This is a genomic window from Vreelandella titanicae BH1 (assembly GCF_000336575.1).
GTDB lineage: Bacteria > Pseudomonadota > Gammaproteobacteria > Pseudomonadales > Halomonadaceae > Vreelandella > Vreelandella titanicae.
Genome location: NZ_AOPO01000021.1, coordinates 1 through 57671, shown reverse-complemented (window position 1 = coordinate 57671; position 57671 = coordinate 1). Strand labels below are relative to the sequence as shown.

At 55.3% G+C, this 57671-nt stretch carries 51 protein-coding genes (1 of these 51 running past the window's edge); 15 read left to right on the top strand and 36 right to left on the bottom strand.

Going from position 1 to position 57671, the window contains the following annotated elements; translation table 11 throughout:
• The 4 genes in view from HALTITAN_RS22540 to HALTITAN_RS22525 are tightly spaced (at most 13 nt apart) and all read left to right on the top strand, a layout consistent with a single transcriptional unit that may run on beyond the window.
• A protein-coding gene (locus tag HALTITAN_RS22540; protein ID WP_027958826.1) for an ABC transporter ATP-binding protein crosses the window boundary here: on the top strand, nt 1–169 show its 3' end. It extends 584 nt beyond the left edge of the window; 169 of the gene's 753 nt are visible here — the last part of the coding sequence; the start codon falls outside the window, past its left edge; its stop codon occupies nt 167–169.
• Nucleotides 162–842 carry an ABC transporter ATP-binding protein gene (locus HALTITAN_RS22535; RefSeq protein ID WP_035538356.1) on the top strand — a complete coding sequence of 227 codons (681 nt, stop codon included), beginning with the start codon at nt 162–164 and terminating at the stop codon, nt 840–842. The genes HALTITAN_RS22540 and HALTITAN_RS22535 overlap by 8 nt, the downstream gene beginning before the upstream one ends.
• A gap of 13 nt (nt 843–855) precedes the next feature.
• Nucleotides 856–1263, top strand: coding sequence for an acyl-CoA thioesterase (locus HALTITAN_RS22530; protein ID WP_027958824.1), 408 nt, complete (start codon nt 856–858; stop codon nt 1261–1263).
• Nucleotides 1264–1274: 11 nt separating this feature from the next.
• Entirely contained in the window at nt 1275–1688 is a 414-nt protein-coding gene (locus HALTITAN_RS22525) for a RidA family protein (protein ID WP_027958823.1), read from the top strand.
• A gap of 151 nt (nt 1689–1839) precedes the next feature.
• On the opposite strand, the gene HALTITAN_RS22520 is transcribed toward HALTITAN_RS22525, so the two are convergent.
• The 5 genes from HALTITAN_RS22520 to HALTITAN_RS22500 all read right to left on the bottom strand — a co-directional run bounded on the left by HALTITAN_RS22520 (nt 1840) and on the right by HALTITAN_RS22500 (nt 7697).
• A complete protein-coding gene (locus tag HALTITAN_RS22520; RefSeq protein WP_009288480.1) occupies nt 1840–2706 on the bottom strand; it encodes an alpha/beta hydrolase in 867 nt (288 codons plus the stop codon).
• Between the two features lie 27 nt (nt 2707–2733).
• Nucleotides 2734–3234: a disulfide bond formation protein B gene (locus HALTITAN_RS22515; RefSeq protein ID WP_009288479.1), complete on the bottom strand. Its 501-nt coding sequence runs from the start codon at nt 3232–3234 to the stop codon at nt 2734–2736.
• A complete protein-coding gene (gene gshA, locus HALTITAN_RS22510; protein WP_027958822.1) occupies nt 3231–4871 on the bottom strand; it encodes a glutamate--cysteine ligase in 1641 nt (546 codons plus the stop codon). The genes HALTITAN_RS22515 and gshA overlap by 4 nt, the downstream gene beginning before the upstream one ends.
• A gap of 148 nt (nt 4872–5019) precedes the next feature.
• Nucleotides 5020–7389 carry a Tex family protein gene (locus tag HALTITAN_RS22505; RefSeq protein WP_039860608.1) on the bottom strand — a complete coding sequence of 790 codons (2370 nt, stop codon included), beginning with the start codon at nt 7387–7389 and terminating at the stop codon, nt 5020–5022.
• Between the two features lie 80 nt (nt 7390–7469).
• Nucleotides 7470–7697 (bottom strand): DUF1127 domain-containing protein, encoded by a 228-nt coding sequence (locus tag HALTITAN_RS22500; RefSeq protein WP_027958820.1) that lies wholly within the window; start codon nt 7695–7697, stop codon nt 7470–7472.
• Between the two features lie 121 nt (nt 7698–7818).
• Here HALTITAN_RS22500 and HALTITAN_RS22495 point away from each other — a divergent pair, with 121 nt between their 5' ends.
• On the top strand, nt 7819–8679 hold the full coding sequence (locus HALTITAN_RS22495) for a LysR substrate-binding domain-containing protein (protein ID WP_039860607.1): 861 nt from the start codon (nt 7819–7821) through the stop codon (nt 8677–8679).
• 438 nt (nt 8680–9117) lie between these two features.
• On the opposite strand, the gene HALTITAN_RS22490 is transcribed toward HALTITAN_RS22495, so the two are convergent.
• From HALTITAN_RS22490 to yrfG, 6 genes are all read right to left on the bottom strand, one after another.
• On the bottom strand, nt 9118–10305 hold the full coding sequence (locus tag HALTITAN_RS22490) for an alpha-hydroxy acid oxidase (protein ID WP_009288477.1): 1188 nt from the start codon (nt 10303–10305) through the stop codon (nt 9118–9120).
• Nucleotides 10306–10349: 44 nt separating this feature from the next.
• On the bottom strand, nt 10350–10856 hold the full coding sequence (msrB, locus tag HALTITAN_RS22485; protein WP_022519711.1) for a peptide-methionine (R)-S-oxide reductase MsrB: 507 nt from the start codon (nt 10854–10856) through the stop codon (nt 10350–10352).
• 224 nt (nt 10857–11080) lie between these two features.
• Nucleotides 11081–12637: a phosphoenolpyruvate carboxykinase gene (locus HALTITAN_RS22480; RefSeq protein WP_009288475.1), complete on the bottom strand. Its 1557-nt coding sequence runs from the start codon at nt 12635–12637 to the stop codon at nt 11081–11083.
• 301 nt (nt 12638–12938) lie between these two features.
• Complete coding sequence (hslO, locus tag HALTITAN_RS22475) at nt 12939–13814, bottom strand: Hsp33 family molecular chaperone HslO (protein ID WP_022519713.1); 876 nt, start codon at nt 13812–13814, stop codon at nt 12939–12941.
• A gap of 66 nt (nt 13815–13880) precedes the next feature.
• Nucleotides 13881–14270: an RNA-binding S4 domain-containing protein gene (locus HALTITAN_RS22470; RefSeq protein WP_039860606.1), complete on the bottom strand. Its 390-nt coding sequence runs from the start codon at nt 14268–14270 to the stop codon at nt 13881–13883.
• Nucleotides 14267–14959, bottom strand: coding sequence for a GMP/IMP nucleotidase (gene yrfG, locus HALTITAN_RS22465; protein WP_027958816.1), 693 nt, complete (start codon nt 14957–14959; stop codon nt 14267–14269). The genes HALTITAN_RS22470 and yrfG overlap by 4 nt, the downstream gene beginning before the upstream one ends.
• 77 nt (nt 14960–15036) lie before the next feature.
• Between yrfG and nudE the strand changes: the two genes are divergently transcribed.
• The gene (gene nudE, locus HALTITAN_RS22460) at nt 15037–15678 is read left to right on the top strand and encodes an ADP compounds hydrolase NudE (protein WP_022519716.1); all 642 of its coding nucleotides are present in this window, start codon (nt 15037–15039) and stop codon (nt 15676–15678) included.
• A 208-nt stretch (nt 15679–15886) separates the two neighbouring features.
• On the opposite strand, the gene HALTITAN_RS22455 is transcribed toward nudE, so the two are convergent.
• The 13 genes from HALTITAN_RS22455 to nrdR form a co-directional block, all read right to left on the bottom strand.
• The gene (locus HALTITAN_RS22455; RefSeq protein WP_039860604.1) at nt 15887–16945 is read right to left on the bottom strand and encodes an oxidoreductase; all 1059 of its coding nucleotides are present in this window, start codon (nt 16943–16945) and stop codon (nt 15887–15889) included.
• 56 nt (nt 16946–17001) lie between these two features.
• Nucleotides 17002–18846 carry a dihydroxy-acid dehydratase gene (gene ilvD / locus HALTITAN_RS22450; RefSeq protein WP_009288473.1) on the bottom strand — a complete coding sequence of 615 codons (1845 nt, stop codon included), beginning with the start codon at nt 18844–18846 and terminating at the stop codon, nt 17002–17004.
• 208 nt (nt 18847–19054) lie between these two features.
• Nucleotides 19055–21229: a methyl-accepting chemotaxis protein gene (locus HALTITAN_RS22445; RefSeq protein ID WP_009288472.1), complete on the bottom strand. Its 2175-nt coding sequence runs from the start codon at nt 21227–21229 to the stop codon at nt 19055–19057.
• Between the two features lie 163 nt (nt 21230–21392).
• Entirely contained in the window at nt 21393–23558 is a 2166-nt protein-coding gene (locus HALTITAN_RS22440) for a methyl-accepting chemotaxis protein (protein WP_009288471.1), read from the bottom strand.
• 162 nt (nt 23559–23720) lie between these two features.
• Nucleotides 23721–26273, bottom strand: a complete 2553-nt coding sequence (gene lon / locus HALTITAN_RS22435; protein WP_027958812.1) for an endopeptidase La — start codon at nt 26271–26273, stop codon at nt 23721–23723.
• Nucleotides 26274–26422: 149 nt separating this feature from the next.
• On the bottom strand, nt 26423–27679 hold the full coding sequence (locus HALTITAN_RS22430) for a DUF945 family protein (RefSeq protein ID WP_027958811.1): 1257 nt from the start codon (nt 27677–27679) through the stop codon (nt 26423–26425).
• A gap of 151 nt (nt 27680–27830) precedes the next feature.
• Nucleotides 27831–28304, bottom strand: a complete 474-nt coding sequence (locus tag HALTITAN_RS22425; protein ID WP_009288468.1) for a phosphatidylglycerophosphatase A family protein — start codon at nt 28302–28304, stop codon at nt 27831–27833.
• Nucleotides 28301–29302 carry a thiamine-phosphate kinase gene (gene thiL, locus HALTITAN_RS22420; RefSeq protein WP_009288467.1) on the bottom strand — a complete coding sequence of 334 codons (1002 nt, stop codon included), beginning with the start codon at nt 29300–29302 and terminating at the stop codon, nt 28301–28303. Before thiL ends, HALTITAN_RS22425 begins: the two co-directional genes overlap by 4 nt.
• Nucleotides 29303–29338: 36 nt before the next feature.
• Nucleotides 29339–29833, bottom strand: a complete 495-nt coding sequence (gene nusB / locus HALTITAN_RS22415; RefSeq protein WP_007114491.1) for a transcription antitermination factor NusB — start codon at nt 29831–29833, stop codon at nt 29339–29341.
• Complete coding sequence (ribH, locus tag HALTITAN_RS22410) at nt 29830–30318, bottom strand: 6,7-dimethyl-8-ribityllumazine synthase (RefSeq protein WP_007114490.1); 489 nt, start codon at nt 30316–30318, stop codon at nt 29830–29832. Before ribH ends, nusB begins: the two co-directional genes overlap by 4 nt.
• An 18-nt stretch (nt 30319–30336) precedes the next feature.
• Nucleotides 30337–31503, bottom strand: coding sequence for a bifunctional 3,4-dihydroxy-2-butanone-4-phosphate synthase/GTP cyclohydrolase II (gene ribBA / locus HALTITAN_RS22405; protein WP_027958809.1), 1167 nt, complete (start codon nt 31501–31503; stop codon nt 30337–30339).
• 87 nt (nt 31504–31590) lie between these two features.
• Nucleotides 31591–32766, bottom strand: a complete 1176-nt coding sequence (gene ribD, locus HALTITAN_RS22400) for a bifunctional diaminohydroxyphosphoribosylaminopyrimidine deaminase/5-amino-6-(5-phosphoribosylamino)uracil reductase RibD (protein ID WP_039860600.1) — start codon at nt 32764–32766, stop codon at nt 31591–31593.
• Nucleotides 32763–33254: a transcriptional regulator NrdR gene (gene nrdR, locus HALTITAN_RS22395; RefSeq protein WP_022519727.1), complete on the bottom strand. Its 492-nt coding sequence runs from the start codon at nt 33252–33254 to the stop codon at nt 32763–32765. Before nrdR ends, ribD begins: the two co-directional genes overlap by 4 nt.
• A gap of 211 nt (nt 33255–33465) precedes the next feature.
• Here nrdR and HALTITAN_RS22390 point away from each other — a divergent pair, with 211 nt between their 5' ends.
• The 3 genes from HALTITAN_RS22390 to HALTITAN_RS25050 all read left to right on the top strand — a co-directional run bounded on the left by HALTITAN_RS22390 (nt 33466) and on the right by HALTITAN_RS25050 (nt 37054).
• Nucleotides 33466–35232, top strand: a complete 1767-nt coding sequence (locus HALTITAN_RS22390; RefSeq protein ID WP_039860599.1) for a sugar phosphorylase — start codon at nt 33466–33468, stop codon at nt 35230–35232.
• Nucleotides 35233–35451: 219 nt separating this feature from the next.
• Nucleotides 35452–36234 carry a thiol:disulfide interchange protein DsbG gene (gene dsbG, locus HALTITAN_RS22385; RefSeq protein ID WP_039860598.1) on the top strand — a complete coding sequence of 261 codons (783 nt, stop codon included), beginning with the start codon at nt 35452–35454 and terminating at the stop codon, nt 36232–36234.
• Nucleotides 36235–36760: 526 nt separating this feature from the next.
• Complete coding sequence (locus tag HALTITAN_RS25050; protein WP_022519796.1) at nt 36761–37054, top strand: GIY-YIG nuclease family protein; 294 nt, start codon at nt 36761–36763, stop codon at nt 37052–37054.
• A 343-nt stretch (nt 37055–37397) separates the two neighbouring features.
• On the opposite strand, the gene HALTITAN_RS22380 is transcribed toward HALTITAN_RS25050, so the two are convergent.
• The 7 genes from HALTITAN_RS22380 to HALTITAN_RS22350 form a co-directional block, all read right to left on the bottom strand.
• The gene (locus HALTITAN_RS22380; RefSeq protein WP_039860597.1) at nt 37398–38414 is read right to left on the bottom strand and encodes a c-type cytochrome; all 1017 of its coding nucleotides are present in this window, start codon (nt 38412–38414) and stop codon (nt 37398–37400) included.
• Nucleotides 38411–39076 (bottom strand): c-type cytochrome, encoded by a 666-nt coding sequence (locus tag HALTITAN_RS22375; RefSeq protein ID WP_022519755.1) that lies wholly within the window; start codon nt 39074–39076, stop codon nt 38411–38413. Before HALTITAN_RS22375 ends, HALTITAN_RS22380 begins: the two co-directional genes overlap by 4 nt.
• A gap of 27 nt (nt 39077–39103) precedes the next feature.
• Nucleotides 39104–40423: an ATP-binding protein gene (locus HALTITAN_RS22370; RefSeq protein ID WP_009288463.1), complete on the bottom strand. Its 1320-nt coding sequence runs from the start codon at nt 40421–40423 to the stop codon at nt 39104–39106.
• A complete protein-coding gene (locus tag HALTITAN_RS22365) occupies nt 40420–41121 on the bottom strand; it encodes a response regulator (protein ID WP_039860596.1) in 702 nt (233 codons plus the stop codon). Before HALTITAN_RS22365 ends, HALTITAN_RS22370 begins: the two co-directional genes overlap by 4 nt.
• A gap of 127 nt (nt 41122–41248) precedes the next feature.
• Nucleotides 41249–41653 (bottom strand): DUF6691 family protein, encoded by a 405-nt coding sequence (locus tag HALTITAN_RS22360; RefSeq protein ID WP_039860595.1) that lies wholly within the window; start codon nt 41651–41653, stop codon nt 41249–41251.
• Nucleotides 41654–41676: 23 nt separating this feature from the next.
• Nucleotides 41677–42144 (bottom strand): YeeE/YedE family protein, encoded by a 468-nt coding sequence (locus HALTITAN_RS22355; RefSeq protein ID WP_027959598.1) that lies wholly within the window; start codon nt 42142–42144, stop codon nt 41677–41679.
• Nucleotides 42145–42173: 29 nt separating this feature from the next.
• The gene (locus HALTITAN_RS22350) at nt 42174–43040 is read right to left on the bottom strand and encodes an MBL fold metallo-hydrolase (protein ID WP_039860593.1); all 867 of its coding nucleotides are present in this window, start codon (nt 43038–43040) and stop codon (nt 42174–42176) included.
• Nucleotides 43041–43239: 199 nt separating this feature from the next.
• Between HALTITAN_RS22350 and htc2 the strand changes: the two genes are divergently transcribed.
• Complete coding sequence (gene htc2, locus HALTITAN_RS22345; RefSeq protein ID WP_009288460.1) at nt 43240–44856, top strand: methyl-accepting chemotaxis protein Htc2; 1617 nt, start codon at nt 43240–43242, stop codon at nt 44854–44856.
• 389 nt (nt 44857–45245) lie between these two features.
• A complete protein-coding gene (locus tag HALTITAN_RS22340; RefSeq protein ID WP_009288459.1) occupies nt 45246–46862 on the top strand; it encodes a methyl-accepting chemotaxis protein in 1617 nt (538 codons plus the stop codon).
• 281 nt (nt 46863–47143) lie between these two features.
• Here HALTITAN_RS22340 and HALTITAN_RS22335 read toward each other — a convergent pair whose 3' ends face one another.
• From HALTITAN_RS22335 to HALTITAN_RS22325, 3 genes are all read right to left on the bottom strand, one after another.
• Nucleotides 47144–48364 (bottom strand): glycosyltransferase family protein, encoded by a 1221-nt coding sequence (locus HALTITAN_RS22335; RefSeq protein ID WP_009288458.1) that lies wholly within the window; start codon nt 48362–48364, stop codon nt 47144–47146.
• Nucleotides 48365–48424: 60 nt separating this feature from the next.
• Nucleotides 48425–49342 carry an HAD-IIB family hydrolase gene (locus tag HALTITAN_RS22330; protein ID WP_009288457.1) on the bottom strand — a complete coding sequence of 306 codons (918 nt, stop codon included), beginning with the start codon at nt 49340–49342 and terminating at the stop codon, nt 48425–48427.
• A 650-nt stretch (nt 49343–49992) separates the two neighbouring features.
• Nucleotides 49993–51003 carry an OmpA family protein gene (locus tag HALTITAN_RS22325; protein ID WP_022519975.1) on the bottom strand — a complete coding sequence of 337 codons (1011 nt, stop codon included), beginning with the start codon at nt 51001–51003 and terminating at the stop codon, nt 49993–49995.
• Between the two features lie 210 nt (nt 51004–51213).
• On the opposite strand from HALTITAN_RS22325, the gene HALTITAN_RS22320 reads away from it, so the two are divergent.
• The 3 genes from HALTITAN_RS22320 to HALTITAN_RS22310 all read left to right on the top strand — a co-directional run bounded on the left by HALTITAN_RS22320 (nt 51214) and on the right by HALTITAN_RS22310 (nt 53060).
• Nucleotides 51214–51879, top strand: coding sequence for a hypothetical protein (locus tag HALTITAN_RS22320; protein ID WP_240550038.1), 666 nt, complete (start codon nt 51214–51216; stop codon nt 51877–51879).
• Nucleotides 51880–51943: 64 nt separating this feature from the next.
• Nucleotides 51944–52474: a FlgO family outer membrane protein gene (locus HALTITAN_RS22315; RefSeq protein ID WP_035538611.1), complete on the top strand. Its 531-nt coding sequence runs from the start codon at nt 51944–51946 to the stop codon at nt 52472–52474.
• An 85-nt stretch (nt 52475–52559) separates the two neighbouring features.
• Entirely contained in the window at nt 52560–53060 is a 501-nt protein-coding gene (locus HALTITAN_RS22310) for a GNAT family N-acetyltransferase (protein WP_039860590.1), read from the top strand.
• A gap of 23 nt (nt 53061–53083) precedes the next feature.
• Here the strand turns inward: HALTITAN_RS22310 and HALTITAN_RS22305 are convergent, their stop codons facing one another.
• Together HALTITAN_RS22305 and HALTITAN_RS22300 are read right to left on the bottom strand one after the other, a co-directional pair.
• On the bottom strand, nt 53084–53404 hold the full coding sequence (locus HALTITAN_RS22305) for a DUF6916 family protein (protein WP_039857260.1): 321 nt from the start codon (nt 53402–53404) through the stop codon (nt 53084–53086).
• A 63-nt stretch (nt 53405–53467) separates the two neighbouring features.
• A complete protein-coding gene (locus HALTITAN_RS22300; RefSeq protein ID WP_009288455.1) occupies nt 53468–54013 on the bottom strand; it encodes a phage tail protein in 546 nt (181 codons plus the stop codon).
• An 877-nt stretch (nt 54014–54890) separates the two neighbouring features.
• On the opposite strand from HALTITAN_RS22300, the gene HALTITAN_RS22295 reads away from it, so the two are divergent.
• Nucleotides 54891–57671 (top strand): DUF4347 domain-containing protein (locus tag HALTITAN_RS22295; protein WP_039860588.1); only part of this gene is annotated, 2781 nt, incomplete at its 3' end.

Sequence of the window (57671 nt, the reverse complement as noted above, 5' to 3'; positions counted from 1 at the left end):
GCTGGAAGTGCCTATCCTGCTGATCGAGCACGATATGGAGGCGGTATTTCGTCTGGCTGATCGTATCTCTGTGTTGGTATCCGGGAGCGTTATCGCCCATGGGGATAGCCACACTATTAGGCAGGATCCCCGCGTCCGTGAAGCCTACCTGGGGGATTCTGATGCTTAAGGTTGCTGATATTGAAACGTTTTATGGGCCCTCTCAGGCGTTATTTGGCGTTAGCCTTGACGTTAACGCCGGTGAGATGGTCGCCCTAATGGGGCGCAACGGTATGGGTAAAACCACCACCATTCGCTCGATATTCGGTCTGACTCCGGCCAGCCGTGGCACGATTGAGTTTGAATCCCAGAACATACGCCGCTTACCCGCTTTTCGTATCGCTAAAGCGGGGCTTGGCTTGGTGCCGGAGGGGCGCCGCTGTTTCCCTAATTTGTCGGTGCGCGAAAACCTATTGGTGACCGCCCGCCCGGGCGAGTGGACACTGGAGAAAGTAGAAACGCTGTTTCCGCGCTTGGAGGAGCGCCGCGCGCAAATGGCCAAGACCCTCTCCGGCGGTGAGCAGCAGATGCTGGCTATTGGCCGGGCGCTGATGACCAATCCGCGTTTGCTGGTGCTAGATGAAGCCACTGAAGGATTGGCGCCGGTGATTCGTCAGGAGATCTGGCGGGCGATTCGGCTGCTCAAGGAGCAAGGTCAAGCCACGCTGCTGGTGGATAAGTCATTAAGCGAAATTCTACCCATTGCTGACCGCTGCACCATCCTGGAAAAAGGCTGCACCGTGTGGGATGGCAAACCCGCAGCGCTGGACAGCACTGTGCGTGACCGTTATCTGGGCGTGTAGGGAGGAGAAAACAGTGGCGTTTACTACCCATCGAAAAGTTCGTTTCCAGCACTGTGATCCGGCGGGTATCGTTTTTTACCCCCGCTATTTCGAGATGATTAACTCCGTGGTGGAGGATTGGTTTGAGGAGGTCGTTCAGCGTGACTTTAACCAACTGCATGTGGAGAGCGGCACCGGGGTTCCCACCGCCGCTATCGACACCCAGTTTCATGCGCCGAGCCGGTTAGGCGAACGACTCACCTTTGAATTAGCGGTTCAAGCCGTTGGGCGTAGCAGCCTTACCCTTCAGATTATCGCTTACTGCGGTGATCAGAAACGTCTAACCAGTCGTTCAACCCTTGTATATGTGGATCTAAATAGCGGTCAGCCAATGCCCTGGACAGAGGCTATGCGCCAGCACTTTACCGTCGAAAACCTATAAGGATAGCCATAATGAGTGACGCCAACTTTCATCAGCTTCTTCACCCTTCGCATTGGAAAGCAGCGGTGGGCTACGCTAACGGCGTGCTGGCTTCAGGCCAGAGTGTGTTTGTAGGTGGGCAGATTGGTTGGAATGCCGACCAGGTATTTGAAAGCGATGACTTTGTCGTTCAAGTGAATCAGGCGCTGCAGAATATCGTAGCGATCTTAAAAGAGGCGAACGCAGGCCCGGAGCATATCGTGCGGTTGACCTGGTATGTGACGGACAAGCAGGAGTATCTGGCGCGGCTTAAGGAGGTGGGCACCGCCTACCGCGAGGTGCTGGGCAAGCATTTCCCGGCGATGACGATGGTTCAGGTGGCGGGGCTGGTTGAGGATCAGGCTAAGGTGGAAATCGAAGCGACTGCGGTGATTCCGGCTGTATAAAATTGCTTATTGAGAGATAACACTAAGCACAAGAACGGAATAGCCTGCAGCGGGGGTCTTTCGCCATGGATGGCGAAAGTAGCGCCCAGGGAAGGGTTCACAGCGCCCCCGCGGAAGGCTATTGCGTTCCACTCATAGCTAAGGCGTGTTCTTATAACCCATGAAAATCTTTAATCCACTCAACGAAGCAGCCATCGTTAAGATAGTGTTCAAGAATCGAGAAGTGATCCACGTCGGAAAGTAGCTGCTGAGTCACTGTTTGGCCTTGCTGGCTCAAATGCTCAGCATAGCTGCTCATCTGGCGCTCGAACTCTTCTGACTCCAGGCCCCCTGCTACCAGCTTTATAGGCGCAGGTACTCGGCATGGCAGCCATATGGGGCTGAACTCCTGCACATCGCGCCCGCTAAGCTGAAGCTTGGGCTGCAGCCACGACCAGGGAAAAGGCCGCAGGTCGTATAAACCGCTGATACAGAGCGCGCCGCGAATCAGCTGGTTGGGTAAGCCAAAAGCGCCCTCCCAGTCCGTCGACATTAGCATCGCGCATAAATGCCCGCCCGCCGAGTGTCCCGAAATACTCAGCTGCTCAGGATCAACGCCCAATTCAGCAGCATGGCGATAAACGTAGGCCACCGCTGCTTGGCTCTGCCGCACCAGCTCGCTAAAGCGTACCTTCGGACAGAGCGCGTAGTTAACCACCGCGACGGTGATCCCGGCGTTAACCAAGCCATCGACGATAAAGCTAAATTCACGATGACTCAGCGAGCGCCAGTAGCCGCCGTGGAAAAACACGTGCACCGGCGCTTTTGGGCTATCGGTATCAGGTGCATCGGCATGAAAGATATCCATGCGTTCCGCAAGCGTTGGGCCATAAGGCAGATCGAGCGTTGTGCGGTGGTTAACTCTTGATGCTTCACTGCGCTCACGCCAATCCTTTACCAACACCGCCGGGTCACGACCCATCATCGGGTCGTAGGCGCGATCGATCTCTTCTTGAGTCGCAAAATGTTGATAAAGCATGTACGTCTCCTTATCGCTGACGCCCTACTAACCCCGACTTTTCATCAACAGCATACGCAGCGGTGCGATTGCCAGAATGGCAAATCCGATTAGCGTCCAGGCGGGCAGTGATAGGCCGAGCAACGAGAAATCGATATTGGCGCACTCGCCAGAACCGGTTAACACCATGGCCACCACGTCCTGCAATGGCAGGATATCTATCATGTAGCCAAGCCCAGGACCGCAGGAAGGGACTTCATCGGCAGGCAAGCCCTGCAGCCAAACGTGACGCCCGGCGATAAAGGCACCTGTTCCAACAGCAGCCAGCGACAGCAGCCCGTAAATCACTTTGCCCACACGCCCGGCGGGACTATGGATAGCAGCTATTGCGAATACGATACCCGCGGCGATCACCGCGACGCGCTGAAAGATACACAGCGGGCAAGGTTCATATCCGCCGATGTGCTCAAGCCCCAGGGCTACCGCCATCATTAAAACGCAGAAGGCTAAACCAGCCAGGGCGGCCGAGCGAAAGGAGTGCAGAATCATTGTCTAACCTCAGATGGCAGCGCCGACATGGCGCGGGACTCACGAGCTTTAGTGAAATAGGCCTGCAAGAACTCTTCGAAGGTCTCTTTATCAGCGGCTTCAATATCGTGCTGCTGCTGGTGCGAGGTCTCAATCAGCTGAGCAAGCAGCGCTTCACGACTGCGCTGCATCGGCGCGGCTTTTAACTGCTCGGCCTGCTCTTTGGCCAGGCTAAGCATCAAATCGCTTAACGATCCGCCGTGCGCTTTTAACCGTTCCAGCACCTGGGCAGAAGGCGTTAGCGAAGGGTCTGCAAGACGTGGTGCAAGGCTTGCCAGCGCATCAGCATGCGGGCTCCCCTCCTCGACCGCATCCAGCAGGCGGGCAACTTCGCCCATCTCGGCGAAAATTTGTTCGCCCCACTCACGCACCGAGGTGGTTTCACCATGGTTGATTAGCATGAGTTCAGGGTCACGGCCGCGCTCCACCACCCAGCGGCGGTTGTCGTCCAAGCGGTCACACTCTTCGTCGGAGATCCACGGGCTGTCGCTGAGTAGGCACCACATCAAAAAGGTGTCCACAAAGCGCATCTGGTCTTCAGTAACGCCCAGGGGGTCGAAGGGGTTTAAATCCAAACAGCGTACTTCGATATACTCCACGCCGCGGGCTTCGAGGGCTTGGCTGGGCGTTTCGTTGTGTTTGGCAACCCGCTTGGGCCGAATGTCGCTGTAGTACTCGTTTTCGATCTGGAGAATATTAGCGTTCAACTGACGCCACTCACCATCCACGTTAACACCCATTTTTTCATAGTCGGGCCACGGTGAAGAGATGGCGTGCCGCAGGGTATTAACGTAGTTAGAGAGCGAGTTAAAACAGATTTTAAGCTGCGACTGTACTTTGTTTTGATACCCCAGATCGGACATCCGCAGAGTCGTCGCGTATGGGGCAAAGTAGGTGTCGTCGCTAAGCGACTGCAGTTTTTCGGGTACCTTACCTTCAGGCAAAAAACTTTTATCGATGGCCGGTGAAGCGCCAAACAGATAGAGCAACAACCAGCTATGGCGGCGGAAGTGACGGATCATGCCGAAATAGCGGGTGGAACGATAGTCGTTGAAGGGGATATTGGTGGCTTTTTCCAACTCGCGTAGGGCGTGCCACATATCATCAGGCAGCGATACGTTGTAATGAACGCCTGCAATCGCCTGCATGATGCGGCCGTAACGCATGTCCAACCCTTTGCGGTAAACATGCTTCATGGTGCCCACGTTGGAGCTGCCATAATCGGCAATCGGCACGCTGTCGTTGCCGGATAGCCTAGAGGGCATACTGCCGGGCCAGATCCATTCGTTTTGCAGGTGATGATAAGTAAAAGTATGCAGGTCAGATAGAAAGCACAGCGCTTCACCCGGCTGAGAGTAAACCGGCGTGATGTACTCTAACAGCGACTCTGAGTAGTCGGTGGTGATATGCGGGTGGGTTAATTTCGACCCCAGCGCGTGCGGGTGCGGCGTTTGCGCAATGTGGCCAGTAGCATCGACCCGCAGTCCCTCTTTTTCAAGCCCACGACGCAGGCGGCCCAACCGACCAAGGCGCGCACTGGGTATCAGGCGCTCGACTTGCGCGGTCAGCGCGGATGGCACAGTGAGTGGTTCAGGCAAGGTGAACACTCCTTGTCAGTAAAGCCCGCCTTGAGCGGGCCTTGGTGTAGTCAGGTGGCATCGCCATCATCGCTGATTCAAAAACAGAAAACAGGATATGGCGGCAACGATCGTTTTTTCAAGACACCTTCGCTTCCAGGACACGCGACTATTTGCCGCCACGCGCTTTCAATAGCGCAGCTCCAAGCGCACCCATGGGCTCTGGCGCTTCCGCTTTATTAGCGTTGTTACGCTGGTTTCGAGCCGGTTTACGAGCACCACTGTATTGCTCTTTAGGCGAGCCACTGTTCTTATTGGCACCGCTGTTAGCACCGTTTTCAGCCTCAGGCTGGTCATCCAAACGCATCGATAGACCTACCCGTTTGCGGGGGATATCAATGCTCATCACTTTAACGGTGACAATATCACCTGCTTTCACCACGCTGCGGGGGTCATCGATAAAGCGATCAGATAGCGCCGAGATATGTACCAGGCCGTCCTGATGGACACCGATATCCACAAAAGCGCCGAAGTGGGTCACATTGGTGACTGTGCCTTCGAGCACCATGGAAAGCTTGAGGTCATTAAGGGTTTCGACACCTTCGCGGAATTCGGCCGCTTTAAACTCAGGGCGAGGGTCGCGACCAGGTTTATCCAGTTCTTTGAGGATATCGCTGACGGTGGGCACGCCGAAACGCTCATCGGCAAAATCGGCGGGCTTTAAGGCTTTCAACGCGGCGCTGTCGCCAATCAAGCCGCGTACTTCACGCCCGCTCTGCTTGGCGATACGTTCCACCAGTGAGTAGGCTTCCGGGTGAACGGCGCTGGCATCCAAGGGGTTATCGGCATTGTGGATACGCAGGAAACCCGCGCACTGCTCGAAGGTTTTGGCACCGAGGCGGCTCACTTCTAACAGCTCTTTACGGTTTTTGAAGGCGCCTTTGACATTACGCTGAGCAACGATATTTTCGGCCAGCGCAGCGCTCAGACCGGCTACCCGTGAAAGCAGTGCGCTGGAAGCGGTATTGAGGTCGACGCCCACGGCGTTAACACAGTCCTCAATGACGACTTCCAGGCTGCGCGACAGCTGTACTTGGGAGACATCGTGCTGGTATTGGCCTACGCCAATCGACTTGGGCTCGATTTTAACCAGTTCGGCCAGCGGATCCTGCAGGCGGCGACCAATAGAGACGGCACCGCGCACAGTGACATCGAGATCCGGCATTTCCCGTGAGGCGTATTCAGAGGCGGAGTAGACCGAGGCGCCCGCTTCAGAGACCATCACTTTGCTTAACCGGTGCGCTGGCGCCAGGGCTTTTAGTAGTTCGCCCGCGAGCTTGTCAGTTTCACGACTGGCGGTACCATTGCCCACCGCAATCAGCTCGACGCCGTACTGTTTCACCAGCTTAGCCAGCACGCTCAAGGCTTCATTCCACTGGTTTTGCGGCGCATGGGGGTAGATAGTGGTGTGATCGATAAATTGCCCAGTGGCATCGATCACCGCAACCTTACAGCCGGTGCGCTGGCCGGGGTCGATGGCCAGGGTCACTTTCTGCCCCGCCGGCGCGGCTAGCAGCAGGTCTTTTAGATTAGCCGCAAACACTTCAATGGCGGTGAGCTCAGCCTGTTCGCGCAGGCGGCCCAGCAGCTCGGTCTCCAGTGCTGTATAGAGCTTCACCCGCCAGGTCCAGCGCACCACTTCGGCTAACCACTTATCCGCCGGGCGGCCCTGGTCGCTGATGCCAAACTGCTTGGCAATCGCCAACTGGGCGGGGTGAATGGGGGCCTCGTCTTCGCCGGGCAGTCGAATCGACAGGCTCAACACGCCTTCGTTACGCGCCCGGAACATTGCCAAAGCGCGGTGTGATGGCGCTTTGGCGAGTTTCTCATCGTGCTCGAAATAGTCGGAGAACTTGGCGCCCTCCTGCTGCTTACCCTCCAGCACACGGGCGCTGAGCTGGCCCTCTTGCCACAGCCGTTCGCGCAGTTGGCCGATGAGCTCGGGATCCTCGGCGAAGCGCTCCATCAAGATCTGCTTGGCGCCATCCAGAGCGGCCTTGGCATCTTCGATGGCAGGAATATCGCCTTCTGCTGGGCGCAGATAGTTTTCCGCTTCGCTTTCCGGATTAAGCGTTGGATCGGCAAGCAGCGCATCCGCCAGCGGCTCAAGCCCTGCTTCGCGAGCGATTTGCGCTTTGGTGCGGCGTTTTTTCTTAAACGGCAGGTATAAATCTTCCAAGCGTTGCTTGGTCTCGGCAGCGTCGATGCTGGCTTTCAGCGTAGCATCGAGCTTGCCCTGCTCATCAATGGCGACAAGTACCGCGGCGCGGCGCTCTTCCAACTCACGCAGATAGCGAAGCCGTTCATCCAACTGGCGCAGCTGGATATCGTCCAGCGCGCCGGTGACTTCTTTACGGTAACGGGCAATGAAGGGCACTGTGGCGCCGCCATCCAGCAGCTCCACCGTGGCGGACACTTGCTCGGGACGCACACCAAGCTCAGTGGCCAGGCGGGAAATAATACGCTGATTGACATCCATAAATTGCAACTAACTCATGCAGCATTTTTTAGTGCCAACAAGGTATCACAAACGCGCCACGGCTGGCATGACTTGCGGCTTCAGCGTCGCCACCCGTGGTCATCCCAGAACGGGCGGCGTGACTCGCGCTGTACGTCATCGCGGCTGATGCCAATATCTTTCAGCATGTCATCGCTCAAATGGCGCAAGGAATCCCGCTCGCGACGCAATTGGTACCAGCGATAAATTCTTTCCCGCCAGGTGATGCTGGGTTGCTTCTCAGCAGATTGGCACTGTTGGTTCTGCAAGCAGTGTAGCGAGCGCTCCATTTCAACCTCCCTTCGCCGCCAGCAGCGGCGTGGTGAATAAGTGTTGAAGGAAGTATTGAACAGCGCCTAAAATCAATCCAACGAATACTCCTTATATTCAACATCAAAAAGATTGATAGCCATGGCCACACTACCCACCATCGATCATGAGCTGCTGCGCACCTTTGTGGCCATTGTCGACCAGGGCGGCTTCACCCGCGCCGCTCAGACGGTAAACCGCACTCAATCAGCCGTCAGCATGCAAATCAAGCGGCTGGAAGAGGATGTTATTCAGCGCCCACTGTTTGTGCGCCAGAATCGCCAGCTGCTGTTAACCAGCGAAGGGCATACGCTGCTGGGTTATGCACGCAAAATTCTTTCATTGCAGGGAGAAGCGCTGACGCTGCTGCGCCAGCCGGATATGGTGGGCCGTGTGCGACTGGGGGTGCCGGATGACTATGTGATGCGTTTTCTGCCCGGCATTCTGAAAACCTTCTCCCAAGCCTGGCCGCTGGTGGATGTGGATGTGCACTGCGCCCCCTCGTCGGTACTCTCTCAGCAGCCGCAAGGGAGCCTAGACCTGATTATTATGACGCGGGAGATAGGCGACGAAGTTGGCACCATTTTAAGGCGTGAGGCTACCGTGTGGGTCTCAGCTGAGAGCCATTGCACACATTTACAGACACCAGTACCCCTTGCCATGTTTGAGGCTCCCTGCTTTTGTCGGCGTCATGCCTGCAATGCACTGGATCGCGCAGGTCGGGCCTATCGAGTCGCTTACAGCAGCCCGAGCCTGGCGACGTTACAGGCGGTTGTGGGGGCGGGCTTGGCAGTGTCTGCCTGGATGCGCAGTTTAGTCACCGCCGACATGCAGATATTGGGTAAAAAAGAAGGGTTTCCCGAACTGCCGGAAGCGTCCATCGTTTTGCAGCACACCTCCGCCACCCAGTCACCGATTATCGATAGCCTGGCCGAGCATATTGTTGAAGGGTTTAGGCTTTGATGAGACAGATGCACATCCCGTAGCGCGTGGTAACGAGAACGCGAGTTCAGCGAGCGTTCGTAGGCACCCGCGGGAGGCGGCGGCACGACGCCCAATGGCACTTCAGCCAAACTCCGGCACCGCTTCGCGCTGCTTCCGCGGGTGCGCTTCGCTTACCACGCGCTACGAGAACCCATCGATTTCGCTTGGTGCAGAACCCGTAGCGCGTGGTAACGAGAAAGCGAGCTCAGCGAGCGTTTGGAGGCACCCGCGGGAGGCGGCGGAACGACGCCCCATGGCACCCAACCAACACTGCCTATACGAACCAACCCCGGCACCGCTTCGCGCTGCTTCCGCGGGTGCGCCTTAGGCTTACCACGCGCTACTAAATCTCGCATGCACATGGATGTGGGGATTCCAAGGGGATGTGCACGTTATGCACATGGCCGAGGCACGTAATCACACTGTTGATAGGTAGAGGCAGGAGCGGTCTAGCTGTGAGAGACTGGTCAGCCCTAGCAAAGCCATATTGCGCTCAATTTCACGCTGTAAAAGATCGGCGACATGCTCTACCCCGGCCTGCCCCGCGCAGGCGGCGGCGTAGTTGAAGGGGCGCCCTACAAAGACAAAATCAGCCCCCAATGCCAGCGCCTTGATCACATCAGTACCACGCCGGAAGCCGCTGTCGATCATAATAGGGATATCACTAACGCGACGCTTGATCTCGGGCAGCACCTGGAGCGGGGAAATGGTGCAATCCAACTGGCGTGCGCCATGGTTTGAAAGAATAATGCCATCAACCCCTGCCCGCTGAGCACGTACTGCGTCTTCCGGGTTTAATATCCCTTTGACGATCAAGGTGTCGGGCCACAGGCGCCGTACAAGATCGAGATAACCCCAGTCAAAATGGCGCCGCCCCGAAAAGTCCCGCGCTGCTTGGCGGGAGATAACGGGAGCGCCCCGCTCGGCATAGTTGTTTTCAAAATGCGGCATACCGTGCTTCCACAAGGTGCGCAGGAAGGTATTGCATAGCCAACTAGGCCGTATCAGACCGTCAAATGCTAGGCGAAGGGTTGGCTCGAGAGGGGATGAAAATCCCGAACGGCGGAAATTGTCGGGATTGGGCGGCACCGGGTAATCAAGCGTTACCACCAGCTTCTTGAAGCCGGCTCGCTTGATCCGCTCGAGCAGGGCCTCGATACCTTCTGGGGTACCGGGCAGGTAGGCCTGAAACCAGTCGGCTCCCTCCACCTTAGCCACCTCCTCCATGGGCACAAGCGATGAACCACTCATAACCATGGGCAGGTTGCGCTTTGCTGCTGCCCGCGCCAGCACTAAGTCGCCCTGGTAAGTTGACAGCGCACTAATGCCCATGGGGGCGATACCGAACGGAACGGTATAGCGTTTGCCATAAAGCTCGGTGTGCAGATCAATCTGCGAGACGTTGACAAACGCATTGGGCAAAAAGCGGTAATCATCAAAAGCGGTGAGGTTGGCTCGCTGGGTTCGCCCATCCTCGGCCACATGGTCGATATAGCCAAAAATTGGCCTGGGCAACACTTTTCGGGCCAGCCGCTCAACATCATGCAGGTTATGGATGCTGGCGAGTTTCTTTCGAGTCCATCGTTGTTGGAGCCAACCTTTCACGCAACACTCCTAATGATTGTTCTATCCTCCCCCCGCTCGGCAGCCTAGCTCGATTCAGCAGGCACGAAGCGCAAGGCAACGCCATTGTTGCACCAGCGCAAGCCGGTGGGTTCGGGGCCATCTTCGAAGACGTGGCCCTGATGGCCACCGCAGCGGGCGCAGTGGTATTCGGTACGGGGCCAAACCAGCTTGAAGTCCAGCTCGGTCAGCATATGCCCTTCCACGTGTTCGAAAAAGCTTGGCCAACCGGTACCGGAATCATATTTCATTTCACTGGTGAAGAGTAACAGATCGCAGCCAGCGCAGCGGTATTCACCATCCCCCCACTCCTTGTCCAACGGGCTTGAAAAGGCGGGCTCAGTGCCTGCCTTTCGGAGTACATCAAAGGCTTCATCGGAGAGTCGTTCACGCCATTCGGCTTCACTAAGCTCCAGTGGCTCCAGGCCTGGTGCAGCCTCCAGGTCAAGCCGTGGAAAGCCAAATGACAGTCCAGGTATCACCCCGACCGCGCCGGTTAGTCCGGCCAGGCCTAAAAATTGACGTCTTTTCATGAGAATCACTCCCCAGAAATTGGCAAGGAAAATAATCGGCCAGCAAAAGAGCCAATAAAAATGGGACAGTGCCGTGGCGCTGTCCCATTCTGAGGTCGATCATTTCTGTGTAGTTTAGTCGCTATTGGGTGCGACTTACTTACACTGGCACGCTACTTTTTTCTGCTACTTTTTCTAGCGGCCTGACACGCTGGTCAACTGACGTCCAAGTCATCAACTGATGCTCAGGTCAGTTGGGGGCCTGCCTGGATAATGGCCTCATTGACGCCTTCAAATTTCTTGAAGTTATCGACGAATTTGGTCGCCAGGTCTTTGAGGTGGCGGTCGTAGGCGTCACGGTCTTGCCAGGTTTCACGCGGGTCGAGCAGGCTGGAATCAACGCCCGGCACGGCAAGCGGCACTTGCAGATTGAGCCCATCGATGTGCTTGGTCTCGATGTCGCGCAGCACGCCAGACTGAATCGCGCTGATGATGGCCCGCGTGGTCGGAATGGAGAAGCGTGCGCCACCTTCGCCGTAAGCGCCGCCAGTCCAGCCGGTATTAACCAGATACACCTGGGCGTCTTTTTTCTCGACACGCTTGATCAATAGATCAGCGTACTCACGGGCAGGACGCGGGAAGAACGGTGCACCAAAGCAGGTAGAGAATGTGGCGGCCAGGCCTTCAGAGGAGCCCATTTCAGTGGAGCCCACTTTAGCGGTGTAACCGGACAGAAAGTGATACGCCGCGGCTTCTTTGGAAAGAATCGACACTGGGGGCAGTACGCCGGACATATCGCAGGTCAGGAACACGATGGCATTCGGCTCGCCCGCCAGGTTTTCCGCTACGCGCTTCTCAACGTGCTCTAACGGGTACGCGGCGCGGGAGTTTTGGGTCAGGCTATCGTCGGCATAATCAGGCTCACGACGGTCGTCCAGCACCACGTTTTCCAGTACGGTGCCAAACTTGATAGCGTTCCAGATGACCGGCTCATTCTTTTCGGAAAGATCGATACATTTGGCGTAGCAGCCACCTTCCATATTGAAGACGACTCCATCTCCCCAAGCGTGCTCGTCATCACCGATCAAGAAGCGCGCCTGATCCGCCGAGAGCGTGGTTTTACCAGTGCCAGAGAGACCGAAGAAGAGACAGGTTTCACCATCTTCACCCACGTTCGCCGAGCAGTGCATGGGCAGTACGTCGGCGGCTGGCAGCAGGAAGTTCTGCACCGAGAACATGGCTTTCTTCATTTCACCGGCGTAGCGCATACCCGCGATAAGCACTTTTTTCTCGGCGAAGTTGAGAATCACGCAGCCGTCAGAGTTGGTGCCATCGCGAGCAGGGTCACACTCAAAGCCTGGGGCGTTAAGAATCGTCCACTCGTCTTTAACTGCTTGATTGTAGGCCTGAGGGCGTACAAACATGGTGCGGCCAAACAGGTTTTGCCAAGCGGTTTCGGTGGTGACGCGCACCGGCAGGTAGTGAGTGGAATCACTGCCCACGTGCAGCTCAGAGACAAAATGCTCTTGGCTGACCAGGTGGTCATTGACTCGCTCCCACAGGGCGTTGAACTTGCCGGCGTCGAAGGGCTGGTTAACGTTGCCCCAATCGATTTGGCTGCTAGTGGAGGGCTCATCAACGATATAGCGGTCTTTCGGTGAGCGACCGGTACGCAGGCCGGTCTTGACTACCAAGGCGCCGTTGGCTGAGAGGCGGCCTTCGCCACGTGCCACTGCGCGCTCGACTAGTTCGGCGCTGCTGAGATTAACGTGGGATTGGGGAGCGGCTTGAGTCGTGGTCATTTCGATTCCTGGGCTTCTCTCGGTTTACCGGGCGTCACCGACGCCTTGATGTTCATCCCAACCACTGTGAAACCGGCTGGGCGCGCTGAAGTTCGGCGCATTATGGCAAAAAGAAAGCCCCCAGGAAACGGGGGCGCAGATCAAATATCTTGTAGTTAAACTACTACAAAGGCACTACATTTTGTGTTGCAGCGCAGTAAAAATTCAAACATCCGTTTGCACGAAACACCAAATTCATTGAATCCATTGGCGCTCCTAGCACTGCTGGTAAACACCCTGATATACGCTTTCGACTACACACTTAGTGAATCGTGGGCGGTGGCGCGTCAGGGTCGTCCAACAAAGTTTCAATATCCGCTGCTGTGTAGTGATATTTCGTGTGGCAAAAGTGGCATTGGGTATCAATAGCCCCCTGCTCGTGCAAAATATCCCGCAGTTCCTCTTTACCCAGAGAGTGCAACGCGTAGCTCATACGCTCACGGGAGCAGGTGCAGCCAAAGCGCAGTGCTTTGGGTTCAAAAACACGCACGGTCTCTTCGTGATAGAGACGATGCAGCACCTCGCGCTGCTCAAGGCCGAGCAGTTCTTCCGTTTTGATCGTATCGGCTAGCTGTACGCTGCGATCCCAGGCATCGACATCCTGGTTTTGTGACTCTTCTGGTAGCCGCTGCAGCAGTAACCCGCCCGCACGCTTCTCATCGGCGGCCAGCCAGAGGCGGGTTGGCAACTGCTCAGATTGGCTGAAATAGGCTTCCAGGCAGCCGCCCAGGGTCTCTTGATCCAACGCCACAATACCTTGATAGCGGTGGCCCTCACGGGGATCGAGGGTAATCACGATCTGGCCTTCTCCCACTAGTTCGCGGAAGCTGGCGTGCTCGCTGGGCAGCGCGGCGTCTTCTGCTATGCGGGCAATCGCGCGCAGTTCACCACCGGGGTTGGACTCGGCCATTAACAGTGACAGAACGCCGCGTCCACGTACCTCGATACTCAACGTGCCATCCAATTTCACGGTATCGGTAAGCAACGCCACGGCGGCTAATAGCTCGCCCAGCAGCTCATTCACCGCCGGCGGGTAGGCGTGGCGATCCAACACTTCGTGGTAGGCGGCCGCCAGGGTGACGATCTCGCCGCGGACATTGGTGTGATCGAACATAAAACGTTGAATTTGATCGGACATAATTTGGCAACCTAGTGTTTTAGAACAGCAAATATTGAAGGGCGGCAAAGATATAACTGCGTGGGCTTACTCACCCTGATGGCGCTGGAAGCGCTGGATATCGCGGCGCTGCTTTTTGTCGGGGCGTTTGAGCGGATGTTGCATCGCTTCGTTAGTGAGGCGTCTTGCTTCGGCCTCTTTAGCACGACGCTGCACACTCTCTTCGGTTTCCGCATAGAGCGTGCGCGCTTCTGGTGCCCCGCGGCGTTGATCCGAAAGCGATAAGACCTCTACCTCCAATATCTCCCAGCCCTGGGGCACGCGAATAAGCGCACCGATTTCCACCTGCTTGCTGGTTTTAGCGCGGCCGCCGTCGTAATTCACTTTCCCACCCTCGATGGCTTTTTTAGCCAGTGCGCGGGTCTTGAAAAAACGTGCGGCCCAGAGCCATTTGTCCAAGCGTACGCTGTCACTCATTTAGGCACTCCTTGGGTTGCTGACACCTGTTCAGGAAGCTGTTCGGGTAGCAGGTGGGCAAAGCGATCGAGGGCAATAAATTCTTGCAGCTCTTTTTCAGGCCGCTGGCTGTCGGGCTGTTTAATGCCCAGTAAATGCTTAATGCCAAACTCACGAGCGCTCTCGAGTACACGGGCGTTGTCGTCGATAAACAGCGTACGCGTGGGATCAAAGGCTTCGATGTCTTGTAGCGCAAACCAAAACGCCTGCTCCTCTTTGGCGGCTCCTACGTCCTCGGAAGAGACGATCGCGTCCAGGTAACTTTCCAAACCGGTGAGCGGCAGCTTCAGGGCAAGACTCGCACGATCCGCGTTAGTGGCGAGCACGACCCTCGGGTGGGCCTGTTTGAGCCATTTGAGGAAATCCAGAGCATCGCTACGCAGGCCTATCAAGTGCTGGACTTCGCGCTTCAGAGCGACGATATCCACGCCCAGCTCGCGGCTCCAGTACGCCAGGCTGTACCAGTTTAAGGTGCCCTGCTCGCCGATAATACGCGCGCGCAGCGCCTCCTGGGAGGCTTCATCCAGTTGGTGCAGTTCGCGGTAGCGCCGCGGCAGGTGCTCGAGCCAAAAGTGGCTGTCGAAGTGTAAATCCAGCAGCGTGCCGTCCATATCCAAGAGGACGGTGTCTATCTCGCGCCAATCAATCATTGCCGCTCCAGTCACGTTAGGAGTAAGCGTGCTATTGTAGCTTAACCGCCTTTTACCAGCCATGGAGGCCCACTTTTATGTCTACGCCCCCCCCAACTCGCGACACCTTCAATCACCCTGAAGGTGCCAGTGCTAAGCGTTCGGGCTACCAGCAAAAGCCGCAAATTTTGGCTCGCAAGAGCGTGGCCCAGAGCCGTTTATTCCAGATTGAGTCGCTTGATTTGCGTTTTTCTAACGGAGAAGAGCGCCAATTTGAGCGCTTGACCGGCGCTGACCGCGGCGCAGTGATGATGGTGGCGATGCCCGACCCAGACCACGTGCTGCTGATACGTGAATACGCCGCTGGATTTGAAGATTATGTGCTCACCCTGCCAAAGGGATTAGTCGACCCTGGCGAAGATATCATTACCGCGGCTAACCGCGAGTTGATGGAGGAGTGTGGCGTTGGCGCTCACCGCATTGAACCGCTGGTCGAGCTTTCGCTGGCACCCAACTATATGCGCCACCGTATGCAGGTACTCCTCGCCACCGACCTGTACCCCAAGCGCCTGCCAGGGGATGAGCCAGAGCCATTGATTGTGGAAACCCACGCCATCGAGGAGCTACCCGCCCTACTACTGCGCGAGGATTTTCACGAAGCCCGCGCTATCGCCGCGCTCTATATCGCCCGGGATAGGTTGCGGGAAGAGAAGCGCAATAGTGCGACGGATTTGCTTTGAAGTATCTAAGTAGGCAGTAGCTTCGCTCGAGGTGGGTCGATGTCATCGTGAGCGAAGCTACCTCATTTTTGTCATTGCGAGCGAAGCGAAGCAATCTCGGGGTTATACTGCCGCCGCTGGTTGAGATTGCCGCGTCGCTACGCTCCTCGCAATGACATAATAAGAAGGCTCCTCACACGCAAAAGCGACTAATCCCCCGCCCCTCTCTCTAAAGATGAGTTTTCAATGCGATCCAGCGGCGCTGCCGGTGGCTATCCAGCCCGGCTTCCAGCAAGGACATTGAGCGCAGGGCATCATCGGCGCTGACCGGTAGTGGCTCCTTATCGCGGATAGCGGCGGCTATACCTTGGTAATAGGCCAGGTAGTCGCCCGGCAGGGTAGGAAGCTCACGACGCGTTAGCGGTGCGTTATCCCCCACCCCTTCGCGCAGTGTCAGAGTGCCATGTTGAGTATCTTCGCCCCACAGGGATGTCGGCACTTCACCTGCTTTTAAGCGATCCTCTTGAGGGTCTAAGCCGTATTTTATGAAGCTGCCTTGGGTGCCATTAATCCGGAAGCGCGGTGTCGGTTCGGCCACCAGCGTGCCCGCCGCCAAGGTAACGCGAAAGCTTTCGTAATCGAGCAGCGCGAGGAAGTCATCGTCAGCCTGGGCGCCATCTCGCAGCACGCCGAGTTCCAGCAGAATAGCCTGGGGCATGCCAAACAGCTCGCAGGCTTGATCTAATAAATGCGGCCCCAGATCAAACCAGATGCCGCCACCGGGGGTGGCCTTCTCGCGCCAGCGATCGCGCACTTCCGGACGGAAACGATCAAAATGGGATTCGAAATTGACCAGACGCCCTAGCGTCCCCGCCTCAAGCAGGGCTTTAACGGTCAGGAAATCGCTGTCCCAACGGCGGTTGTGAAACACCGACAATAGACGTTCTTTATCATCCGCCAATTTTTTGAGCAGCTTTGCTTCTGACAGGGTCACCGTGAACGGCTTATCGACCACTACGTGCTTGCCCGCCGAGAGAGCGGCTTTGGCGAGGGAAAAATGGGTATCGTTAGGAGTGGGAATAACGATCAGGTCAATATCACTGCGCTGGCAAAGTGCTAATGCCTGAGCCTCTACCTCAACATCCGGCAGTGACGCCTGCACCTTGGCGGCATCGCTTGAAGAGACCGCGACCAAATCCAGGCCTTCCGTGGCCTGGATCAGCGGTGCGTGGAAGGTTTGGCTAGCGAAACCGTAGCCGACTAATCCAACGTTTATAATCGCCTTCATTTGATTCCTTACTCGGGCTTATTGCATGTTTCAGCTGCATGTTTCAGCTGCGTATATCAGTCGAGCTTGCTTAGATCCCGAACAGCCCCTTTGTCAGCGGAGGTCGCCAACAGCGCATAGGCTTTAAGTGCCGGAGTGATCTTGCGGGGACGCTGCTCGGCAGGCTTCCAGGCAGTGGCACCCTTGGCGTCCATTGCCTCGCGGCGGGCCGCCAGCTCGGCATCGGTCAGTTTGACGTTAATCGCCCGATTGGGGATATCGATGCGGATCAGATCGCCCTGCTCAATCAATCCAATCGCACCGCCCGCCGCTGCTTCAGGAGAAACATGGCCAATAGAGAGCCCTGAAGTGCCGCCAGAGAAGCGCCCGTCAGTCAGTAGCGCGCAGGCCTTGCCTAACCCTTTGGATTTAAGATAGGAAGTTGGGTAGAGCATCTCCTGCATGCCAGGCCCCCCTTTCGGGCCTTCGTAACGAATCACGACGACATCACCCTCTTTGACCTTATCCGCCAACACATCGGCGACTGCCTGATCCTGAGACTCCACCACATGGGCGGGGCCTTCAAAGACCAGGATCGAGTCATCGACCCCGGCGGTTTTGACCACGCAGCCATCCAGCGCGATATTGCCATAGAGCACGGCTAAGCCGCCCTGCTGAGAGAAGGCATGCTCAAGATCGCGAATACAGCCGGTGGCACGATCACCATCCAAACTCGGCCAGCGGGCACTTTGGGAAAATGCCACTTGGGTAGGGACGCCACCCGGCCCGGCTTTAAAGAACTCAACCACTTCCGCGCTTGGCGAGCGCATGATATCCCACTCTTCCAGCGCCGCTTTCAGGCTGTCGCCATACACGGTGGGCACCGAGGTATCCAGCACTCCGGCACGATCCAGTTCCCCCAGGATGGCCATAATGCCACCTGCACGGTGGACGTCTTCGATATGGTACTTCTGGGTATTGGGCGCCACTTTGCAGAGTTGGGGTACTTCACGGGAGAGGCGATCGATATCCGCCATGGTGAAGTCCACCTCGGCTTCCTGGGCCGCCGCCAGGAAGTGAAGAATAGTGTTGGTAGAGCCGCCCATGGCGATATCCAGGGTCATGGCGTTTTTGAACGCCGCCTTGGAGGCAATGGCACGTGGCAGCAGGTGGGCTTCTTCGCCTTCGTAGTAGCGCTTGGCCAGCTCGACAATGCGATGACCAGCGGTTTCAAACAGGCGACGACGATCCGAGTGAGTCGCCAAGACGGTACCGTTGCCGGGCAAGGCCAGGCCCAGCGCTTCGGTTAAGCAGTTCATGGAATTGGCGGTAAACATGCCCGAACAGCTACCACAGGTGGGGCAGGCGCTGCGCTCTACTTCTGCCAGGGTGTCATCATCCACGCTGTCGTCGGCGGCCATCACCATGGCATCGACGAGATCCAGGCCGTGGTTGAGAAGCTTGGTTTTACCCGCTTCCATGGGGCCGCCGGAAACAAAGATAACCGGAATATTGAGGCGTAGAGCGGCCATCAGCATTCCTGGGGTGATTTTGTCGCAGTTGGAAATACATACCAGCGCATCGGCGCAGTGGGCGTTGCACATATACTCAACGCTGTCAGCGATCAAGTCGCGGCTGGGCAGCGAGTAGAGCATGCCGTCGTGGCCCATGGCGATACCATCGTCCACCGCAATGGTGTTGAACTCTTTGGCGACGCCCCCGGCTTTCTCAATCTCCCGCGCCACCAGCTGGCCCATATCCTTTAAATGCACATGGCCCGGCACAAACTGGGTAAAGGAGTTGGCTACCGCGATAATCGGCTTTTGAAAGTCGCCATCCTGCATACCGGTGGCGCGCCACAGCGCGCGGGCACCGGCCATATTGCGGCCAGCGGTGGTGGTACGTGAGCGATACTCTGGCATGGTGTCCTCTACTCTCTAATAAATAGCTAGGCTCTATTTTTTATTAGCCCACAGCAAGCAAGACTGCGGACTAGGCTAATTCTGAAAAATATCAGTGGCTTTTGATTGTGGCATGAGCAATGCGCAGAGACTAGATGTGGAGGCTGGATGTAGAGGCTAAATCACGAGACCCGATAGGAAGTAAAGCGCCCTCCATGGCGCCGGTTCATCAGAAGGTCGCCCACGCCTCTTCGGCTGGCTGGGCTTGGGCAGTACGCTGAGTCGGGGAATTTTGGGGCGAGGCTAATGCTGGAGATGACGCTAATGGGGGCGTGGAGCCAAGCCCTGCTTGTTTAAGCAAGCGCTTGCGGGCAGTCTCGCTGCTCTCTTCGGCAGCACCCTCTAAGCGAAAGGCGGCGATAACGTTGGCCAGGCTCAGTGCTTCGCGGGTGAGGTCTTGAGCAGCGCTGGAAATCGACTGTACCTTGGAGGCGTTCTGCTGGGTGACATGATCCATCTCCGCGACAGCGGTATTAATTTGCGCGATACCGTTGCTCTGCTCATCGGAGGCGGTGCTGATCTCTTCCATGATATCGCTGACTCTCATTACCTGAGTCACTACCTGATCGATAGCGGCTTCGGCCTCCTTCACCGCCTGGGCACCGCCGCTAATCTCCTGGGAGGAGGAGTCGATTAAACGACGAATGTCGCCAGCCGCATCAGCGCTACGCCCGGCCAAGCTACGCACCTCATTTGCCACAACCGCAAAACCACGCCCTTGCTCGCCAGCCCGAGCAGCTTCCACTGAGGCATTCAGCGCCAGAATATTGGTTTGAAAAGCGATGCCGTCGATGACGCTAATGATATCGGTCATCTTATCGGCGCTGGCGGCGATACGCTCCATGCGTTCGACTAGCGCCTGCATGCGCTCGCCAGTTTCGCGGCTGGTGGTGGCGTTTTGCATGGCCAATTGATTGGCCTGACGGGCGTTTTCGCTGTTTTGCTGCACGGTCGCCGTCATCTCATCCATGCTAGAGGCAGTTTGCTGAAGCGAGGAGGCCTGCTGCTCAGTGCGCGATGCCAAGTCTTCATTCTGCTGTTTGATATGTTCGGACGCAGGTGTCACCACATCGACTTTGTTGCCCACCTCGGTAATCAGCCCCGACAAGCTAGCGCGCATGGTTTCCAGCGAACTCAGCAACTCGCCTAACTCGTCATTACGCTTCAAGGTCACTCGGTTGGCGAGGTTACCCGCGGCAATTTGGAACGTTACCCGGCGCGCCTCGTTGAGCGATTTAATCAGCGATTTGAGTACCGCCATGCTCAGCCCCACCATTAACACGATACCCAGCAGCAGCACGCCCAATTGACCGTACAATAATACCTGTTGCTGCTGTTCGGCATTGTCCATCAGCGTATGCGCAGCCGTGCGTTCCTGTTCAACCAATACATTGATAGTGGCACTAATACTTTCAGAGGTGGGCTGCACGTTGTCATTAAAGGCTTCAAAAGCAGCAAAGCCGTTACCATCGCGGATAGCCGTCAGGGTGGTATCGGCACTTTCAATAAAAGTGGTGAGATGTGCCGCTAGGCCCTCTTGCACACCGCCGGTTTCGCGCTCTGCAGTATAGCCTTGCCACGACTGCTCAATGTCGGCACTCATGGTGGTTAACTGGCTTTCAAGAGCATCAAGATCCGCTCGCCTCGGGTTGCGCACCGCCGGTTCTAACGCCTGAATTGCTTGGCTAACCCGCTGGCCTATCTGCTGAAGGTCGGTAATGCCTTCAAGGCCCGTTTGATTGAGAGTGCGTAAGCGTTCAGCGGAACTGGTTAAGCCATACACCCCCGCCGCCCCTGCGATGACTAGTAAAACCACCGAAGCCAGCACCATGCCCATCAGCTTGGCCTGCATGCTGCTGAAACTAAAACGCTTTACCCATCCACGCAGGCCGGTGTGGCGTATTGCACCATAATGCAGCTTGAAACCACGTGTTTTGCCCTGTTGCGTTGCAGCGTATACCCGCTCTGCCCGGGCAATGGCTCTATCCGCCGCTTTACGCCGGATAGAGGTATAGCCCACCACGCGGTCACCATCGAGCAGCGGCGCGATGGTGGTATGCATCCAATACGCTTCTCCCGTTTGGCGGCGATTCTTGATCAGCCCCTGCCAGGTTTTACCGGCTTCAATGGTTTCCCACAGGTTCTGAAAAACCGCCTTGGGCATGCTGTGGTGGCGGAACAGGCTATGGGGTTCACCCATGATCTCATCCAGCGTGTAACCACTCACCTCCACAAAGGTTTGGTTGGCGTAGGTGATTCTGCCCTGCAGATCCGAGCGTGAGATCAACACTTCGTCATCGGCTAATTCATAAACAGTGGATGCTGCTTGTGCGGCATTATGCATTGAGACCCCCTACTTTTTATTGAAGGCTTGCGCCATCTTTAGTCTTAGTTAACGCTAAGCCTTTTCAATTAGAGGTAATGCATGAAATATGCCACCGCGAAGGGTGGCATGTCATAAAACCGAATAAAGGGAAATCAAGCACCTAACAGTGTTGTCTGCTGGGCTAAAACGCCTCCCACTGGTCAGCGCGAGGCTGTGTTGCGGGTGTCTTAGCACGCTGCTCTGAAGGGGCTGACAATTGCTGAGTTGCTTTACTGAGTGCCTGGTTGGCGCGCTGTAACTTCGCCCGCGCCTCTTTGATGTTCTCGTCTTGAGCGCCTTCCAAACGGAACGCATCGACCACGTTAGCGAGTTCAAAAGCTTCGAGGGAGAGATTGTCCGCTGACGCCGCAATCGACTGAACTTTTGAAGCGTTCTGCTGGGTCACAAGATCCATTTCGGCAATCGCCGAGTTAATTTGACCGATCCCACTGCTCTGCTCGCTGGACGCAGTGCTGATCGACTCCATCAGCTCACTGACTCGACTCACCTGCTGAGAGACTTCCTCAATCGCCCGCTCCGCCTGCTCTACCGCACTACGACCACCGCTGACTTCCTGAGTAGTGCTATCAATCATCTTGCGAATTTCCTGGGCGGCATCTGCGCTGCGACCAGCTAGATTGCGCACTTCGCTGGCGACTACCGCAAAGCCGCGTCCATGTTCACCAGCACGCGCAGCCTCAACCGAGGCGTTGAGTGCCAAAATATTAGTTTGAAAGGCAATGCCGTCGATCACGCTGATCATCTCGGTCATCTTTTCAGCACTCTGGGCGATACGCTGCATGCGCTCCACCAGCTTTTGCATTTGCTGACCGGTTTCCTTGGTGCTGGCAGCGTTCTGCACTGCCAGATCAGTCGCCTGGCGGGCATTATCGGTGTTCTGCTGAACCGTCGAGGTCATCTCCTCCATACTCGAAGCGGTCTGCTGAAGCGACGACGCCTGCTGCTCAGTGCGCGAAGAGAGTTCCTCATTTTCAGCGGCTATCTGCTGAATCGCCGGAGTAACCACTGAGACACGATTCTCTACATCGCCCACGATGCTGGAGAGGCTAAAACGCATGGTGTCCAGGGAGTAGAGCAGCTCGCCCAACTCGTCGTTAGTTTGACGACGTTCACGGGCGGCCAAGTTACCCGCGGCAATTTGGAAAGTGATATACCGCGCGCCCGACAAGCTGCGAAACACGGATTTCAGAATCATTACACTCAAGCCGATCATGACTAAAAAGCCTACCGCCAGTAGCACCAGCTGCGCTATCAGCATTTGCTGACGCCCGCTTTGTGCCTCGGTCACCAGCAATTCGGCATCGGCACGTACCTGCTCAACCAAGGTGCTGTTCATCTCGCGCAGCGACTCTGTGGTCGGCACCACCACGTCATTCAAGGCCTCAAAGGCCGCGAACCCATTACCCTCTTCAATCGCCACAAGGGCGGTTTGCACCGCATCAATCCAGGTATTCAGAGCACTATCAAAAGCCTGGGCGGTCTCATCAGTGACCGTCGCATCCGCATAGTAGCCCGCCCACAGCGTCTGCATGGCATCGGTATACTGGCCAATGTCTGCGTTGACGGCCTCCAGGTCAGCCCGACGAGGGCTTCGTACCGCAGGTTCCAGCGTGCCAACCGTTTGACCAATATAGCGTTCGATATTCTGCAGCGAGGCGACATCGCTCAACCCTGAGCGATTAATGGTTTCCAGCCGCTCGCCGGAGAGTAACAGCGCAGAGACTCCCAACCCACCCGAAAGACAGAGTAGCAGCAGCGACGCCACCACCATACTGGTGAGCTTGGCTTTCAGGCTAGTGAACTGAAAGCGCGACAGCATTCCGGTCAAGCCTTTACGCCGCAGCGTGCCATGGGCTAGTGCGTAGTGGCGGGATTTACCTTTTTCGCGAATCTCGGCATAGATTTTTTCTGCCTGGTTAATGGCTTTTTCTGACGCTTTGCGGCGCACGGAAGTGTAGCCGACGATGCGCTCACCGTCCCGCAGCGGCGCCACGGTGGCATTCACCCAGTAGTGATCGCCATTTTTACGCCGATTTTTAACCACGCCTTGCCAGGTTGTCCCCGCTTGGATGGTTTTCCAGAAATCCTTGTAAGCAGCTTCAGGCATATCAGGGTGACGAAGGAGGTTATGGGGAGAGCCAATGAGTTCTTCACGGCTATAGCCACTGACCTCAACAAAAGTAGGGTTGGCGTAGGTCACATTGCCCTTTAAATCCGAGCGGGAAATAAGCACCGCTTCCTCACTCAGAACATACTCACGCTGCGTCACGGGCTGGTTATTGCGCATTAGTTCTCCAAGAATTAGATATTCTTAATTTTTATAAAAGCAGAGGTCATTATCGCTATAGATCATCTCGGCAAACCAGTGAACAAATGTAAAAAAAGCGCCTTACTCTCGTAAGACGCTTTAAAAGGTTAAATAGCCATTGCTGCAAATAAAATCAACGCTCTATTTTCGGCCAAACACGACATCTGCCACATCACGGTAGCGCTTGGCAAAGTGCACCGTCATGCCCTCTTTCAGGTAGTCCGGCAACTCTTCGTAATCGCGCTTGTTGGCGTCGGGCAAAATCAATTCAAAAATATCGCTGCGTCGCGCGGCAATGACTTTCTCACGAATACCGCCAACGGGGAGCACTTGGCCGGTTAACGTTAGTTCGCCGGTCATCGCCAAAGGCCTATCGATCGCATGGTGCTTGGCCAGCGAGAGCAGCGCCGTGGTCATGGTGACACCCGCCGAAGGGCCATCTTTCGGCGTGGCGCCCTCGGGTACGTGCAAGTGTACAAACGCCGAGTCAAAGAAGTCGGTATCGGCACCATACTCCTGCAGGTGGCCCAGGGTATAGCTGTAAGCGATATTGGCGGACTCCTGCATCACTTCGCCTAACTTACCGGTCAGTTTAAAACCACGATCCAGTGAGTGTACTTTGCCTGCTTCGATGGGCAATGTTGCCCCCCCCATGGAAGTCCACGCCAGGCCGGTCACTACCCCTTCGCCGGTGAGCACTTTCTCCTTACGGAAAATCGGCGCACCTAAGAACTCCTCCAGGTTTTTAACTGATATCTTGACCGTTTCAGACTCCTCTTCGAGCAGTTTAACGGCCGATTTACGCACAATGCGGTGCAGTTGCTTCTCCAGCTGGCGCACTCCGGCTTCCCGGGCGTAGCCTTCAATGACCTGCTTTAAAGCCGCATCGGAGAGGCTGATCCTCTTTTTCGTCAGGTTGTCGCGCTTGAGCAGCTTCGGCCACAGGTGGTGCTTGGCAATCGCCAGCTTCTCTTCAGCGATATAACCGGAGAGGCGGATCTGCTCCATACGGTCAAGCAGCGGCCCTGGAATCGAATCAAGCGTGTTGGCAGTGCAGATAAACAGCACCTTGGAGAGGTCCATGCGCACATCAAGATAGTGATCAAGGAAATCGACGTTCTGTTCGGGATCAAGTACTTCCAGCAGCGCCGATGCTGGATCGCCCTGAAAGGACTGCCCGAGCTTATCGATTTCATCCAGCATGATAACGGGGTTTTCGACCTCGACCTCTTTAAAGGCTTGCACCAGTTTGCCGGGCATAGCGCCCACATAGGTACGCCGATGGCCTTTAATTTCCGCTTCATCGCGCATACCACCGACTGAGAAACGGTAAAACTGGCGCCCTAAGGCTTCGGCGATCGAACGTCCGATGGAGGTTTTGCCTACCCCAGGAGGGCCTACCAACAATACAATCGAGCCGCCTACGTCGCCTTTGAAAGTACCCTCGGCCAGAAATTCGATAATACGCTCTTTAACGTCTTTCAAACCGTCGTGGTCGCGATCCAGCACCTGGCGGGCATGGGGTAGATCCAACTGATCCTGGCTGGTCACTCCCCAGGGCAGCGAGGTTAACCAATCCAGGTAGTTACGCGTGGTGCCATACTCCGGCGAACCGGTTTCCAACACGCTGAGCTTATTAAGCTCATCGTCAATACGCGATTGAACACGCTCGGGCACTACCAGTGACTCCAAACGCGCTCTAAAGGTATCTACATCGTTTTCTCGATCACCTTTGGAGATACCCAATTCACGCTGGATGACCTTGAGCTGCTCGCGCAGGAAGAACTCGCGCTGGCGATCCTGCATTTGCGCGTTTACCTGCTCGCTGATCTCGCCCTGTAGCAACGCAACATCGATCTCTTTTCGCAGCAGCGGCAGCACTTTCTGCATCCGCTCTTCTACCGAAAGTGTTGCCAGCACATCCTGAAGTTCGGGGCCTTTGGCGGAGGTAATAGCGGCGGCAAAATCGGTCAACGGCCCCGGCTGATGAGGACTAAAGCGGTTGAGGTAGTGCTTGAGTTCTTCACCGTACAGCGGGTTAATCGGCAGCAGCTCTTTAATGCCGTTGATGATCGCCATGGCGTAGGCGCGGGTCTCTTCGTTCTCCGCATCAACCGGCTCTTTAGGGTAGGTCACCTCGACGAGGTAAGGCGGCTCTTTGGAGAGCCAGCGGGTAATTTTAAAGCGCTGAAGCCCTTGAGCGATAAACTGAATCTGATCGTCTTCGCCCTTAAGTTTGTGCACTTTGACCGCAGTACCGATCTCCGGGAAACCTTCGTGATCCAGGGAGGTGACACCCTGCTCGCCCACAAAGGCAACACCCAATGTGTGGTGCGGCGTGTTACCCACACGGCGCATGGTCTCTTCCCAGCGCTCACGATTAATCACCAGCGGCTGTACCTGGGCGGGGAAGAACGGCCGGTTATGAATAGGCAGGAGGTAAATGCGTTCGGGCAGCATTTCGCTAGCGGGCACCAGAGAGTTTACCCGCTCGCCGTCTGAGCGGTACTCACTTCCTCCCTGCTTACTATCGGGCTCTTGAGAGCTTTTTTCAGTCTGTTCGTTAGAGTGGTTTGCACCACTGTCTTCACTACTCTCTTCACTACCGGGGGTGTCATCAGTAGTGGATGACTGCTCATCATCAAGTTGCCAATCAAGATGTTCAGCGTCGTGTTCGTAATCCTGGTCGCTCATGCGTCCTCCAATGAACCGATACCGGCGGTGAGAACCGCCTAGTGTTGTCCATGGAATGCGGGCAGTGGGCCAAAACTTCAACCCTTCGCGAGTAGAACAGTCAGTTTAGCGGCGCTCCCTGCGACCGTAGGTAAACTTTTCTTTTAAAATTATTGAGGCCAAAGCTCGGGCATCGGGCGCCCATTGATACGCCAAACGCCACGCACCACATCAAACTGCAGCTCCCGAGTACCCAGGGGCAGACCTAACCATAATGCGGCGACGGTAGGCGCATCGTGCCAGGTAAAGTCGCCATCAATGCGCTCCAGCCATTTCGCCTGCTCTTTCTTTTTGTCGAGGTTAACCACACTCAGCTCATCCAACTGGCGGGCATCAAAAAACAGCGCGCCATCCGCATCCAGGCGAATACCCAACAGCGGACTGTCGATGGCGATGGTCATGACATCTAAACGTGGCGAGTCGCTAAGCACTTTGCGCAGATCCGGCTCCAACCGGGCCAGCAACCCTTCGGCCATAGGTAGACTAGCGTCTCCCCAGGCGGCTTCCTGGCGCAAACGGCGAATCAAGTGGCGAACCGCATCGGCATTCAAACGCGAAAGCTCCATCTCTATGCGGCCATTGAGCAGCGGCATATCAGGCGCTTGAGAAGGCACCATCACATCGCCCACTTCAAGCTCGCCTTTGATACGGAGTTCGCTCTCATCCAGCACCATATGGCTGTTTAGATCGAGAGGTGAAAACTGGATATCGTAGGAGGGGTAGCTGAGCGTCAGCGTTTCAATATGCAGGTGATCGCGTTGAGCAAAGTGGTAAGCATCATCAATATAAGTATAGCGGCTTTCGAGCACCGTGGGGCCTATCGCAAGCTGGGCCATACCGTCGGTCAGGGTAAGTTGATCAAATAACGCGCGTAGTCGCCAATCGCCAAACACGCCTTCCAAGCGCAGCCGACCACCGCGGACGGCTAAATCGCGGCCATTTTGTTGAATCACAAAGGGGGCAAGGGCAAGGCGCAATTCGCTATGACCGCTAAGGGTGTGATAGCGCCCCTGCCAACGCGGCACAGAGGGGGCGGTGACCTCACCCACGGCTTGCTGCAGAACGGTATCGAGACGTGGTAGTACGGTGCCTTCGACATCCGTGCTTAAAATACCGTGCCGCGCGCTATACGTGAGCTCAAGGCGCCAGGGTCGACCCAAAAGCGGTGACAGTATCACCCTGCCTTGGGAGCTTAACCACCCTTGATGACTCTCAGTACGATTGACGCGCCACTCGCCCCGCGCCTCCAGATCTTCGAGCGCTTGGCGTAGACTGCGCTCAAACAGCACACTGGAGAGTAGCTGCGCTGCCATCCACACTACGGCTATAATCGCCAGCGTGGGGACAATCAGACGTTCCTTGCGCATGCTACCTCCTTGAAGCCAACGCCTTGCAGCCAATGCACTCGAAAAAAGTTATCAACCGCTCCTGATCTCTATTTACCACTTACCACTTACCACTTACCACTTACCACTTACCACTTACCACTTACCACTTACCACTTACCACTTACCAAGTTTAGTGTAGCCAGAACCACAGGTGCATAGTACTCCAGGCGTAGGCCCCTGCCATCACGTCATCGATCATAATACCAAAGCCGCCCGCCACGCGGCGGTCAGCCCAGCGAATCGGCCAGGGCTTAAAGACATCGAAGATGCGAAATACCACAAATCCCCATAGCGCAGCCTCCCACGAAAAAGGCACCGCCGCCATGGTTAGCCAGTAACCCACAAACTCGTCCCACACGATACCCGAGTGATCGTGTACCCCTAAATCGTGGGACGTTTTATCACATAGCCAAACGCCGACAATAAAGGCAACAAAACAAATACTCAGGTACCACCCCAGGGGCAGTTCCGCCATCATCCAGTAGAACGGAATGGCCGCTAGCGTGCCAAAGGTACCCGGCGCCCAAGGGACAGCACCGCTACCCAAGCCGAAGGCAAAAAAATGTGTTGGGCGACGCCAGACACTTTTCGGTGCATGATTCATGGCGCTTCCCCACTAAAATGCTGCCAGCCGGCATAGCCGCTGACATAACGACTCAGTTCACTCTGGCCAGAGGCAGTAACGCCTAACGCTTCACTGCAGTGGCCGATGACGGTCAGCGAGAGACCCAATGGCGCTAAACGTTGTTGCGCCTCTGCGACGTCGTCAGCGCCGAGGGTAACAAGCAGTTCGTAATCATCCCCGCCGGAAAGTGCCGCCTTTAGTGCAGCTTCCCGACCTAGGGAGCTTTCCAGTGCGTCCGCCAGTGGTAAGGCGTCTAGCGCGATGACGGCTCCGACCTGCGAAGCGTCGCGAATATGCGCCAAGTCGGCCAGTAGCCCATCGGAGATATCCAGTGCAGCGGTGGCTAAGTCGCGCAACGCCAGGCCCGCCGCTAAGCGCGGTTGTGGCAATAGGTAGCGACTTAACAATGGATGCGCCAGATCGCGCTCGCCCTGCTGCCAAAGCGCCAGCCCGCCTGCCCCACCACCTAGTGCACCGGTGACAGCGATCAGATCTCCCGCCTGGGCACCGCTACGGGTCAAGGCTTCGCCCACCGGGAGTTCACCCATCACAGTAACGCCTATGGAAAGCGCACCGGAAGTGACATCGCCCCCCACCAGCGTGGTGGCGTGCTGCTGACAAAGCGTATGAAAGCCTCGCGCATAGTCTGTAAGCCAAGCATGGGTGGCTTCATCATTGGTAAACTGGCGCTGATCAAGGGTTAACGCCATCAAACACCAACGCGAAGTCGCCCCCATGGCGGCCAGATCGCTCAGCGCAACGGCCAAGGCACGGTGACCCACCGCAAATGCTGATGCTTCGCGGGGAAAGTGTACATCCACCACCGAGGTATCAACGCTCACGACCAACTGTTGGCCTGCTTGCGGCAACAGCAGCGTGGCGTCGTCTCCACATCCCAGTGTGACGCCATTTGACGCAGCCGACGCCTCCTGCGACGACATAAAGTAGCGTCGAATCAAATCAAATTCGGCAAGCACAAAGGCCCCTTAAACGCATTGTCATACCGCTCGCGTTCAGAGACGACGAGCGCTGACCTCGGCACTGCGCAAGCGAATAGCCAGCTTGTCGAGAATGCCGTTCACGTATTTATGGCCATCGGTGGCGCCAAATGACTTAGCCAGCTCAACGCCTTCGTTAATGACGACACGATAAGGTACTTCCATGCGGCGGGAAAGCTCGTAAGCGCCCAACCGTAGGATGGCCAACTCTACCGCATCAAGATCTTCTAAGCGGCGGTCTAGCAGGGGAGAGATTTCACGATCCAGTTCCGCTTTGAACCGCACGGTATTATGGAGTAACTCGTGAAACAGCGCCTTGTCGGCGATCTCCATCACCTTGACCCAATTTTCGTGATCTTCCAGGTCATCGTCGGCGACCTGGCTACGAAACTCGGCTTCAATGGTGGTAATGGATTTACCCGTCATGTGCCATTGATAAAGCCCCTGCACCGTTAATTCCCGCGCCGCGTGGCGGCCCTGCTGAGCGGCAGAGGGTTTACGCTCGCTCATTGGGTATCTCCTGACGGTAGCGCACGGAGCAGAGAGACCATTTCCATCGCGGCCATGGCAGCTTCGGTGCCTTTGTTACCGGCCTTGGTGCCTGCACGCTCAATCGCTTGCTCAATGGTTTCAACGGTTAACACGCCGTTAGCCACCGGGGTATCAAACTCAAGCTGCAGGTGATTAATCGCCGTATTGCAGCCGCCCGCTACGTATTCAAAATGCGGTGTGCCACCGCGAATGACCGCGCCCAGGGCAATCACTGCGTCGGGTTTCATTACCTTCAACACGCGCTTCACCGCCAGCGGGAGTTCCCAGGCGCCCGGCACGTGAACAATGTGGATATGCTCGGCGTCGACACCGTGACGGGTCAAGCTGTCGACGGCGCCTTCCACCAGGCTATCGACCACGTGATGGTTAAAACGGCCGACCACGATGACATAGCGGCCATCGACATCAACAAACGTACCTTCAACTTGAGTGAGGGAGTGCATCAATTTATTCCTGCTGAATTAGTTCTGCTGAGAAGTTGGTTCATACGCCGTGTCATTAGGGCCCAGACGCTCTACAACTTCGAGGTCAAAGCCGGACAGCGCCGAAAACTTCCACGGTGAACTAAGTAATCGCATTTTACCCACGCCTAAATAGCGCAGAATCTGAGAACCGGTGCCGATGGTCAAGTAGTTACCGGCACCGTCGGAGTCGCTGGTACGCGGCTGGCGCACGCGATCCAAAAAGATATCCAGTTGGTCTTTCAAATCCTGGTGCGGGCGGCCGTCGTCAATCAACACAAACACGCCTGGCGCGGCACTGGCAATCTCTTCCAGCGCGCGATGGGCATCCCAGCGGCACTGTTCGTCTTTCATCAAGCCCATTACATCGCGCAGCGTATCAGTCAGATGCACGCGCACCGTGGTGGCCTGTTCCGGTGTGGGCTGACCGTTCACCAACGCCAAATGGTGAGCGCCCTGGATACGATCACGGAACACGTGCAGCTCAAGCTCGCCATGGGAGGTCATGACCGTTGACGCTTCCAGATGATCGATGGTCTGTTCGTTAACGATACGGTAGTGAATCAGATCCGCGATGGTACCGATCTTAATACCGTGCTCCTGGGCGAAGGCTTCAAGCTCGGGGCGGCGCGCCATGCTGCCATCATCATTCATAATCTCGCAGATTACACCGCTAGGGTCACAGCCCGCCAGTGCCGCCAAATCACACGAAGCTTCCGTATGCCCGGCACGGCGCAGCACGCCGCCCGGCTCGGCCATCAGCGGAAAGATATGGCCTGGCTGAACGATATCAGAGGGCTTTGCATTGGGTGCCACCGCGGCTTGCACGGTACGCGCACGATCTGCAGCTGAAATACCCGTCGTGACGCCTTCGGTTGCCTCAATGGAGAGAGTAAACTTGGTGCCAAAACCGGAACCGTTATCACGCACCATTAGCGGCAGATTAAGCTGCTCACAGCGGGCGCGAGTCATCGGCATGCAGATCAAGCCGCGGGCGAAACGGGCCATAAAGTTGATATGCTCGGCCTGCACTTTTTCGGCGGCCATGATGATATCACCTTCATTTTCGCGATCCTCATCGTCCATGAGAATCACCATTTTGCCCTGGCGGATATCGTCCACCAGCTCGGCGATAGGGGCTAAGCCTCTAGAGGAGGGGTGCGCCATGGAATCTCCAATAAGTGTTGTCACGATAGCTTGTCAGGATAGGTTATCGAGAAAGAGTGTCGCGAGAGTGAGTCACGATTTTGCGCGTCAGGGTACCTTGCTCTCGCAAAATTCGCCAGATGCGCTAGTCGCTAGAGGGGATGCAATAATGCGCCAATCGCGCCCTACTGCTCGCATATCGTGAATGGTTAACCGCCGCTGATCGGCCATACGTGAGAGCCCTGGCAACGCAAAAAGGGGCCGCGCTTCGCCGCCTAACAGTGTGGGGGCAACAAACAGCTGTAGCTCATCGACCAACGCCGCATCGAGCATAGCGCCCGCCAATGTCGCTCCGGTTTCCACTAGCAGTTCATTAACCTGTTCATTTTCGGCTAACCACTGCAGCATTGCCACTAAATCGATACGGCCATCGCTACCGGCGGGCAACACCTGTACTTCAGCGCCCGCCTGAGTTAACCGTTCCCGCTTCTCTTCCAAGTGGTCTGATGTGGTGATCACTAGCGTACGCCCAGGCTCGCTTAAACAGGCTGCCGCCAGAGGTAGGCGCAAGTGGGTATCTAAAATCACCCGCAGGGGCTGGCGGCGAACCACTTCGTCTGCGTTGTTAAGCTGTAACTGCTCTGCTCGTAACGTCAGCCGAGAGTCGTCCATAATGAGCGACTCAACGCCGCTTAATATCGCGCTGGAGCGTGCCCGTAGCCGCTGCACCTGGGTGCGTGCTTCAGGCCCGGTGATCCACTGAGACTCCCCCGACCCCATGGCGGTACGACCATCTAGACTCATCGCCATTTTCAGGCGCACAAAGGGACGCTGCTGGGTCATGCGAGCAATAAAGCCGGGATTCAGAGCGCGCGCGTCACTCTCTAATAACCCCACCGCCACCTCAACACCCGCCTCTTCAAGCAGACGAATACCGCGGCCACTCACCTGCGGGTTCGGATCCACCATGGCAACCACTACCCGCGACACCTTCGCTTCCTGGAGCGCCACCGCGCAGGGGCCAGTGCGGCCGGTGTGGGAACAAGGCTCCAGGGTGACGTACGCGGTCGCGCCCAGGGTTTGCTCACCAGCATCATTCAACGCGTGAATTTCGGCGTGGGGTTCACCGGCACACAGGTGAAAGCCTTCACCGACAATCTGCTCGTCACGCACAATCACACAGCCGACCCGCGGGTTGGGATCCGTGGTGTATAAGCCTTTTTGCGCCAGTTGCAGCGCCCGCGCCATATAGCGGTGGTCGGCTTGGCTAAAGACAGCACTCATTTTGACGACTCGCTGCCATGGCCCAGTCGGGAAGAGGGCTCTTGGGACAGCCGGTCAATCTCAGCGCGAAATTCATCCAGATCCTGGAACTTGCGATATACCGAAGCAAAGCGGATATAGGCTACGTGATCGAGGGTTTTAAGCGCTTGCATGACCGACTCGCCAATATCACGGGCGTTGATTTCGCGATCGCCCCGGGCACGTAAGGTTTGGCGGATGCGCTCTACCGCCGCTTCAATGGCTTCTGCACTGACCGGACGCTTTTCCAGCGCACGCAACATACCTGCCCGCAGTTTGGCTTCATTAAAGCTCTCGCGGGAGCCGTCGGACTTCACCACCCGCGGCATTACCAATTCTGCGGTTTCGTAGGTGGTAAAGCGCTCTTGGCAGCTCGCACACTGGCGTCGACGGCGTACCTGATCACCATCCGCTACCAGGCGCGAATCAGTCACTCGAGTATCGTTTGCACCACAAAAAGGGCAATGCATGGCGGTCAACCTGTTGTCAGCTCGTGTCGGCGTACCGCACGAGTTAGCGTGTTATAACCTGTCAATGTGTGTGCTATTAATAGCGTTTTAGCAGTAGTAACTGCCACAAGCTAATGTATCTTAGCGTTTAAACGCGGTATCAACCTCGTATTGTAACGATTTGGCACACAAGCTGCAGCGTTTGTGGCAGATTGTTTATCAGGAGCTACCCATGCCCCCCTTTGAGCAGACCGTTAACGACTACCTCAGCCACCTTTATGGCCCCAGGGCGGGGGAAGTGCAGCGCCGTTTAAACCAGCGTCTAGCGCATTTTCAGTCGCTTGCCCCATTTTCATCCAGCTCCGGTAGAACCAGCACTAAAAACGCACCCTCTTGGAGCGAAAAAGATCAGTGGGTGATCAGCTACGGTGACTCGATTATTGAAGATAGTGTGCCGCCGTTGGCAGTGCTTAGCGATTTTCTTCAAGCGCGGTTGGGCGATCGCATCAGCGGTGTACATGTACTGCCCTTCTTTCCCTGGAGCAGCGACGACGGCTTTTCGGTGATCCACTACCGTGAAGTGAACCCCGATCTTGGTGATTGGTCGCACATCCGCGAACTCGCCAGCCATTACGACTTAATGGCCGACCTGGTGCTCAATCACGTCTCACGGGAGTCTCTCTGGTTTGTGGATTACCTGAGCGGCAGCCTGCCCGGCCGCGACTACTTTATCGAAGTCGATCCAGAGACCGATGTCTCCCAGGTGGTGCGCCCACGCAGCAGCCCGCTGCTGGTGCCCATTTCCACCCGGCGCGGCACCCGCTACCTGTGGGCGACGTTCTCCGAAGACCAGCTTGACCTGAACTTTGAAAATCCGGATGTGCTGCTGGAGTTCGTGGGTATTTTGCTGTTCTACCTGGAGCAAGGAACGCGGATTGTACGTTTGGATGCGGTGGCCTTTCTGTGGAAGCGGCTGGGTACTGCCTGCATTCACCTGCCGGAAACCCACACTGTGGTGCGGCTGCTACGAGCGATTGTGGATCACGTGGCCCCAGGTACCCTGTTAATCACCGAAACCAATGTGCCCCACCAGGAAAATATCAGTTATTTTGGCTTGGATCGGTTGCCAGCGGGGGGCCCCGACGAAGCCCATATGGTGTATCAGTTTGCCCTCCCCCCGCTGCTATTGCACACCCTCACCCGGGGCGAAGCGAGCACCTTACAAACCTGGCTTGCCAGCCTTCCGGTACTGCCCGACCAATGCACCTACCTCAACTTTACGGCCAGCCACGACGGCATTGGCGTGCGCCCCTTGGAAGGTTTATTGCCCGATCACGAGCGGGATGCGCTGCTGGAGCTGATGCACCGTTTCGGAGGCTTTGTCAGCATGCGTAGCAACCCCGATGGAAGCGATACGCCCTATGAGATCAATATCACCTGGTTTGAAGCCATGCGCGGCACCCGCCGCGGCCCCGACCCGTGGCAGGTAGCGCGTTTTCTATGCAGCCAAGCAATTATGCTGAGTTTGCAAGGTATCCCCGCGCTGTATATTCATACCCTAACTGGCACACTCAATGACGTGGAAGGCGTTGAGCGCAGTGGGCGGCTACGTTCGATCAACCGCCGGCGCTGGCAGCGTAGCGAGCTAGACCTGCTGTTAGATAGCCCTTCAACGCCCACCCACGATGTTTTTCACGCCTTAAACCGGCTATTAGACCAGCGCCGTCAAGAGCCCTGCTTTCACCCCAATGCCGCCCAGCGGGTGTTAGTCTCGGCACCGGAACTGCTGGCGGTAGAGCGCGGCCCACTGCACGATGGCCGCCGATTACTGGCGCTGTACAACGTCACCGATCTGCCGCTTCCCTTAGAAAACGTGGGCGAGGCAGTTACCCAGGCACTTGAAAAACACGCCTGGCAAGCGCTGGATCCTGGCAACCCATGGATTCCCGAAGGCACGCTACCGCCATACGCGGTACGCTGGCTGGTAGCTGATCGTTAATGCCATTTCGTTAATACCATTGAGAAATCTAAAGTTTCAAAAACCGTAAACTTCAAAAACCGTAAGTTGCGACATATTGCCCCAGTTATAAAGCGCATAATCCCTAAATAATGTTGTGCTGCGATAATCGCAACACGGCATTATTTTAGGGATTGCCAGCACTAAGGCGGCGGTTATTAAATCTCTAGCCTCTCACTCTTATTCAAACAAGGCGCTGCAATGCACTTAAAACGTCACGCTGGCATAAGTGGTTTTCTCCTGCTGGCAGGATTGGTCGGCACCTCTGCGAGCTATGCCGATGAGCTCCCCGCCCCTATTCAGGCACTTGCCGACCAAGGCTTGGAAATTCATGGTCAATTCGATGCCCCCGGAGGGTTGCGCGGCTACGGCGCCAGCGTGCAGGGCCAGGACATGGCGATTTACCTGACGCCGGATGGCGAGCACGCCGTGGTGGGTACGCTAATGGATAATGAGGGGAATGACCTTACCGAAGCGCAACTGGATGAGCATGTACGTGCACCGCTAGAGGCACAAACATGGCAGCTATTAAGCGAAAGCCACTGGGTACAGGACGGCAATGTGGATGCCCCCCGGGTGATTTACACCTTCACGGATGCCAACTGCCCCTACTGCCGTCAAATGTGGCAAGACGTTCGCCCCTGGGTGGAAGCAGGTGAGGTGCAGCTACGCCATATCATGGTAGGTATCTTAGCACCCGACAGCCCTGGAAAAGCAGCCGCTATTCTCGGCGCCGACGATCCAGCGGCGACACTGTATGCCCATGAAAGCGGCCAGCAGGAAATCGAAGCTAGTGCCCAACCGAGAGAAATTGAAGAGCAGGTGTACGCCAATAACCAGTTGTTCGAAGAGCTGGGCCTATATGCAACCCCCACTTCCGTTTTTCAGCGTGAAACAGAGAACGGGGCCGTGCGTCTTGACCGTATTCAGGGTATGCCCAGTGATGAGCGGCTGATCGAGATGATGGGCAGTGAAACACCTTGATGAACTTAGCCTGCCACCGCTAGCTGAGATTGCCGCGTCGCTGCGCTCCTCGCAATGACGTAGGTGATGTCATTGAAATCCTTCACCTGTCATTGCGAACGTAGTGAAGCAATCTCGGGGTTAATCTGCCACTGCCAAAGATTGCCGCGTCGCTACGCTCCTCGCAATGACGTAGGTGATGTCATTGAAATCCTTCACCTGTCATTGCGAACGTAGTGCAGCAATCTCGGGGTTAATCTGCCACCGCCGCCAAAGATTGCCGCGTCGCTGCGCTCCTCGCAATGACATGAATAGGGCTACTCGCAATAGCATCTAATTTGTTATTGCGAGCAACCCGACATTGTGAGCCCGCCCCCTGTCATTGCGAGCGCAAGCGAAGCAATCTCTAGGTTAATCTACCACTGCAAGCTAAGGTCGTTTCACTTTTCATAGTCAAAATAAGGATACTGACTGCAATGATGCGCCCCTACCATTGCTAATAAAATGAAGTTAGATTAATAAAAATCCATCACCGAAAGGTCGGTTCATGTCGACAACAAACAATCTTTATTATGTTTATATGCTGACTAACCGCACTCACCGCGTTCTTTACATAGGAGTTACAAACAACTTGGAGCGCAGGCTTTATGAACACCGCCAAGGTTTAATGCCAGGATTCACCAAAAAGTACCGTTGCCACAAACTTGTATGGCTAGAGGAGTCAAATAGTATAGAAGATGCCATCAGGCGCGAAAAACAGCTTAAAGCGGGTTCACGTCAACGTAAAAATGCTCTAATTGACTCCCTTAATCCTGATTGGGTTGAGCTTGCCCCATACTAATATCATTCTGAGTGCCACACCCCTTATTATCGTGAGCCTCTCTTTCATTGTGGGCCCTCCCTGTCATTGAAATCCGCTACCTGTCATTGCGAACGTAGTGAAGCAATCTCGAGGTTAATCTGCCACCGCCGCCAAAGATTGCCGCGTCGCTGCGCTCCTCGCAATGACGTAGGTGATGTCATTGAAATCCTCTACCTGTCATTGCGAACGTAGTGAAGCAATCTCGGGGTTAATCTGCCACCGCCAAAGATTGCTTCGTCGCAAGTTCCTCGCAATGACATAAAGAGGACTCCTCTCAATGACAAAAAATGAAAGTTCCTCATAATCACATTTCGTGACGGTATTACTCCTCGGAAAGGTTTTCAAACCTCGGCATCCCGACGTTCCAGGGTTTAAGGTCGCCCTTCTCCCCGAAGTTGTCGTGATCACCGAGTACATGGCCGTCGTGTTCGCGGGTTTGCCCGTACAGTGAGCGGTTATGGAAGGTCGGGCCAAAACGCTCGGCTGTCTCGGCGACATCGCCCGTGTAGCGAGGGTCTTGGGGTCGCTCTTGGCTGCTTATGAAGTAAGCAATATCCCAGGCGTCTTGATCGCTGAGTGACCGCGGCTGACCAAGCGGCATATTTTGGTAAATAAAGCCCGCCATGGTTTCTACTCGCGCGATCCCCGCGCCCCAATTATTAGAGCCGTCGCCCCAAGGGGCTGGAAATACGTATTCGCCGTTTTCATAGTGGCCAGAGCCATCGTTCTGATGGCATATCGAACAATTTTCCTGGTAAGCCGCTTCGCCCCTAGCGTAGTCGGGCTCTTCAGCTGGCTCATCCGGTGCGGGGAAGCCACGCCCATAGATCGGTTTGTCTGGATACATCGGCGCACCGGTGGCCAGCCATTGGTGGTAGGCGCTCAGCGCCAGCATTTCATCGCTGCCATACTCCGGTGGCACGCCATTCATGGAATAAGCAAAGCAACCTGCGATACGTTCTTCCAGGTTATTCACATGCTGATTCTTACCACGAAAATCCGGCAGCGTGATAGCCACGGCCCACACTGGCGCACTGAACGGCACCCGCCCTTCGCCCAAATGACAGCTAGAGCAGTTCATATCATTGAACACGTTCTCACCACGCAACTGCTGCGTATTGGTGAATAGATCATGCCCATAGCGGATGACTTTCTTCAGCTCCGGATGAAGTTCGGAATTCTCAAGGTCTTCCATGGTGGGGGGCTCGTGTACCAGCATATTCAGCGCAGCGTCTGGACGCTCTTCTGGCTGGGCAAAAACCGTGGCTGTATAAATGGTACCGAACGCCAGCGAGCAGCCGGTCAGGGTTATGACGAGGGAGCGACGACAGATGGTCATTGTGCTGTCTCCTGTTCTTCTGAACCGGGTTGCATGGCATACCAGGCAGACACCGCCTGAATGTCGTTATCGCTCATGCGTTTGGCAATGGCCCCCATGAGATTCTGTGGGTCGTTGATGCGTGTCTCGTTTTTCCACGCCCTCAACTGAGCGCTGATATAGCCAGCATGCTGGCTGGCGACACCTGGGAAGGTGCTGCCAACGCCCGTACCACCGGGCCCGTGGCAGCTTTGGCAGGAAACAATGTAGGCGTTCCAATCGCCGCGTTCGGCAAGCTGTTGACCCCGCGCCAGCAGCGCTTCGTCGGCCTCATCGCCGCCTTGCCCCGGCGTTACCGGCATTTGGCTATAGTATTCGGCAACATCGGCTATTTGCTGATCGTCGAGCATATTGGCAAACGTCATCATGGTCGCATTTTGACGCTGCCCGGCTTTAAAGTCGTGCAACTGCTTAGCGATATAGTCCGCATTCAGCCCCGCTAAGCGCGGCCATGACTCACCATTGGGCACATTCATACCGCTGCCATCGGCCTGATGACAGGCTGTGCAGGTAGCCGCTGCAGCCTGGCCTCGCTCCGCGTCACCCTGCTGCGCCAGCGCGCCTCCAGTGACTAAGCTAATCCCTATCAGCAGGCCAAACCTGCTTAAGTATTTTTTATTCATCTCGGTTTCTCCCTTGCGTTATCGTTGTTAGCTACCCGCCACTGGCACCACCAGACGGGCGGTAAAACCACCTCCAGCAGGGCTGACAAACGTCACTTCGCCACCAAAACGTTCGGCGATAGCAGCCACAATGGCTAACCCCAGTCCACTGCCTTGCTGTTTACTGGCGCGCCAGAATCGTTGAGTTAATTGTTCAAGCGTCGCGCCATCAACACCTGGGCCTTGGTCGCTAACGCTAAAGGTAAGATGGCGCTCCCCTGGCTCCCACTGCGCATCAAAGTTAACGGGGGCATCGGCGGGCCCATGGTTAATAGCGTTATCGAGCAAATTACGCAGCGCGGTGATAGCCAATTCGCGGGGCATCGCAAGGGCGACATCGGGCCAATGGGGCGACACTACAAAGCGGGCTGATTTGTTGTGCTGGCTATCCGCCAGGGCGTGTTCGGCTACATCTGCGACGCGACTAGCCTCACCATCATCAAAGCGCACACGCCCCTCTACGCGAGCCAGCGTGAGCAGTTGGTCAAGGGTTGAGCTCAACCGCACCACTCCCTCTTCAGCATAGTTGAGCGATGTTATTGCGGCCTGACCTTCGACCCGGCGAGCCACTTGCAGGTGGGTTTTGATCGCGGTAAGCGGTGTGCGCAGTTCGTGGGCGGCATCGTTTGTAAAGCGCTGCTCACGGATAATGGTTTGCTGTACACGCTCAAGAAGCGTATTTAAGGTTTCAATCAGCGGACGAATCTCTTTAGGCAGGCCATAGGTAGCGACAGGGGCCAGTGCATCGGGGTGGCGATTGGCCAGCGATTCGCGCAGCCGTGTTAGCGGTGCTAAGCCACGCCAAACCCCCAGCCAAAGCGCAAACATGCTGCCTACCAGCGCTACGATAAAGGGCACCACGGTCATGCGTATAACGCCGCCGAGCAGCATATCGCGCTCATCCATACGATCAGCGGTGGTAATCACGATGCCACCGCGCTCGTAGGTAAATACCCGCCAAGTCACGTCGCCTGCCTGGCGATAAGTGTGGCCGCCCTCTCCCGGGGCGAGAATAGCGTCCATATCGGCATGGGTGCGCGCCATGATTTCGCCTTGGGGCGAGTGCACTTGGCAGGCCAGACCCTCAATGGGTGGAATAGACAGCACTGGATGCTCGGCATCCTCCCATACGTCAAACGGCAGCTGCAGGACTAACCCGGCCACCATTCTTGCCGACTGCGCTAAGCGCTGATCCAGGGTTTCCACAAACTTCTCTTCCAGGTCGCGCATCAGCCACGCCGCCGCCACACCCCAGAGCAGTGCCAGCGTTAATCCCAGAGTCAGCAGCAAGCGCGCACGTAAACTCATAGCTGCCCCTTATAGGGCGTACCGGCCGCATGTACCGCCTCGGGTTTGCCCAACCGATAGCCAAGCCCGCGCACTGTTTCAATCACGCCGCTCCCCAACTTGCGGCGCAGGTGGTGGATATGCACATTCAGCGCATTGCTCTCAACATCGTCGTTCATACCGTAAAGGCTATCTTTAAGCTGGTCGGCTGACAGGACGCTGCGTGGCGATTGCAGGAAGGTTTCAAGCAGCACCAGCTCCCGGCGAGACAGCATAATCAGCTGTTCATCGACGTAGACCTCCCTAGCCGTTGGATCTAAGCAGAGTGCGCCGTGGGCAATCAGGCCGCTGCTGCGCCCTGCTACTCGGCGTAACAAGGCGTGCAAACGCGCTACCAACTCATCTAAATCGAAAGGTTTCACCAGATAGTCGTCGGCGCCGCCCTGTAGTCCATCCACTCGGTCACGCACCGCATCCCTAGCGGTTAACACCAGCACGGGAACGTCATTGCCCTGCTCGCGCCACTCGGCCAGCAATTGAAGACCATCGCCATCGGGCAATCCGCGATCAAGAATGACCACATCACTGGCCACCGTTCGCATCGCCTGACGGGCAGCGCTCCCCGTGGAGACGTGATCGACCACAAAGTCGAAGGTCATTAATCCAGCGCGAATACCCGAAGCAACCAGCGGGTCATCTTCAATCAACAAGACGTGCATAGCAGTTTCCCATTTATTACCCATCAGCATGGCGGACGGGCATTAACCCAGCGTTAAGACAAATAAAAACGCCCTTGCTTTGATGGCAAGGGCGCGGGCATGGCAATCGCCGAATAAGGACGAATGGCTAGGCGAGACGCTTAGCAGCAAACCACCCCAACACCATTGTCACCAGCATGGCCAATAGCGGTAAGGAAAGACCGCCAATGGAGGCAATCGCTGGCCCTGGGCAGTAGCCGGAAAGCCCCCAGCCGATGCCGAACAGGGCAGCGCCCCCTAATAACTTCGCGTCTAACTCTCGTTTGGTCGGTAACTGAAAGACGCCACCCAACAATGGTGCAGTACGCTTGAATACCAGCCGATAGCCAACAAAGGTGGTGATGACGGCCCCGCCCAATACGAACATTAGCGTTGGATCCCAGGCGCCCACTACGTCTAGAAACCCCACTACTCGCGCGGGGTCGGTCATGCCTGAAACAGCTAAGCCGATACCGAAAAGCAGCCCCGCCGCATAGCCTGCCGCTGTTTTCATCCAATGACTCTTGTTTGACTGACTCATACTCCACCGCCTAGGCCTAGCATGTGGCGCGAGATATAAACGGTCACTAGCGCCGTCAGCAAAAACATACCGGTGGCCGCCATGGAGCGCGGTGCCAAGCGCGCCAGCCCGCATACCCCATGGCCGCTGGTACAGCCACTGCCCAGCCCCGTGCCTACGCCCACTAACAGCCCAGCCACCAGCATTAACCCTACGCCTCCCACCGGCGCGCCAATCACCTCACCAGGGCTTCCGGCAACGTTGCCCAAACCACCACCTAGCGCCATAAGCAGAAGCGGGCCGCTTATCAGCCCTAACAGAAAAGCCACTCGCCAAGCGCTATCGCCCTTGGGGCATTGGGTTATCAAATTGCCCACGATGCCACTGATACCGGCGATACGCCCCAGCGTTGCCATCAACCAGGTAGCGGAAAGCCCGATCAACACACCCCCAACCAGCCCTTGTAAGCCTGCTGTCCAATCCACGGGTCACTCCTTAGTTCGCACTTACACCATTAGAAAAAATTAAGCGGCACTTTGAGATAGACAGTGCCATTCTCTTCCGCAGGAGGCAGTTCCCCCGCACGCATATTGACCTGCACCGAAGGAATAATGAGCCGTGGCATGCCTAAGGTGGCGTCGCGCTCAGTGCGCATCTTCACGAACTCGTCTTCGCTGATACTTTCATGAACATGGACGTTCTCACTGCGCTGTTCCGCAACGCTGGTTTCATGCTGAAAGGTATCGCGACCGGGAGCTTTATAGTCGTGGCATAAGAACAGCCGCGTCTGCTCGGGAAGCGCCAATACTTTTTGGATAGAGTGATAAAGAGTGCGCGCATCTCCACCGGGAAAGTCGCACCGCGCGGTGCCATAATCCGGCATAAATAGCGTATCGCCTACAAAGGCGGCATCGCCTATTACGTAGGTTAAACAAGCGGGCGTATGTCCTGGGGTATGCAGCACCTGGCCCTGTAATTGGCCAACGGCGAACGTATCCCCTTCTTCAAACAGCGCATCAAACTGGCTGCCATCCCGAGCAAACTCACTGCCCGCATTGAATGCCTTACCGAATATCTCCTGCACCTTCACTATATTGGCACCAATGCCGGTTTTACCCCCTAACTGTTCATGTAGGTATGGCGCTGCCGAGAGGTGGTCTGCATGTACATGGGTCTCCAAAATCCAGACTACATTGAGATCGTGTTCGCGAATAAAAGCGATGATGGTGTTAGCAGATCGCACGTCGGTTCGCCCAGCGGCATAATCAAAATCGAGTACCGAATCTATAATTGCGCAGGCACGGCTATCAGGGTCTTGGACGACATAGCTAAAGGTGTTCGTAGGCTCATCAAAAAAGTGCGTAACGATTGGGCGTTGCATCGTTGCCTCCCATAGGGGTGGTGATCTCAATCTCATGCTATAAAGACAGCATAGTGCATTTTAAGTTCTATATTTAGATTATTTTAGAATATAAGGGTGCTATATATCCCAAAAGAGTGTTCAAGACTATTTTTGCTAAGGTCTGCTCCATTTAGGCCGATAATGAAGGAGTTACTCAATTACAAAAATTAGGAAGAACATGACTCACTTAACAACGACACAAAAACTCTGGGGAACGCTGGGTATTATCTGGGTTGCCATGCTGCTATTGGTTGGCTGGCTTGCCTGGGAGAACCGCCAGACGATTGAGAGCGAACGCCGCGATAGCATTCAATACGTAGTGGAAAGCGTGCAAAACCAAATTGAAGCCCTGCAAGAACGGGTAGCCTCCGGTGAACTTAGCCTGGAAGAAGCGCAGCAGCGTGCGATCGATAATATGTCTAGCGTTAGCTTTGGGGCGGGCGAGTATATCTTTTCATTCAACGATGACTTACTGATTATATCGCATCCTAGCCGCACACCCGGCACTGACATGACCAATTATGAAGACGCCAGCGGGATGGCGCTGTACCCCGAGTTGCTGCGTGTCGCGCAAGCAGGTGGTGGTCACGTCAATTACTATTCTACCCGCGCGGGTGGCGACGAGCAGCTGCCGAAAACCAGTTATGTAGCACACCTTCCCGAATGGGACTGGTCACTGGCGACCGGCGTTTATGTCGATGATATTAATGCCGCCTTTATTGCCGGTTTGATTCGCTCGATCGTGATACTACTGATCATTGGCCTGCCGGTAACGCTGCTGATGGGATGGGTTATTCGTGATGTTTCTCGTCGTTTAGGTGGAGACCCACGCTATGCAGCCAACGTAGTACGTCATATTGCCGACGGCGACCTGACCCAGGTCACACGGCTTTCGCCGAAGGATCAACAGAGCTTACTTTTTAATATCAACCGGATGCGTGAAGCTCTTGCCGAGACGATTGGTGACATCCACCACGGCGCAAGCCAGGTCAACAGTGGCGTAGAGCAGATCGTGGGCGTAAACGAAGAGCTTTCGACCCGCACCGAAGAGCAGGCAGCATCACTAGCTGAAACCGCTTCCAGTATGGAACAGCTCACCGCGACTGTTAAGCAAAATGCTGAACACGCTGACCATGCGCGTCAGCTTGCCACCAGAGCGGCCGATAGCGCTCAGCGCGGCAGCGACTCGATGTCGTCCGTCACGACCACTATGGCGACGATTAACGAAAGCGCCACACAGATGAGCAGCATCGTTAACACCATTGACGGTATCGCTTTCCAAACCAATATTTTGGCACTGAACGCGTCAGTTGAAGCCGCCCGAGCAGGTGATCAAGGGCGCGGCTTTGCGGTTGTCGCCAATGAGGTTCGTCAACTTGCCAGCCGCTCAGCTGCTGCGGCACAGGAGATTAAAACGCTGATCGAAGCGTCGGACAGCAAAGTAGTTGAAGGCAGCCGCCAAGTACGCGACACCGGTGATGTGATTAACAGCATGGTCGATGATATCAAACAGCTCAGTACGCTGGTTCAGGAAATTTCTGCGGCTACCATTGAACAGAGCAGCGGCATTGAGCAGGTCAACCAAGCGGTAACGCAAATGGATCAAATGACCCAGCAAAATGCCAGCTTGGTGCAAGAAAGCACTCACGCGACTCAAGCCCTGGCCCAGCTCAGCGCCCAGCTGCGCCAACTGGTTGCCCACTTCCGCATTCACCAGAGCACGGAGCATACACAGGCAAGCTTACCCGCCTCCTCACCCGCCCCGCAGACCGCTCATCAGCATAGCGATTTTTGATGTTTTGTCATTGCGAGCGCAGTGAAGCAATCTCAGGGTTACCTGCCACCGCAGATCGAGATTGCCGCGTCGCTGCGCTCCTCGCAATGACGTAGGTGATATCATTGAAATCCTTCACCTGTCATTGCGAACGTAGTGAAGCAATCTCGGGGTTACCTGCCACCGCAGATCGAGATTGCCTCGTCGCTGCGCTCCTCGCAATGACATATGAGTAGGCTCCTCACAATGATCAACTGGGTGTCATTGCGAGCGATGTGAAACACATCTCAGAATATGCTGCCTCGGCAAGCGAAATTGCCGCGGCAGCATTTACTTTAAATTTTGCTAAGGTATTGGTGCCTTAGGCCGATAGGGAACAACGTTGCTTACTTACATCGGCTAGGAAAAAAATGACACGCTTAACGACGACGCAAAAACTCTGGGGAACGCTGGGTATTATCTGGGTTGCCATGCTACTGCTGGTAGGCTGGTTGGCCTGGGAGAATCGCCAGACGATTGAGAGTGAACGCCGAGACAGTATTCAATACGTAGTGGAAAGCGTACAGAGCCAAATTGAAGCGCTACAAGAGCGGGTAGTTGCTGGAGAGCTCAGCCTTGAAGAAGCCCAACAGCGTGCCATCGACAATATGTCTAGCGTCAGTTTTGGCGGTGGAGAATATATCTTCTCCTTCGATGATGACCTAAAGATCGTTTCCCACCCCAAGCGCCCCCGCGGTGAAGACATGAGCGCTTACCAGGATGCCAGCGGCATGGATCTTTACGCTGCTTTTCGAGAAGCAGCTCAAGCTGGCGGTGGGCACGTTGACTACTACTCCCGTCGTATCACTGGTGATGAGCAGGTACCGAAAATCAGTTACGTGGCCTATCTTCCCGAATGGCAGTGGTCGCTGGCCACGGGTGTTTATGTAGATGATATAAACGAAGCTTTTATTACACGTTTAATTTACTCGGTAATGGTACTGCTGATTATAGGCCTTCCTGTAACGCTGCTAATGGGCTGGGTCATTCGTGATGTTGCTCGCAGGCTGGGGGGCGACCCACGCTATGCAGCTAGCGTAGTACGCCATATTGCTGATGGAGATTTGACCCAAACCACTCAGCTTTCGCCGAAGGATCAGCAGAGCTTACTATTTGATATCAACCGGATGCGTGAAACCCTGGCCAATACCATTGGCGATATTCACCACGGCGCAAACCAGGTTAACAGTGGCGTAGAGCAGATTGTGGGTGTTAATGAAGAGCTTTCCACACGCACCGAAGAGCAGGCAGCGTCGTTGGCCGAAACGGCCTCCAGCATGGAGCAGCTTACCGCCACGGTTAAACAAAATGCCGAACATGCGGATCACGCGCGAACACTTGCCACACGCACCGCTGACAGCGCTCAACGCGGCAGTGACTCAATGTCCACGGTGATCTCCACCATGGCGACGATTAACGAAAGCGCCACCCAAATGAGCAGCATCGTTAACACCATTGACGGCATCGCCTTCCAAACCAATATTTTGGCTCTTAACGCCTCGGTGGAAGCCGCCCGAGCCGGCGAGCAGGGGCGCGGTTTCGCCGTTGTCGCCAATGAAGTTCGCCAACTAGCCAGCCGTTCGGCTGCTGCCGCCCAAGAGATCAAAACGCTGATCGAAGCGTCGGATAGCAAAGTGGTGGAAGGCAGCCGTCAAGTGCATGACACCGGCGATGAGATCAATGGCATGGTCGATGACATTAAACAGCTCAGTACACTGGTTCAGGAAATCTCTGCAGCCACCATTGAGCAGAGCAGCGGCATTGAGCAGGTCAATCAGGCGGTAACGCAGATGGATCAAATGACCCAGCAAAATGCCGGCCTGGTGCAAGAGAGTAACCACGCCACCCAAACGCTCGCACAGCTCAGTGCTCAGCTGCGTCAACTGGTTGCCCACTTCCGCATTAACCAGAGCACGGGACATGCACAAGCAAATTTACCCGCCTCGTCATCGGCTCCGCGTGCAGCCCTCCAGCACAGCGATTTTTGATGTCTTGTCATTGCGAGCGCAGTGAAGCAATCTCGGGGTTACCTGCCATCGCAGATCGAGATTGCCGCGTCGCTGCGCTCCTCGCAATGACATATGAGTAGGCTCCTTGCAATGACAAATGGGTGTCATCGCGAGCGAAGCGTGGCGATCTCGGTGTTGTCATTGGGAACGCAGTGAAGCAATCTCGAGGTTACCTGCCATCGCAGATCGAGATTGCCGCGTCGCTGCGCTCCTCGCAATGACATATGAGTAGGCTCCTTGCAATGACATATGAATAGGCGCTAAACCTTACCTTGGTTATCCAGCTCTACCGCTTCGTGCATACGCGTGAGCAGATCTGGCACCGCGGCCTGAACACGGTTCCAGCTGGGGATAAAGGGTCGCTCACGTGGGTTATCCATAAAAAGATTGCCCGCTTCGAGCAGGTTACTGGCAAACAGCTCCACGGCCTGCTCTTCGCTGTGGCGATCAAGGCTTAGGCCGTTCATCGTCGCATCGTGGTCGTAGGCTTCGATCAAATCCAGCGCAAAGCGGTAGTAGGTAGCTTTAAGCGTGCGGAAGTCTTCGCTGCTAAAGGTAACCCCCTGGGTGGCTAGTTTGCGATAGAGCGCTTTTGAAATATCCAGGCTCATGCGGTTTAAGCCGCTATCAGGATCATCTTCGCTAACCGGCTGATGCTTGTGGTCGTAGGCATCGGCAATATCTACCTGGCAGAGCTGGCGCAGGGAGTAGTTGCGTTGTAACTCCGACAAAACGCCAATTTCCAGCCCCCAATCCGCAGGCATACGAATCCCCTCAAGCACTTCGCTGCGCATCGCAAACTCACCTGACAGTGGGTAGCGAAAGCTATCCAGGTAATCAAGGTAGGGCATCGGCCCACAGACAGTTTTAAGCGCCCGCAGCAGCGGTGTGACTAACAGCCGTGAGACGCGCCCATTCAGTTTGCCCTCGGCAATACGGGGGTAATAACCTTTGCAGAAGCTGTAATTGAAATTGGGGTGCGCCACCGGATACATCAAGCGCGCAAGCAGCCCACGCTCATAGGTCAAAATATCGCAGTCGTGAAGCCCTACCACCGTCGAGCGCCCTGACGACAGCATATAGCCTGCGCAATACCATACATTGCGCCCTTTCCCAGGCTCTAAAGCGCCTAAACCGTGCTCTTCCAGCTCCGCATCCAGGGCGCGCAGCCGTGGGCCATCGTTCCATAAGATGCGCGTGTGTTGCGGCAGGCGTGAGAAAAACTCCCGAGCATATAAAAATTGCTCGCGATCGGCTCTATCCAGGCCAATGACAATCTCGTTGAGATAAGGGACTTTAACCAGCTCATCGACGATCGCCGACAGCGCTGGCCCTTCCAGCTCCGAAAACAGCGACGGTAGAATCAGCCCCATTGGACGTCGTCGAGCAAACTGGCACAGCTCTTGTTCAAGCGCCTCCACCGAGCGCCGGGTAAGGTTGTGAAAGTCGGTAATAATTCCGTTTTGATGAAAGTCACTCATTCACTTACCTCCCTGGATTCATAGAACTGGGGTCAAAGTACTGGACTCAAATAACTGTACTCAAAGGAGAGCGGCATCGCCCTTTTCCGCCGTCGCTAAACGGCGGTCATCTCGCCCCCACCAGTAGGCCACTCCCTCAGCCCAGCCAGTTGGCCCTGTGGCATCCGTGCGATAGAGCGAAGCGTTGCGGGGTTCTACGGCTAAGTCGTGACAACCTCGTATCACGACCGCTTGATCCACTGCTTCGAGCATGGTGATATCGTTTGGCCCATCTCCCAAACCCAATGAAAGAGGCATTCGCCCTCTTAATGCCGTGAAGCGTTTAACCAGCCACTCGACGGCATTGCCCTTATCGGCGGAGCGCCCCATTACATGCCAAAAGCGCCCACCTTGAGTAAGCTGTAAGCCATCCCCCTCTAAAGCGGCGCGAAACGTCTCAAGGGCCGCGGCCGAGTCTTCCCACAACAACGGTTCGCTACCTTCCCGCTGCCGAGCATCCCGGGCGCGAACTGCGTCGAGCCCGGTAAGCTCCATCACCTCAGCTACGTTCATCTCTCCCATGCGGGTAAAGCGAATATCCAAGCGTTCACGCCACACCTTTAATCGGGCACGTATAAAGCCAATATCCACACCAGGATGTTTGATAACGACACCATCACGGCCACTGCCTGGACGGTCTAAGCGTGCATGACACCAGCCAGGGGGGAGACCAATAACCGCACCATTTTCAGCAATAAATGGGGTTGCCGTGAGGCCCAGCGCTTCGCGCAGCGGTATCAGTTCGGCACGGGTTTTACTGGTCACCGGAACCACCGGCACCCCCATTTGCTTTAAGCGGGCAAGCCAGGGAGCAGCAGGGCTGAAGTCATAACTGTGATGGTCGAGCAGTGAGCCATCTAAATCGGTCAAGACAAGCCGCGGCTGCAGAGCCGGATCAACCGAAGGGGTTGACGCTGAAAGACGAGCGGGTTCAGGCATAGCACTACCTCTCTTCGGCCTTAACGCTTCGTTAAGACGTCATGTCTAGAACGCCTAAATAGCTATGGCCAGCTATTAACTACTATGACCAGCTATTAATTGCTACGTAAAGCATAGCAATTAATAAGCCAAAACAGAGAAGTGTCTATTCAACAGAGGGTTACGTGGAATTTGACGGGATAAATAAATCAGAGTATTTGCAAGCACCAAAAAGAGGCAGTTAAAACGCACCACAAAAGTGCATGAAGCAGATCGGTGCGCTTTGTACAGCCCCTTTCAGAATAAGCATTAGCGATAACTAAGATGATAAAAAGTAAAAAAAGCTTTACCGCACTTGGCAACGCTTAATAAATAGCTATACTGATATTGTACCCACTGGCAATCCTGTACACCCCTCACCTGATGCCAGTGGACTGCAGTGAGCCAAGCCCTTTAATGCCCGCCTCCCCCGGCGGGCTTTTTTCTATGTCATTGCCCCTCTTATGTCATCGCGAGCGAAGCGTGGCGATCATGTTGCCGTCATTGCAAACATAGAGAAGCAATCTCGGGGTTAGCTATCACTGACAAATCAGATTGCCGCGTCGCTGCGCTTCTCGCAATGACATTTTCCTTATAGCTGAGCAGCTATTTACTCCTCTATTAACTGCCCCTTACTCCACATGAATCACCACCTCAACCCGCCGATTACGTGCACGCCCTTCCGCGGTGGCGTTGCTCTCTAGCGGTTTTGTTGCTGCCAAGCCGACTGCGCGAAGGCGTTCAGCATCCACGCCCGCCGCTTCCAGCGCTTCCACAATGGCAATGGCACGAGCACTCGACAGCGCCCAGTTAGATGAGAACTCCTCGGTGCTAATGGTCTGGCTGTCCGAATGGCCCTCCACCCACACTTCGCCATCGTAGCGCTGAATAGTCTCGAGCAAACTGCTCACTAGTGACGACCCATCGTTGGTTAGCTCAGCCGTGGCAGAGGGAAACAGCAGTTGATCCTGTACACGCAGGCTAATCCCCTCAGCCACCCGCGATACTTCAACACCCTCCAGGTCGGGTAAATAGGTAGACTCTTCAACGCGTTCCGAAAGCGCCTGATTTAGCGCAGTCGCCCCCGCTACTGACTCATCGCTCACCGCTTGTACATTTGCCGGGGGGTGGTCGGTTAACACCACCATGTAGTCAGCTAAGGGCGATGTAAAATCATCGCTGCCCGCGGGCATCAGTAGTTTTGGTAAAGAAATAACCGGCTCAGCAGGCGGCAATGGTGCTGCCAAAAGCGGTGGAACACCGAAGCTGACTCGTCGAGGAAGATCGGCCAGCTTGGGCAGCCCTGCCACGCCAAGTGCCGCACTAATCGCCATGGGGTTCAATCCTGCACTGCTCCACCGGGCGACACTCTCACGCTCATGGCTTACCTGGGCCAATGCTTCAGGCAGGGGGACTCCCAAAGTAGGCGAGGATGTGCTCGCGTCCTCGCTCACACTATCCTTCTGGTTCAATTGAGGAATAACCGGCCCTGCAGCGGCGATAATGACCACGAACAGAGCCACCAACAAGGTCATGATATCGAGATAACTGATCATCCAACCGCTACCGCTATCACTTTCATGATAGGCCGACATCAGCGAATCATGGCGCGGACCGCCGCGGTGATCTTCAAGCATTGGCATTATCGCTCATTCAAGTTTTTAACCTCGTGGCCGATCTTGCTAGGTATGATGAATTAGATACGTCGAATTAGGCATGGCAAACTAAGCAAAGCACATAGTCTATCAAAAGCCGTTTTGTAGCGAAAAAGGAACCAGCAGGTGCGCACCCGTCCCCGATTATTTCCATTACCCTATTTCATACGTCCTGTTAGTTTGGGGCTGGCAAGCTTAATGCTTAGCGGCTGCTTTTATGCCAACACATCTCAAGCGCCGATCGCCACTACCTACCCCTATACCGAACAGCAACGTATGCAGGCAGCTCACCACTGGGATGTGCTGGCCCGCCATGAAGCTACCAGCATTTTACAACGCGAGCGCGTTCGCAATCGCGATTTACACATCAGCGAGTCAGACAGTGAAGCACTGCACGCCTACAGTGGCGGTGAATTTGGGCGTGGCTTTCGCGCACTGCTGACCAGCGAACTGGTGTCACGGGGCGCTAACCTTACCACCGTCCCCACTGCAAACAGCGCCAATATCACTATCGACGTCGAAGTCGTCGAGCACCGTGACCGCGGCTTTATCCGCCCACCGGTTGGCGCTTTTACCGCACTCACCGCGGGCATTGCGGTAGCCACGATTCCGTTTAATCAGTGGAGCGAACCTGCGCTGGGATTAATCCCCGCCGGCATGCTTGCCGATACCACCAGCGGTAGTTGGACATACACCGGTGACGAAGAGATCATCGTGACCACGCAAATTATCGATGGCGAACGAATTCTCTACTCTTCGTCCAACATTTACTACATCAATGCCGGTGACCGTCGTCAATATGCCCCTCATCGCGTGCCTCAGGCACCTACCACACCCTCCGTTCCCCTTACTGATACGTGGTAATTTCATGCTGATGACACTTTTAACTACTTGGCGCGCTCGCTCTATCGGCCATGCTACCCGTGGGATGACCATGGGCATAACGCTACTGTTACTGGCTGGTTGCAGCGCGCTGGGCAATGCTAACAACACGCCCGCCGAACCGGAACCCGATCTCTCTGAATTGGTTCATGCCGCTGCCGAGCAGATGGTTGCCAGCAATCCAGAGCTCACGCGCTATAGCCCCATGATTGCCGCCACTTTTGTGAGCATCGACAATCTAAGCCAGTCGTCTACGCTTGGGCGTATTAGCTCTGAAATTATGGCCTCCGCACTGGCCCGCCAGGGTATGCAGGTACGCGAAGTCAAAATGCGCGACAGCATGTTTATCGAAGAGAGCGTGGGGGAATTGATTCTATCACGGCAAGTTCAGCGCCTAACCGCTCAGCACAACGCCCGTTCAATTCTAATGGGCACCTATGCACAGGGCCAGGACTACGTCTATGTAAGTGCTCGGGTCGTTCGAGCAGGTGATGCCATGGTACTCGGCAGCGCCGATTTCCGCTTACCGCTCAATAACAACACCCGAAGCTTGTTAGAGGGCCAAGGGGGTTGGTGAGCACTCACGATTTTTGGCAAGCTCACGTTTATCTTGTAGTGGTGGGCGATTCAATCAACTTATATCCTTGGGCAATGGCAAACGAATGGCAGGTATTGGCGGGCACTTAAACGATGGGTTGCAACTTCGACCCTCTAGAGATTCAGATCATCTTTTTCTTGAAGCGCTTTATCGAGATATCCGGCAAGACCTGCAACTAGCGCTGGCTGATCAAGACATGATTGAGGCGCTGCTTGAGATGCAGGTTAAGGCCCAGGCAATCGGTTATGGAACTGCCTACCCCAATGCCTTGTATTATATCGTCGAGAAACAGGGTGAGCGGATCGGCCGTGTCACCGTGGATTTCGGTGCCAACGAAGTGCATATTCTCGACCTCGCGCTGATCAAGGGAGCACGTAATAAAGGCTATGGTGCTGTCGTTCTTAGGGCAGTCCAGGCAGCAGGGGCTCAAGTTATGAGCCCCGTTTCCCTTTCCGTCGATCCATTTAATGTTTATGCCAAACAGCTTTACCAGCAGCTAGGGTTCCGCTTTGAAAGATTAATGGGGGCAGTAGAACGCTGGGTCTGGTATCCGCAAACGCCCTAGTCAACTATTAGTTAGTAAAAATATTAGTTAAAAACCAGTTGATACCAGGGTCGTGGGTCGCCCCCCATTGGGGGTAACACACGGTTAATGTAAACTCCTTCCAGCGTTGCTCCGTCGCCTAAGCGCAAGACCCCGGTGGCGCTGGTAAAATCAACCTCGTCTTGCTGCCCAGACAGAAGAACACCGAAAGGCTCCCGCGCTTCGCCTGCCCCCGGCACTTGGCAGTCGGGGCGGCTTGTGACTTGCTCGACCGTTAACTTCACCGAAAGCGCAGAGGTCGCCTCAAAGGTACACTCTTTTCCCTGTAGCGGCTGAAAATCCGCCGCCGTAATGGTGCCTAACATCGTGACTCCTACGATAAGAGGCCGAACCTCCAAACGTTCGGCCTCCATCACTTGTTGCCCTACTTATTGGCGGGATGGATAGATACCCTGCAATGCAATACTGAAGTTCAGGGCGAGATAAGGGTTCATAACGTTAAACGGTTGGCTCCCTCCGCTAATGCCCGTTTGGCCATTGCCTAACTCAACCGTGCCAGAGGGGGTGCCACTATAGTAATTACGTACAGAGTCACTTAGGCCCACTTTACCGCTGGCTAGATAATCCCCTGTGGCAGGCGTAGCTTGATTGGCGTCATCCGGCGTAGTCATTGCCCCTGCGGCATGCGTATGTTGAGGCATTTCATTGATAGTCAGTGTGCGGTTTTCCGCTCCAGCCAGCTCCCCGATATCGACATTTGCCATGCCCGCTCCCTGACCTTGCCCTCTGGGCATTCGCCCTCTCAGATCTGGCAGGTTAAAGGTGGTTTGGCCGTTGCCGCCATACACAACGCCAAGTAAAGAGAAGAGGGCGGTATTCTGTGCAATAGACAACTGGGCACCATTGCACACCCCCCAGCCTCGAGGCGCCCATTCGAAGCCGAACATTTTGATTTCACCGAGGAATGGATCCATAAAATACTCCTTGTCACTGTTGTAATAAAGATATCTTTAATAAAGGTATCATTAATGCTTATGGCGGTTACTCAACCATTAGCGGCTGCGCATGATTGGAAAGGACGATCCGGCTGCACGCACAGTAACCATAGACTCATTAAACCTAGTAGTAAAATCTTGCATATGCTTAGGGTCACGATCATAATTTTAGTATTACTGTGCTAATTCCTCAATAAACCTAGACTGCTTTTACATAGTTAAGAAACCAAAAAACTGTATAAGCAGTAATATAAATAAACAAAAGTTAAACAAGCAAAAATTGGATTAAAGCTTAGAGCACTTCACAAATCAGTGGAGCTCTTTGATGTAGCGAAGAGCGCGATCACGTGTTTCTGAACATGGGAAGATGGGCCTCATCTAGCGACCAGATCATCCAGCAGTGTTGAAATAGGGAAATCCAATGTATGCATCTTTCACCCTGTGAGCGTTTTTATATCAATCACAGACAGTGTCGCTTACTCAGTGACGGCTGTCATATTCAGCATTTCAGCTTAGATGCCGCAGCATCACAGTATCAGTTGGGTATCACCGAAATCACTAGAGCGGCCACCCATAGCACAACGGATCACTTCAGTATCAACTTCTCGCAACCCCTTGTCAGCGACGTGCTCTCGAAAGATCCTAGAGTAAAGAACTGCACAAGGAGCATTAAGATGGACATTTCACCGCTTCGGGTTGCTATCTTTGACGGCGGCGTCTCCGGCCTGTCACTTGCCTATTACCGGATCGACGCCGTATAGGAAAAGCCATATAAAAAAGACGTATAAACAAATACCTACAGATAAAATATACACAAACAACCAAATCTCTACACAACTTAAAGAGTGTACTCTTTATGAATACTCCCACCCGCCAAACGCCCCCAAGCCAATCGACTGGTCGTAACGAAGTTATCTTCGTCGACCCCCGAGTTGACGATTACCAAACACTGCTTAACGGCGTGGCCGACGATACCGTGGTCATACTGTTAGACCCCAGCGCTAACGGCGTTGAACAAATCGCCCAGGCGTTAGCACAGCGCGGCGAATTTGACGCCATCCACTTGGTTTCCCACGGCAGTGAGGGGCGTATAGCGCTTGGTAACAGCACGCTTGATAGCGAGACTCTGCCGAGTTATGCCCGCTTCCTGGAACAATGGGGCGAAGCATTGGGGCCAAACGGCGACATCCTTATTTACGGCTGTGATGTTGGCGCGGGCGAGCAGGGACTGCGGTTTGTGGAATCGCTAACGCAGGTAACGGGCGCGGATGTGGCCGCCTCCGATGACCTAACCGGGGCCAGCGATCTTGGTGGGGACTGGGATCTGGAACAACAAACAGGCCTGATCGAAACAGCCGTTTTTTCACCCGCACCGGGGCTATTTCAGTCGACCTTGGCAATATCCAATGAGAATTTTGATGATGTAGGCCTTATCAATGAAAAACCGGTTACATCAATAAACGTTGGAGATTGGACGTTTGCAATGGATGGTGCTGACAGGATAGCTACCCCCAGCCCTTCAGACTTCACGGTCAACTTGAATAATTCAGGGGATCCTAATGACCGAGTAATTTGGATGAACTTTGAGAATCCAGATATTCGTCAATTCACCTTTTCTTCGACCGATGGATCTGAATTTGACCTTGCCTCGGTTGCCATTGGCATATCTGAGACAACAACTGACACTAATCCCGTGGCAACGATTCAGGGGTTCCGTGACGGTGCCGCAGTAACTTCTGCTGAATCACTTGACTTTACAGCTTCCGATACACAAGGAGACGCCCACTACACCTACAACGAAACTACAGCGGGTGGTGCTTATGGCGCGATAGATTTTCAGTCTGGCTACGACAACGTTGATGAAGTCAGGATTACATTTAGCGACGTCGCCGTGCTCGAAATGGATGATCTTGTCGCGTCACCGGCTGTCACGAATAATAATCCCGTTTTTGAAAATACGGATCCAGGCGGCCTGGTCGTCGACGAAACGTCCACTGATACCACCTCCGTCATCCACGATGTCAATGCCAACGATGGCGATAGCAGTGGAACCGACTCTGTCACCTACTCGATCACCGCTGGCAACGTCGACGGCGCGTTTGAGATCGATAGCAATAACGGCGAGATTCGTCTAGCGGATCCTGACGCACTCGACTATGAAGCCACCGCAAGCTACACCCTGACTATCCAGGCCGATGACGGTGAAAGCAGCAACAACACGGCTACTCAAGACATCACCATTTCCGTCAACGATATCGCCCCGGCCATCACCACCGGCCAAGTCTTTAGCGTTAAAGAGAGCGATGATAACAGCACGGTACTGGGCACTGTCGCTACCACGGGCGACGATCCAGTGAACTACTCCATCGAGTCCGGCAACACTGGCAACGCCTTCACTATCGATGGCGCCACGGGCGAAATTACCCTGAGCGATACCAGCCAACTCGATGCCAGTGCGACCGGCAGCTATACGCTCAGCGTACAAGCCACCGATGGCAATACCGCATCAACGCAAGATGTCACCATCAACGTCACCGACGATGTGGCTCCCAGCGTTACCAGTATTGCCCCAAGCGGTTCACCCGATGCCAATGCTGCATCCGTCGATTACACCGTTACCTTTAGCGAAAGCGTCAGCAATGTCTCTGCCGATGATTTCACCCTTACCTCCACCGGCACCGCCTCTGGCACGATTAGTGCGGTTGCTGGCAGCGGTGACAGCTATACGGTCAGCGTTACCGGTATTAGCGGTGAAGGCGACCTGCGCCTGGATCTTAACAGTGGCACCGATATCGACGATGGGGCCACCAATGCCCCGGCAGGCTACACCAGCGGTACGGCTCACAGCGTTGATCTGGTCAAGCCGAGCGTCACCAACGTCACTTCGCCGACGGCCGACGGGACTTATAAAGCGGGTGACACCGTTGATATTACACTGACCTTTAGTGAAGTTGTGACCGTAACCGGGACGCCGCAGCTAACGCTGGAAACCGGGGCAACTGACCGAGTCATTGACTATACGGCGGGCTCCGGGACTAACACGCTGACGTTCGCGTATACCGTTCAAGCAGGCGATGAAACCAGCGATCTGGCGCTGGCGGGCAGCGAGATCCTGCTCAATGGCGGCTCTATAAAGGACTCGGCAGGTAACGACACGGTGTTGGCCCTGCCCGCCTCAGGCGATGCTAACTCTTTGAGTAGCAATAAAGATATTGTGATTGATGCCATCGCCCCTAGCGTTACGAGTATTGCGCCCAGTGGTTCGCCTGCAGCCAATGCTTCCTCAGTGGATTACACCGTTACCTTTAGCGAAGACGTCGACGATGCTTCTATCGATGACTTCCTACTCAACACCACCGGCAGCGCTTCGGGTAATATCGCCTCCATTTCAGGCTCCGGCAGTAGCTACACCGTCACTGTGGATACCATTACTGGCGAAGGCGACTTGCGCCTTGACCTGAACGACGGCACCGACATCAATGATGGTGCAGGCAATGCCTCGGAGGGCTTCTCCAGCGGCACTGCACATACCGTTGACGTGATGAACCCGAGTGTAACCAATGTCACCTCGACGAATGCCAACGGTACTTATAAAGCGGGCGACACCGTTAACATCACCCTAGCGTTCAGCGAAGCC

Bases quoted from the DNA above. Each gene is read 5' to 3' on its own strand.
- HALTITAN_RS22350 (WP_039860593.1), bottom strand. From the start codon at position 43,040: ATGCAACGCCCAATCGTTACGCACTTTTTTGATGAGCCTACGAACACC.
- HALTITAN_RS22335 (WP_009288458.1), bottom strand. From the start codon at position 48,364: ATGAGTGACTTTCATCAAAACGGAATTATTACCGACTTTCACAACCTT.
- HALTITAN_RS22380 (WP_039860597.1), bottom strand. From the start codon at position 38,414: ATGACCATCTGTCGTCGCTCCCTCGTCATAACCCTGACCGGCTGCTCG.
- yrfG (WP_027958816.1), bottom strand. From the start codon at position 14,959: ATGATTGATTGGCGCGAGATAGACACCGTCCTCTTGGATATGGACGGC.
- HALTITAN_RS22370 (WP_009288463.1), bottom strand. From the start codon at position 40,423: ATGAGTTTACGTGCGCGCTTGCTGCTGACTCTGGGATTAACGCTGGCA.
- HALTITAN_RS22440 (WP_009288471.1), bottom strand. From the start codon at position 23,558: ATGCGCAATAACCAGCCCGTGACGCAGCGTGAGTATGTTCTGAGTGAG.
- lon (WP_027958812.1), bottom strand. From the start codon at position 26,273: ATGAGCGACCAGGATTACGAACACGACGCTGAACATCTTGATTGGCAA.
- hslO (WP_022519713.1), bottom strand. From the start codon at position 13,814: ATGTCCGATCAAATTCAACGTTTTATGTTCGATCACACCAATGTCCGC.
- msrB (WP_022519711.1), bottom strand. From the start codon at position 10,856: ATGAAAAGACGTCAATTTTTAGGCCTGGCCGGACTAACCGGCGCGGTC.
- nrdR (WP_022519727.1), bottom strand. From the start codon at position 33,254: ATGCATTGCCCTTTTTGTGGTGCAAACGATACTCGAGTGACTGATTCG.
- HALTITAN_RS22390 (WP_039860599.1), top strand. From the start codon at position 33,466: ATGCCCCCCTTTGAGCAGACCGTTAACGACTACCTCAGCCACCTTTAT.
- ilvD (WP_009288473.1), bottom strand. From the start codon at position 18,846: ATGCCAGAGTATCGCTCACGTACCACCACCGCTGGCCGCAATATGGCC.
- HALTITAN_RS22455 (WP_039860604.1), bottom strand. From the start codon at position 16,945: ATGAAGGCGATTATAAACGTTGGATTAGTCGGCTACGGTTTCGCTAGC.
- HALTITAN_RS22320 (WP_240550038.1), top strand. From the start codon at position 51,214: ATGCTTAGCGGCTGCTTTTATGCCAACACATCTCAAGCGCCGATCGCC.
- HALTITAN_RS22305 (WP_039857260.1), bottom strand. From the start codon at position 53,404: ATGTTAGGCACCATTACGGCGGCGGATTTTCAGCCGCTACAGGGAAAA.
- ribBA (WP_027958809.1), bottom strand. From the start codon at position 31,503: ATGGCGCACCCCTCCTCTAGAGGCTTAGCCCCTATCGCCGAGCTGGTG.
- HALTITAN_RS22375 (WP_022519755.1), bottom strand. From the start codon at position 39,076: ATGAATAAAAAATACTTAAGCAGGTTTGGCCTGCTGATAGGGATTAGC.
- HALTITAN_RS22325 (WP_022519975.1), bottom strand. From the start codon at position 51,003: ATGCCAATGCTTGAAGATCACCGCGGCGGTCCGCGCCATGATTCGCTG.
- HALTITAN_RS22445 (WP_009288472.1), bottom strand. From the start codon at position 21,229: ATGCATAATGCCGCACAAGCAGCATCCACTGTTTATGAATTAGCCGAT.
- htc2 (WP_009288460.1), top strand. From the start codon at position 43,240: ATGACTCACTTAACAACGACACAAAAACTCTGGGGAACGCTGGGTATT.
- HALTITAN_RS22525 (WP_027958823.1), top strand. From the start codon at position 1,275: ATGAGTGACGCCAACTTTCATCAGCTTCTTCACCCTTCGCATTGGAAA.
- HALTITAN_RS22500 (WP_027958820.1), bottom strand. From the start codon at position 7,697: ATGGAGCGCTCGCTACACTGCTTGCAGAACCAACAGTGCCAATCTGCT.
- ribH (WP_007114490.1), bottom strand. From the start codon at position 30,318: ATGCACTCCCTCACTCAAGTTGAAGGTACGTTTGTTGATGTCGATGGC.
- HALTITAN_RS22360 (WP_039860595.1), bottom strand. From the start codon at position 41,653: ATGAAAACAGCGGCAGGCTATGCGGCGGGGCTGCTTTTCGGTATCGGC.
- dsbG (WP_039860598.1), top strand. From the start codon at position 35,452: ATGCACTTAAAACGTCACGCTGGCATAAGTGGTTTTCTCCTGCTGGCA.
- HALTITAN_RS22330 (WP_009288457.1), bottom strand. From the start codon at position 49,342: ATGCCTGAACCCGCTCGTCTTTCAGCGTCAACCCCTTCGGTTGATCCG.
- HALTITAN_RS22340 (WP_009288459.1), top strand. From the start codon at position 45,246: ATGACACGCTTAACGACGACGCAAAAACTCTGGGGAACGCTGGGTATT.
- ribD (WP_039860600.1), bottom strand. From the start codon at position 32,766: ATGAGTGCTGTCTTTAGCCAAGCCGACCACCGCTATATGGCGCGGGCG.
- HALTITAN_RS22520 (WP_009288480.1), bottom strand. From the start codon at position 2,706: ATGCTTTATCAACATTTTGCGACTCAAGAAGAGATCGATCGCGCCTAC.
- HALTITAN_RS22310 (WP_039860590.1), top strand. From the start codon at position 52,560: ATGGCAGGTATTGGCGGGCACTTAAACGATGGGTTGCAACTTCGACCC.
- HALTITAN_RS25050 (WP_022519796.1), top strand. From the start codon at position 36,761: ATGTCGACAACAAACAATCTTTATTATGTTTATATGCTGACTAACCGC.
- HALTITAN_RS22535 (WP_035538356.1), top strand. From the start codon at position 162: ATGCTTAAGGTTGCTGATATTGAAACGTTTTATGGGCCCTCTCAGGCG.
- HALTITAN_RS22315 (WP_035538611.1), top strand. From the start codon at position 51,944: ATGACCATGGGCATAACGCTACTGTTACTGGCTGGTTGCAGCGCGCTG.
- HALTITAN_RS22365 (WP_039860596.1), bottom strand. From the start codon at position 41,121: ATGCACGTCTTGTTGATTGAAGATGACCCGCTGGTTGCTTCGGGTATT.
- HALTITAN_RS22505 (WP_039860608.1), bottom strand. From the start codon at position 7,389: ATGGATGTCAATCAGCGTATTATTTCCCGCCTGGCCACTGAGCTTGGT.
- HALTITAN_RS22515 (WP_009288479.1), bottom strand. From the start codon at position 3,234: ATGATTCTGCACTCCTTTCGCTCGGCCGCCCTGGCTGGTTTAGCCTTC.
- HALTITAN_RS22470 (WP_039860606.1), bottom strand. From the start codon at position 14,270: ATGAGTGACAGCGTACGCTTGGACAAATGGCTCTGGGCCGCACGTTTT.
- HALTITAN_RS22480 (WP_009288475.1), bottom strand. From the start codon at position 12,637: ATGACCACGACTCAAGCCGCTCCCCAATCCCACGTTAATCTCAGCAGC.
- HALTITAN_RS22425 (WP_009288468.1), bottom strand. From the start codon at position 28,304: ATGAATCATGCACCGAAAAGTGTCTGGCGTCGCCCAACACATTTTTTT.
- nudE (WP_022519716.1), top strand. From the start codon at position 15,037: ATGTCTACGCCCCCCCCAACTCGCGACACCTTCAATCACCCTGAAGGT.
- HALTITAN_RS22430 (WP_027958811.1), bottom strand. From the start codon at position 27,679: ATGCGCAAGGAACGTCTGATTGTCCCCACGCTGGCGATTATAGCCGTA.
- nusB (WP_007114491.1), bottom strand. From the start codon at position 29,833: ATGAGCGAGCGTAAACCCTCTGCCGCTCAGCAGGGCCGCCACGCGGCG.
- HALTITAN_RS22495 (WP_039860607.1), top strand. From the start codon at position 7,819: ATGGCCACACTACCCACCATCGATCATGAGCTGCTGCGCACCTTTGTG.
- HALTITAN_RS22300 (WP_009288455.1), bottom strand. From the start codon at position 54,013: ATGGATCCATTCCTCGGTGAAATCAAAATGTTCGGCTTCGAATGGGCG.